This is a genomic window from Vibrio sp. MMH1-50, from assembly GCF_022347645.1.
GTDB lineage: Bacteria > Pseudomonadota > Gammaproteobacteria > Enterobacterales > Vibrionaceae > Vibrio > Vibrio harveyi.
Genome location: NZ_JAKRGG010000031.1, coordinates 1 through 57,671 on the forward strand (window position 1 = coordinate 1; position 57,671 = coordinate 57,671).

A 57,671-nucleotide genomic window follows, 5' to 3' on the forward strand; every position below is an offset into this window, starting at 1 on the left:
GTGACTTCAAGATGCAGGATTCAGAGCGTTGTCATTGATTCGAGTTCAAGGAAAACAACACAGCGTAATAGCCAGCTCTTTCCAAGTTGTTTGACGCAGAAATCGGGGCAATGACACGCTCCCGAAGGGCGAGCTGTCTTGGCTTGTATACTTTGTTGCCGATTCTTGATTTAGAGTGGCTAGATCTTTAAATCGTCGCCGCGCCTACAACCCAAGTCATTCTCGCTGAACCTAGCATCTCGAGGTTACTTGGGTATAGTTCTTTTCAAATACGCCCGGAGGCATCTGGGCGATTTGGAACTCAATCATCTTCTCAAACGCCGCCAATAAAGGTGTGAAATCTTGGTTTGGCTCTAACAAGCTTAACGCATGATACCCAGCTTCTACCGTCGATAAGCTGTTTTCAGACGGTGCTTTACGAATGGTGTAGTGACCTTGTAGATTTTCCGGCAACTTCACCGTGGGGATAGACTGTAAATTGGTCGAAAGCTGCCACATCTTGTAAGCTTTCTTCCATGTCCCATCAAGTAAAATCAAACGAGTTTTCTTAGTAGTATCAGATCGTTCATCTGCCAACTGAGAAAGACACAACGACTGATCTGAAGGATACAGAATAAAGTGCTGGTACGTTGCATCCTCAAGCAAGGCATTTAAAACTGAATCGTCAGAAAAATCTTCACCAATCAAGCAAGTACAATGATTTAAGCTTAAATTGAGAATCCGTGCCGTACCGAGAGGACGATGCTCTTCACTCGTATGCTGAAGGATGATAAGTTCAACCTCGTTTGCTAGCGATACAATCCATTGGCAGATACAAGCTTTGCGCGATTTTCCACACTGAGAACAATAACGAGACATAGAGTGAACCTTTATACATTGCTGAGCATCATCAGCGTCATCTGTTTAATACTTCAATTCGAGCCAATGGCAAGTCTAACTGAATGGCATGCATACAATATACGCCATGGCGAATGGTGGCGAATCGTAACAGGAAATTTGACGCATACCAACTTTGCTCATCTTGGTATGAACTTAGCTGGTCTATGGATTATTGGTTTTATTTTCCGCCCTACCGTGCGCAACTTTCTCATTGTGTTCATTGTCTTGTGCGCCTTTGTTGGTGCAATGAACTTGTTCACTAATATGTCGGTTTACGTTGGTTTATCAGGGGTACTGCACGGATTGTTCGGTTTCTGGGCTCTGAGTGAAGTTTTTGATGGCAGAAGAAGCAGCATGCTGCTCGTTGGTGGTCTAATTGCGAAAATCGCCTGGGAACAGTTCTACGGTCCTTCGACTAGTACAGCTGCAATGATTGGGGCTCGTGTTGCTGTTGATGCGCATTTATTTGGCGCAATTGGTGGTCTAGGTATGGCTGGGTTAGAAAAATTGCTACACCGTCGTCTCTTTGGTTAGCTCCCTTGGCAAAACGCTAAAAAGAGCTCTTCACACTCCATTTTCGCATTTAAGCTAACCAAACAAAAAAATCCCGAACCATTAAAGAAGATTGGTTCGGGAAAGCAGTAATAGGAAACAGAAACTTCGCTTTTTAATGGCAAGAACGTTGATTACAACAAAATACGCTCTTCATTCTTTTTCACCGTGGCATCGCCAATGCCCTTCACTTTGGTCAGATCCGCAACGGTTTTAAAAGGACCGTGTTCATTACGATATTCGACGATATCTTTCGCTTTCTTTTCACCAATACCCTTTAGCATGGTGGCAATCTCTTGCGCTGAAGCTGTATTTACGTTTACCGTAATCTCGATACCTTCGTACTTAGCTGCTTTTGTGTTAGCCGACTTACTCTCTTCTGCCCAGCTCATCGGTGCTAAGAGTAATAAGCACAGTGTTAACATCCATTTCATTTGAGCACCCTCCCTTGAGTTTTTGTATTAAAACGAAAACTACTCTATGCAAAGCGCTGTTTATGTTGAAGTTTATTCAAACAAAAATAAAACGGGCCGCGAATGCGACCCGTTTTAGTTAACATGCAAATTACATCAGTAATGCTTAGTTGCTCACAACAAAGTACTCAATGTCAGTGTTTGCGCGTAGTACAGAGATTACCGAAGTAAGATCTTGTTGAGCAGAAGCACGTTGCATTTGCATCGCAACTTGCTCTTCCAATGCGCTGTCTAGCTCAGCATGAACAGCATCAAGCTCAACAACAACAATGTTGCCTTCTAGATCTTTAGATTGACCAAACACTGGCTTGCCATCAACAGGTTTCGCCATTGCAAATACTGTTGCTGCTAGTGGAGAGCGACGATCAACAGACTCTTGCTCACCAAACGCCAAACCATTTTCAGCAAGAATAGCCGTGTTGCCTTCTTTCAGAGCAGCAACAACTTTCGTACCGAGTTCGATCGCACCTTGCTCGCCTTTAACGCGAGACAGTTCTGCAACCACTTGATCTTTCACTTCAGCTAGTGGAAGAACTGTTTCGTCACGAGCATCTTCGACACGAACAACAATGATGTGCTCAGGCGCCACTTCGATTGCTTCAGAGTTCAGACCATCTTCTTTCACTTCTGGGCTCATAATTGCCTGCATCACAGCTTGGTTCTTAAGAACTTCTGGCGCATCAACTTGAGAAATGAAGTCTGTCGTCTTCACTTTTTGACCAACCGCTTTAGAAGCGTCATCTAGCGAATCTGGGTATTCAAACGCTACTTTTTCAAGTTCGTTTTGTAGTTCATAGAACTGATCTACCGCTTTCTGGTCTACCATTTCTTGTTTAATTTCAGCTGCAACTTCAGAGAATGGTTTCGCCACTGCACCTTTTAGCTCTTCAAGCTTAATGATGTGGTAACCGAAATCTGACTTCACTAGACCAGTCATATCACCTGGGTTCTTAAGTGCAAATGCCGCTTCTTCAAAAGATGGGTCCATTACATCACGTTCGATCCAGCCTAGGTCACCGCCATTTTCAGCGCTACCAAAGTCTTCCGATTTTTCTTTTGCTAGTGTAGCAAAATCAGCACCTGCGTTTAGCTCGTCAAGAATTGCTTGCGCTTTCGCTTCATCATCACCTTCAACTAGGATGTGTGCTACGCGACGTTGCTCTTCTGTTGAGTACTTATCTAGGTGCTCGTCGTAGTATTTCTTAACTTCTGCGTCAGAAACTTGGATTTGCTTCTTAAGCTCTTCAGCAGAAAGCTCGATGTAAGCAACTTTAACTTGCTCAGGACGAGTGAAGTTATCTGGGTTTGCTTTGTAGTACTCTTGAATTTCTTCATCAGTAAGATCTACTTTCTTAGCAAACTCAGCCAAATCGATAGTGATTGTGCGAACGTCACGAGTTTGAGTGAACAGCTTGCCTTCTGCCTGAACTTCGCCAGGTAGCGTGAATTCACTTGTTTGCAGTGCGTTCAGCAGTTGCTCACGAACCAATTCACGGCGCATGTACTCTGCGAATGAGTCTGGAGAGAAGCCTGCGCGACGTAGAGACGCTTGGTAGATCTCTTGGTCGAATTTACCGTTAGATTGGAACTGAGGCATGTCTAGAATCATGCTGCGAACTTGTGCATCGCTAATGCGTAGACCTAGAGCTTCAGCTTGTTGGTCAAGTAGCACATCGTTGATCATGCGGTCTAGAACAGATTTGCGGAACGATTCAACGTATGCAGGGTCAGCCAGCATTTGAGAGAAGTAATCACCCAATTGAGCTTGCATGCGGTTACGCTCATTTTGGTATGCCATCTCAAACTCACCACGAGCAATCTCGGTGTTCCCTACTTTCGCTGCCGCGTTGTTGTTACCGCCAACAATGTAGCTACCTACACCAGCAAAAACGAAAGAAAGGATGATAAGTCCAAGGATAATTTTGACCGCGATGCTGTTCACGCCTTCGCGTAGTCGATCCATCATAATTTAACTGCTCTCCACAATTGAAGCCGACTGCTTCTAATAGAAAATGTAATGTCGCGATAATATCAGAAAAAGAAATGCGCATCAGTAGGATGCGCATAATTTAAGAAAGTTCGGCTCTTAGTTTGTAAATTTTTGTTCAAATCTGACTGTTTGGACAAAAGTTATGCAATGGCCGTTAGCTGAACCAGCTCTTGTGTCTTCGACACAAAAAATTAGTTACAAGCGTCTTTTAGAGCTTTACCAGCTTTGAAAGAAGGTACTTTAGCTTCTGCGATTTGGATTTCTTCACCAGTTTTTGGGTTACGACCTGTGCGTGCTGCACGAGTACGTACGCTGAATGTACCGAAGCCAACAAGAGCAACTTGGTCACCAGACTGAAGCGTACCACTAACTGCTTCGATGAATGCGTCTAGAGCGCGACCAGCTGATGCTTTAGAGATGTCTGCGTTTTCTGCGATTTGTTCTACTAGTTGAGTTTTATTCACTGTGATTTCCCCTTTGTGTCATCTGTGATTATTTTTGTGATGACTTTCGTTCCATAATTAAAAAAATATGCTTCAACCCTTATCCTTCAAGGGCTGGAAGCTATCGAACTTAACTTAGCGTCCAAAAAAAACGCTGACAAGCCTTTTTAAGCCTATCAGCGTAAAGTTTTACTTATTTTTGCTACACATCACTATTTTTGAGACTGAAACTCAACGCCCGTCGGGTCTCGCTCAAGTGCAACTTTAAGAACTTCGTCGATCCACTGTACCGGGATAACCTTCAGATCCGCGATAACATTTTCTGGAATCTCTTCCAAATCACGCTCATTGTCTTTCGGAATCAGTACCGTTTTGATGCCGCCACGGTGTGCCGCGAGTAACTTCTCTTTTAGACCGCCGATAGGTAGAACTTCACCACGTAAAGTGATTTCACCCGTCATACCCACTTCTGCTTTCACAGGATTACCTGTCAAGCTAGAAACTAGCGCAGTACACATTGCGATACCCGCACTTGGACCGTCTTTTGGTGTCGCACCCTCTGGTACGTGTACGTGAATATCACGTTTCTCGTAGAAGTCTGAGTTAATACCCAACTTCTCAGCACGTGAACGTACAACCGTCATCGCCGCTTGGATAGACTCTTTCATTACGTCGCCAAGAGAACCTGTCTGCGTCAACTTACCTTTACCTGGCATCGCTTCCGTTTCGATCGTCAGTAGATCGCCGCCCACTTGAGTCCAAGCGAGACCAGTTACTTGACCAATACGGTTGCTGTCATCTGCCTTACCAAAGTCATGACGTTGAACACCTAGGTATTCTTTCAGGTTATCCATCGTAACTGTCACTGACTTCAAGCTTGAATCAAGCAGGATGTTCTTCACTGCTTTACGACAGATCTTAGAAATTTCACGCTCTAGGCTACGTACACCCGCTTCACGCGTGTAGTAACGAATGATACCGATGATTGCAGAATCTTCGATGGTAATCTCGTTTGGTTTCAAACCATTACGCTTAACTTGCTTATCAACAAGGTGGCGTTTTGCAATGTTTAGTTTCTCGTCTTCTGTGTAGCCAGAAAGACGAATCACTTCCATACGATCCAATAGCGGTCCAGGAATATCCATCGAGTTCGATGTAGCAACGAACATAACATCAGAAAGATCGTAATCTACCTCTAGGTAGTGATCGTTAAATGCATTGTTTTGCTCTGGGTCTAGAACTTCTAATAGTGCTGATGATGGGTCACCACGCATATCTGAAGACATTTTGTCGATTTCATCCAGAAGGAACAGCGGGTTTTTCACACCAACTTTCGACATTTTCTGAATTAGCTTACCCGGCAGAGAGCCGATGTAAGTACGACGGTGACCACGGATTTCCGCTTCATCACGTACACCACCCAATGCCATACGCGTGTATTTACGACCCGTTGCCGCTGCAATTGAGCGACCTAGAGACGTTTTACCAACACCAGGAGGACCTACAAGACAAAGGATTGGACCTTTCAGCTTGTTGATACGGTTCTGCACCGCTAAGTACTCAAGAATACGCTCTTTCACACGCTCTAGACCGTAATGGTCTTCGTTTAGAATCTCTTCGGCTTTCGCCAAGTTCTTCTTCACTTTAGAACGCTTGTTCCAAGGCACGCTTACCATCCAATCGATGTAGCTGCGAACAACTGTCGCTTCTGCCGACATTGGAGACATCATCTTAAGCTTTTGCAGCTCTTGTTCTGTCTTTTCACGTGCGTCCTGAGGCATTTTCGATTCTTCAATCTTTTGCTTCAGCGTTTCAAACTCGTCAGGCGCATCTTCCATCTCACCAAGTTCTTTCTGAATCGCTTTCATTTGCTCATTCAGGTAGTACTCACGCTGAGACTTTTCCATCTGCTTCTTAACGCGACCGCGGATGCGCTTTTCTACTTGAAGAAGATCGATTTCTGATTCCATCTGACCCATTAGGAACTCTAGACGTTCAGTTACATCAATAATTTCAAGTACTTGTTGTTTGTCCACCAGCTTAAGAGGCATGTGCGCAGCAATGGTATCTGCTAGACGCGCAGCTTCATCAATACCGCTTAGAGAAGTCAGTACTTCTGGTGGGATTTTTTTGTTTAGTTTGATGAAGCCTTCAAATTGGTTAATCGCACTGCGAACAATCACTTCTTGCTCACGCTCATCCAACTCAGGTGTTACTACAAATTCCGCTTCAGCAAGGAAGAATTCGCTCTCTTTGAAATGGTTGATTTTAGCGCGCTGCTGACCTTCAACGAGCACTTTTACTGTGCCATCAGGTAGCTTAAGAAGTTGAAGAATGGTTGCAACTGTACCTACTTCGAATAGGTCTTCAACCGTCGGCTCGTCAGTGTCAGCTTGCTTTTGTGCCACAAGCAGAACTTGTTTGTTTGTTTCCATCGCTGTTTCTAGACAGCTAATCGATTTCTCACGACCAACAAACAATGGAATAACCATGTGTGGGTATACCACTACGTCACGTAGAGGTAATACCGGGATCTCGATACGCTCGGAACGTTCCAAGTTCATATAATTCTCTCTTCCGCTTTCACGTTTAACGTATTACTTAAGGCAGTATATGGGGGCTAATTATTTGGATTCAATAAAAGAAATAAAAAAAGGAGGTAATTACTTACCTCCTTTTTATTTATGGCTGAATTTATTCTGCTCCAGCTGCCTGATTATCGGCATTGCTGTAGATGAGCAATGGTTCTGATTCACCGTTAATTACTGATTCATCAATCACGACTTTACTTACGTCAGTCGCTGATGGCAGTTCATACATGGTTTCTAACAGAACGCTTTCTAAGATTGAACGTAGACCACGAGCACCCGTCTTACGCTCCATCGCTTTTTTAGCGATAGCACGCAACGCGTCTTCACGGAACTCAAGTTCTGCGTCTTCTAGTTCGAACAATGCTGCATATTGCTTGGTCAACGCGTTCTTCGGTTCACATAGGATCTGAATTAGCGCTTCTTCATCAAGCTCTGTCAGTGTTGTTGTTACAGGCAGACGACCAATGAACTCAGGGATCAAACCGTACTTCACTAGATCCTCAGGTTCTACCTGAGTAAATAGTTCACCAACGGTTTTGGTTTCGTTCTTCGAGCGCACTTCTGCGCCAAAACCAATACCTGTGCCTGTTGCTACACGTTGTTCAATCACTTTATCTAGACCAGCAAATGCACCGCCACAGATGAACAGGATCTTAGACGTGTCCACTTGTAGGAATTCTTGCTGTGGATGCTTACGACCACCTTGTGGTGGAACCGATGCAACCGTGCCTTCGATAAGTTTTAGTAGCGCCTGCTGAACACCTTCACCAGATACGTCACGCGTAATTGATGGGTTTTCAGCTTTACGAGAAATCTTGTCAATTTCGTCAATGTATACAATGCCGCGTTCAGCCTTCGCTACATCGTAATCACATTTTTGCAGAAGCTTCTGGATGATGTTTTCAACGTCTTCACCAACATAACCAGCTTCGGTTAGTGTGGTAGCGTCAGCCATTGTAAATGGCACATCCAGGAATCGAGCTAGTGTCTCAGCAAGCAGTGTTTTACCACTACCAGTAGGACCAATTAGAAGGATGTTACTTTTACCAAGTTCCACACCTTCGCTCGTTGTATCACCATTGCGTAAACGCTTGTAGTGGTTATATACCGCAACTGCGAGCACTTTTTTCGCGTAATCTTGTCCGATCACATAGTCATCAAGGTGTTCACGGATCTGTTTTGGCGTTGGTAACGCTTCAGATTCTTTCTTAGGGAGAACATCCTTGATTTCTTCGCGAATGATATCGTTACATAAGTCGACACACTCGTCGCAAATGTAAACTGACGGACCTGCGATTAGCTTGCGAACTTCGTGCTGACTTTTGCCACAGAAAGAGCAGTACAGCAATTTGCCGCTGCCGCTTTCTTTGCTTTTATCTGTCATTCGCTAACCTCTTAGCCTTTACTCTTTATGAATGAGTGTATATCAAATTTAGCCAAAATGCGCTGGCTAAATTACTCGCCGCGATGGCTCAACACTGCATCCACAATACCGTATTCTACTGCCTGATCTGCCGACATGAAGTTATCACGATCAGTATCGCGCTCAATCACTTCAAGAGGCTGGCCAGTATGTTCTGCTAATAGGTTGTTTAGCTTCTGCTTGATAGTCAGGATTTCCTGAGCATGAATTTGAATATCAGAAGCTTGACCTTGGAAGCCACCTAGTGGTTGGTGGATCATCACACGTGAATTAGGCAGAACGTAACGCTTGCCTGGCGCACCACCTGCAAGCAGGAACGCACCCATAGAGCAAGCTTGACCCATACATACTGTGCTTACATTTGGTTTGATGAACTGCATTGTGTCGTAGATAGACATACCTGCAGTCACGCTGCCGCCTGGCGAGTTGATGTATAGGAAAATATCTTTATCTGGATTTTCAGATTCTAGGAAAAGTAGCTGAGCCACGACAAGGTTTGCCATGTGGTCTTCCACTTGACCAGTTAAAAAGATCACGCGCTCTTTAAGCAAGCGTGAGTAAATGTCGTAAGAGCGTTCGCCGCGGGAAGTTTGTTCAACCACCATTGGCACTAGCGCGTCAATAATTGGCGACATTGCGTTTTTTTCTTGGTAGCTCATATTCTTATGTCCCTAAAATAAATGGCCCGGATGATGTGTATCATACGGACCATTGTTAGCAGAATAGTCGACGTTAAGTCAACCTTCTACGCAAGATATTGCTTATTAAGCAGCAGGTTGTTGGTTAAGTAGCTCGTTGAAGCTTACTTCTTTCTCAGTAACCTGTGCTTTAGCGATGATCGCGTCGATAGCTTGCTCTTCTAGAGCAACGTTACGCATGTTGTTCATCATTTGCTCGTTTTGCTCGTAGTAAGCAATAACTTCTGATGGATCTTCGTAAGCAGTTGCCATTTCTTCGATTAGCGCTTTCACTTTCTCGTCGTCAGCTTTTAGTTCTTCAGACTTGATTACTTCGCCTAGTAGAAGACCTACAACTACGCGACGTTTAGCTTGCTCTTCGAATAGTTCACGTGGAAGCTGTGCAGCTGCTTCTGGGTTACCACCGAAGCGTTGTGCAGCTTGTTGACGTAGAACTTGGATTTCTTGGTCAATAAGTGCAGCTGGTACGTCGATTTCGTTTTGCTCAACTAGACCGTCGATAGCTTGCTCTTTGATGCGGTTCTTAACAGCTTGCTTAAGTTCGCGCTCCATGTTCTTACGAACTTCAGCTTTAAGTGCTTCAACGCCACCTTCAGCAACACCGAACTTAGAAACGAACTCGTCGTTTAGTTCTGGTAGTTCACGAGCTTCAACTTTGTTCACTTTGATTGCGAACTTAGCTGCTTTACCTTTTAGGTTTTCAGCGTGGTAATCTTCTGGGAAGTTTACGTCGATTTCGAATTCCATACCTTTAGTTTTACCTTCGATACCGTCTTCGAAACCTGGGATCATGCGACCTGCGCCCATTTCTAGTGGGAAGTTCTCAGCTTTACCGCCTTCGAACTCTTCACCGTCGATAGAGCCAACGAAATCGATGCTTACACGCTTACCAGCTTCTGCAGCTTCTTCAACTTCTGCCCAAGTAGCTTGTTGCTTACGTAGAGTTTCGATCATCTCTTCTACGTCTGCATCTTTAACTTCTGTTGTTGGTTTTTCAACAGTGATGCTGTCTAGACCTTTAAGCTCAACTTCTGGGTAAACTTCGAAAGTTGCAGTGAAAACTAGGTCTGCGCCTTCGTTGTTTTCAACTGGAGCGAAAGTTGGAGCGCCAGCTGGGTTGATTTTCTCTTTTACGATCGCTTCGATGAAGTGGCGTTGCATAACTTCACCAAGAACGTCTTGACGTACTGCTTTGCCGTACATCTTAGCAACCATTTTTAGAGGCACTTTACCCTTACGGAAACCATCGAAACGACGGTTTTTAGCGATGTTGCGTAGTTCAGCTGTTACAGCGTCTTCGATGTTTGCAGCTGGAACAGTAATGTTTAGACGGCGCTCTAGGCCTTCTAGCGTTTCAACAGTAACTTGCATTATTTATAAACCTCTAAAGTGGCTCGGTTTGTCCGAGCGTATGAGCGAGACTCTCCGGAGTTCACGCTTCATCCTTGTGTAGTGTCCTGTCCGAACACCTAATTTAAAATCGAGTATCGATGCTGAAAATCAACATCGGACTAATCAGTGATATCTTCGGTGTCATCACCAAAGGTATCTCCTATTAGCCTCAGGACAGAATTTTTAGACGCGACATTCTAGCGATCTGTCGCTACCCTGTCGAGCCAATAGCCACTATGTGGACATTGTCTGCGCTAAATTCTCGAATACTGACCCCAAAATTAGCGAAAAATGCGATTTGAACACCGCTTCATCGCTGTCAGCATATCTAGAATGGGGACAATAGCGACTTTTTCAAGAGAATCGACAGCTTTTTTTATTGAAAAGCCTAAAAAGAGATCTTGCTCTTGTTTTACTCCACAGAGTTGGAAACTAAATCCCTATTCATCTCTACAAACTATTAACATTTTCTTACGTGACAAAAGGAAGGTGTCAAGGAGCGTGGGATGTCGCAGAGAAACCGTATTATACTGATTTTTTTCGCCTTCTATTTCCTCTGCGCGTTCATCGGTGGTCACTGGGTTTGGAGCCATAGCTACCAGTCATTACTCGACAAGCATCAATCACAGTTGGAGCGCTTTTCTAGCCATATTCAAAATAAGTTAGATAAATATGCTCACATCCCACACCTGCTTTCTAAGGATGAACCTTTGGTCGAAGCGCTGCTTAACCCAGAAAACAGCGCACAACTTGAAATCACCAATCGATACTTAGAATCGGTCAATGGCGTCATTGAAGCGGCTGACACCTATTTAATAGACAAATGGGGAACAACGATCGCTGCAAGCAACTGGCGTAAAGAACGTTCTTTCGTCGGACGCAACTTCGCCTTTCGTCCCTATTTTAAACAAGCGATTACAGGGCAACGCAGCCAATATTACGCGCTGGGTTCAACATCGGGTAAGCGTGGTTATTACTACTCTTACCCTATTGTCTATGCTGGGGGAGTGATCGGCGTCGTCGTGGTTAAAATGGATCTGAGTAAGATAGAGGACAACTGGCAACAACCCAACAGCGTTTTCGTAGCCAGTGACCCGAACGGTATTGTATTTATGAGCAGTCGCAATGACTGGTTGTTCAAAAGCCTGCAGCCTCTCGAAGAGCCAACTGCAGCAGAGGTGTGGGCAAGCAGGCAATATTTGAACACCACAATCGACTCACTTGGGTTCGTCGGTGACATGAGCTTAGCGCATACCGAAGCGAAGCAAGGCTACCCCTATAACAAAGGGACACTAGTGGTTTCATCCTTACCTTTAGAAAACCTCAAACTCACTATCCGAGTGCTTTCTCCTAAGCAATCTGTCATCTGGTTCACTATGGGCTATTTGCTTGTTCTCACGCTTGTTTTTACTGTGCTCTTTCTCGTTGGGCAGCTCATTTATCATCGCCAGCAGCGGCATCGACAAATCGAACGCATTCAGCAAGAAGCAAATCAGAAATTGGAATATCAGGTAATGGCTCGCACCGCTGAATTGCAAGCAGAGATAGCACAACGTATCGAGACAGAGCAAACCTTACGCGTTACCCAAGACGAGCTGGTGCAAGCCGCAAAACTTGCTGTGCTGGGACAAATGTCGGCAAGCATCAGTCATGAACTCAATAATCCCCTCGCCGCCATTCGCAGTTTTGCTGAAAACGGTAAGCTTTTCTTGCACAAAGAGAAATATGAACGGACGGAAGATAACTTAACGCGTATATCCGCCCTGACCGACAGAATGGCGAACATCAGTCAGCAGCTGCGCTCTTTTGCTAAGAAGACCAGTGGGAACGAGCTGGCGCAAACTCACCTTCTGCCCGTTATTGCCTCCGCAAAAGAACTGATGAAGCCGGCATTCAAATCAGCCCGAGTGACATTAAATACCAAACTCATAGAACAAGACGTAGAAGTACAGATCAACACAATTCAACTCGAACAAGTGCTGGTGAACTTATTGACCAACGCAATAGAAGCGACCAAAGGGCAAGAAAACAAGCAAGTCCATTTGTCTATCGAAAAAGATATAAAAGCCGAACTCGTATGGATTTATGTCGATGATAATGGCACGGGGCTCGGAGAGTTCACCTTTTCACAGCTATGCGAACCCTTTTTAACCACCAAGCAAAATGGCTTAGGTTTAGGGCTCTCGATATCGCAACAAATTTTAGCTGGTATGAATGGCAAATTAAGCGCCCAGAATCGAGAGCAAGGCGGAGCTCGATTCTCCATTTGCTTACCTCTTATTTCATCACACACCACATAACAAAAGGATTGAACTATGTGTCAGGTGTTTTTTATTGATGACGAAGCCGATCTCAGACTGGCGATCGAACAAACCTTTGAACTGGCAGACATAGAAGCCAAGTTTTTTCCGGATGCAGAGTCGGCTTTAATCGCGATGCAACAAGGAGAAGGCTCGGGAGTGGTCGTCACCGACATCTGTTTGCCGGGCATTTCTGGTATGGATTTACTGACCACATTAACCCAGCGCGACCCAAATTTACCCGTCATCATGATCACAGGACACGGCGACATTTCAATGGCAGTTCAAGCTCTTCATCAAGGAGCCTATGACTTTATTGAAAAACCATTTGCACCTGAGCATCTGGTAGAAACCGTCAAACGCGCAATTGAGAAACGCAAACTGACGAATGAAAATGAGAAACTGCGTCAATCCCTGAAAGCCAGTCAAACCTTGGGACCACGTATTATTGGAGAAACCGAAAGTATCCAACTGCTACGTGAAACCATCACTCACATTGCTGACACCGATGCGGATATATTGCTGTTTGGAGAAACGGGGACAGGTAAAGAACTGATAGCTCGCTCTCTGCACGAACAAAGCTCTCGTCGGAACCAAAACTTTGTCGCGGTAAACTGTGGGGCAGTACCTGAGAACCTCATCGAAAGCGAGCTTTATGGTCACGAAAAAGGGGCGTTTACCGGAGCAGAAAGTCGTCGCATCGGTAAGTTTGAATTTGCACAGGGTGGCACGTTATTTTTGGATGAAATCGAATCTATGCCAGTTCAAGCACAAATCCGTTTACTGCGCGTTTTGCAAGAAAGAGTGATTGAGCGGGTTGGTTCCAATGAGTTATTGCCATTGGATATTCGAGTGATTGCAGCAACAAAGGTGGACTTAAAGCAAGCCTCTGAACAAGGCACATTTCGCCAAGACCTCTATTATCGCCTCAATGTGGTAACACTGGATTTACCGCCGATGCGCGAGCGTAAGGAAGATATTCCCGCACTATTCCACCACTTTTTACTGGTTGCCGCATCACGCTATGGGAAAACCTCCCCTAGCCTCTCCTCACAAGATTTGGCTCAGTTAATGGCACATGATTGGCCGGGTAATGTGCGTGAGTTACGTAACGCGGCAGAACGATTTGTTTTACTTGGGAAACTGATACAGCTAGGCGACGCTTCGTGCACATCTACATCCCCATCGAGCCTTTCTGAACAAGTGGCAGAGTTTGAAAAAGCAGCCATAGAGAGTGCTCTACTGGAGAACAGCGGGAATATCAAGCAAACGATGGAACAATTGAATGTGCCTCGAAAAACCCTGTACGACAAAATGCAACGCTATCAGATAGATAAAGATCTATATAAATAAAACGCCGTTTGCGGTTTGTTGTTATATCCAACCTGAATCATACTTTTTACTAACGAGAGTTTAATGGTTCATATGGATATGACAGAGAAAATCAGGATACCCGTTATCACAGATACCGTGATGGTCGACGGGCATTATCAGGAAGAAAGGCGATCCGGTGAAGATCGGCGCAAAAATAGAAAGAAGTGGCTTGGTTACGAGCGCAGAGTCAATCCCGACCCTCGTAGACCTTCCTACAAGTCAATAAACGAAGAGGTGTGAATCGTCACACCTCTTTTGTGTTAACTGTTTCGGCTCTTACCGTTCACTTGCCCTGCCGCTACTTAGTAATGATTTCCGGTCCCATCAGCGTCGTTGGCAACCAAGTTGACACCCAAGGAACGTACGTCACGATAATGAGGAATAAGAACATCACCGCCACCCACGGTAGCGCCGCTTTAACCACATTCATCATCGACATTTTGGCGACCCCAGCAGTCACAAACAAGTTAAGTCCAACAGGTGGCGTAATCATGCCAATTTCCATGTTAACGACCATCATGATGCCAAGGTGAATCGGATCGATGCCCAGAGCGATCGCTATTGGGAACACTAGCGGTGCCACAATGATCAACAAGCCCGAAGGTTCCATAAACTGACCACCAATTAACAGCAGCACGTTCACGACAATCAAGAAAGTAATAGGACCTAGCCCCGCCGACAGCATAGATTCAGTGATCATTTGCGGTATGCGTTCTTCTGTCAGCACATGCTTAAGAATCAAAGCGTTGGCAATGATAAACAGTAACATGATGGTCAGCTTGCCTGCTTCATACAAGGTGTGTTTGGTGTCTTTATGAACGAAAGTCTGAAACACTTTAACTAAGGCTGGTTTACTATTTTGCTTATCAGCAAAGGGACCCATGTCTTTGTAAACGAAGTTGGCAATGAAGAAGGAATACACCGCCGCCACTGCCGCCGCTTCTGTTGGGGTAAAGATACCGCCGTAGATACCCCCCAAAATGATCACCACCAACAACAGACCCCAGCTCGCATCTTTGGCGGCATCAAAGGTTTCTTTCCAACCCACGAAAGGCTGTTTGGGTAAGTTCTTGATCCGTGCGGCAATGTAAATGGCGATCATCAACATCACTCCTGCAAGTAAGCCTGGAATCACACCACCAAGGAACATACGTCCAACCGACACATCAGTTGCAGCGGCGTACACCACCATCACAATCGAAGGAGGAATCAAAATACCCAGCGTACCCGCATTACAGATCACGCCTGCAGCAAACTCTTTGGAGTAACCGTTTTTGATCATACCAGCGATAACGATACTACCGATCGCAACCACCGTCGCAGGGGACGAGCCAGAAAGTGCAGCAAACATCATGCAAGCCACAACTGATGCCATCGCTAACCCACCGCGGAACCAACCTACAATGGCAATCGCGAAGCGGATAATGCGCTTGGCAACGCCACCCGTAGACATAAAGCTAGAGGCCAAAATAAAGAAAGGTATCGCTAACAAGGTGTAGTGGCCAGCAAACGCGTTAAATAAGGTTTGTGCTACCGATGCAAGAGAAGCATCTGAGTGCATCAATAAGAAAAGAATACTGGACAGACCCAGTGAGACAGCAATTGGCACACCAATCAACATGAAGCCAATGACCATCAAGAATAACAACAGAATATCCATGATTTATTACTCCTTGCGATCTGATGACGAAGAGCCGTTTGGAATCGCATCAGCGGCTTCGCTCAGTTCTTCTTTAAGTGCTTCCAACTCTTCTTCTGCTTCATGACCTGCAATCAAACGGTCTAACTTACCCGTCGCGATCTGCCATGTGATTTGTACAAAACGAAAAGTCAGAAGTGCCATACCAAGAGGTAAAGCAAAGTAAGGAATAAAACGAGGAAGCTTCTCATAGCGTTCCCCTTCGTTGAGCCAGTCCGCTAGAAACTGAAACATCTCAGGCATAGGAATATCGTCGGTTTCATACCATGCACGCTCAGTGACAAACGGATACCAGTAATTCCAAGAGCCGATTAACAGTAGAATGGAAAATGCCAAACAACACACAGCAGCAAGCAGTGCGAGGATCTTACGTTTGCCTTCGGGGACCATGTTAATGATGACATCAACACCGATATGAAAGTGCTTCTTCACACCGTAAGAGGCACCGACCAAAACCATCCATGCGAACATGAATACCGTCAACTCAAGTGCCCAAAGGATGTTGTCGTTAAAGACATAGCGGAAAATAACATTGGCAAAAGTCAGCAACGTCATTGCACCAAGAAAGAACGCAATCAGCGTTTCTTCAATCGCATCGGTGACTCGTCCTGCCTTGGAAAAAAAAGTCTGTTCCATAATTACATCACGTCATTATTGGGATAAAAGGGTCCCCCTCCTCCATATTGGAGTACGCGAGGACCAATCGTAGTGCTTAGTGCTTTTTACTTATGAGCCCAAAGAACTTGGGCTGTTTGATTATTGGTTGGAAGCAAGAGCGGCATCGATAAGATCTGAACCAATGTCTTTCTCGAATTTCTTCCACACAGGTTGCAGTGCCGTCACCCACTCTTGACGCTGCTCAGGCGTTAAAGTACGAACCACACCACCGGCTTCAATGATGTTGTTCTTATTAGCAAGGTTCACCTTGGTTGACTCGGCATTACGCTGAGCCGTCACTTCTTGAATAATGGTATTAAGCTGTTCACGCTGATCGTCTGGTAACTTTTTCCAGAAATCGTTCGATGTCACAACTAAGTAATCTAGGATGCCGTGGTTGGTTTCAGTAATGCCATCTTGTACTTCGAAGAACTTCTTACCGTAAATGTTCGACCATGTGTTTTCCTGACCATCGATAACTTTGGTTTGAAGACCGCCATACACTTCTTTAAATGACATTTTTTGAGGGTTTGCACCAAGCTGTTCGAACTGAGCCACCAATACGTCGGAAGCTTGCACACGGAACTTCAAACCTTCCGCATCGCTAGGCAACATCAATGGCTTGTTGGCAGACATTTGCTTCATACCGTTATGCCAAAATGCCAGACCTTGCAAGCCACGACGCTTCATTGCATTTTTCAGCTTTTCACCGGATTCCGAGTTTTGGAAACGGTCGACAGCCGCCACATCCTCAAAAAGGAAAGGAAGGTCGAAGATGCGGTACTTCTTGGTGAATTTCTCAAACTTAGAAAGAGAAGGGGCAGCGAGTTGAACATCACCATTAAGCAGAGCTTCAAGCACCTTGTTGTCGTCGTAAAGCGTCGAGTTAGGGAAGACCTGCATGCAAACTTTGCCGTTCATCTCTTCATTTACACGCTTTTCCAGTAGCGAGGCAGCAATGCCTTTAGGGTGTTTATCTGTGTTCGTTACGTGACTGAACTTGATCACGGTTTCACCAGGGTCACAGTTTGCAGCAGCATTAAAGCTGGTGATGGCTAGAGCAGATACAGACAAAAGGGTTAGAGGCTTGAACATTATTATTCTCCTTGTTGAATCACATCCCATCCTTTCCATGAATACCAAACGGGCAGAGGGTGATGGGTACAGATGTTCAACAAGGAGCAAGTTGTAGACCAACTCAATTATCAACTTAAAATCAGTAAGTTAAATTAAATTCAAAAGTTAGCCAGTGCAAAAAGGGGTTAAATCCACCCATGCTAATCTGCGTGATGGGTGGAGAATGACACATTTAAGAAGAGCAGCTAATTTCCATCTTTTTCCCCCACTCTGGAGGCAGTTTGGCGTAGTCGTCCAACTCTGGCTGCTCGTCATAAGGACGCTTGAGCAATTCAGCCAGACGGCTTACTTCACTGAAGTCTCCTTCCTCTGCCTTATCAATGGCAAGTTGAGCTAGGTAGTTACGCAAGATGTATTTTGGATTCGCTCGACGCATCTTTTCACAGCGAGTTTCTGCTGATACGCACTCACCGCGCTCGTCCACTTCCAACTCACAGCGGGCAAGATATAAGTCTACCCATGCACTTGCAGCTTCTCGATCAATAAACAAATCAATCACAGCTTGGGGCGAGTTAACGTCTAAGTTAGACAACTCACGGAAGAATCGCGTGTAGTCCGTTTTGTTTTGGTTTAACAGTTCAAACATGGCTTCGAACAAGCGTCCGTCTTCTTCTATTTTGGTCAAAAGACCGAGTTTGGCGCGCATCAATTCACTGAACTTCTGGCTAAGGCGCACTTCAAACTTTCCTAGTGCGGCCTCCAGATCTTCCCGCTGCACAAGCGCTGACAAAGAATGTGCTAAAGCCGAAAGGTTCCAAAGAGCGATACGTGGTTGCTGTTCAAAGGCATACCGCCCTTGGTAGTCCGAATGGTTGCAGATGTAATTAGGATCGTAGTCGTCGAGGAAGCCAAACGGTCCATAATCAAAAGTTTGCCCGAGTATCGACATGTTGTCGGTATTCATCACACCGTGGGCAAAACCATAGGCTTGCCAGTACGCAATCATAACTGAGGTTTTCTCCACGATGGTCTCGAACATGGCAGCATATGGTTTCTCCACTTCTAAACAATCTGGGAAATACCACTCGATGACTTTATCAGCGAGGTACTTTTGCTCACTAAGTTGGTTGGTGTAGAAAAAATGCTCAAAGTGACCGAAGCGAATGTGCGTTTCAGCGATTCGAATCAGTAGCGCGCCATATTCCATCTTCTCACGGTAAACAGGCGTATCGCTGTCCATCATGCCAAGCGCTCTGGTCGTAGGAATGCCTAACCCGGCCATGGCTTCACTGCACAGATATTCGCGGATCGTAGAGCGCAATACTGCCCGACCATCCCCCATCCGTGAGTACGGCGTGAGCCCTGCTCCTTTGAGGTGAATATCAAACCAAGTGCCATTTTGGTGTTGCATCTCAGCCAGTAACAACCCGCGACCGTCACCTAAATCCGGGTTGTACACGCCAAATTGATGCCCTGCGTACTTCATTGCCAAAGGAGCAAATGATGCAAATTCGTTTTGCCCTGCAAACACATTCAACAACTCTTCATTCGCGCTTTCTGGTAAGCCAAATTGCTTCGCTAATTCTCCGTTCCAAACAACCCAACGTGTGTTATCTAAAGGCTGTGGCGTGACATAAGTGAAAAACGCAGATGGCAGGTCACTGAAGCGATGGGTGAAATTAACACCTTCCCAGATGGACATAGTGGTTCCTTAATAAAACGACTTCCTAAACGTGAGTATAAGCGCTGAACAGCTTTCTCTTCAGCCACGAATTATTCATGGGTATTTACGAAATACCGATAACGACAGACCAACATGAGATGACTTCACAACGCGTCACTGTACTACGGGGACGAGACAACTAAAGAAATAAAAAAGCCACTCGGCTGAGTGGCTTTAATGAATGAACAAGAGACGCTTATTGCTCGCGACGACGCCAGCCAAACAGCCCCAATAACAATAGTGCCCAGTAAGACAAAGCACCACCGCCACTATCCGAATTGTCAAAACTTAAGCTGCTTACCGAAGCCACCACTGACACATTCACTGAGCCAGTCGCCAAGCCACCATTCCCATCCGACACGGTGTATTCCAGTTGAACATTCGCCACTTGATCTTGAGGTGCTTGGTATTGGATCTTTCCATCCACCACACTTGCCGTTCCCACGCCGGATGGATTACTCACGCTCTGCAACACTAAGCGATCTTCATTGAAATCTGAATCATTGGCGAGCACGTTGATCATAATGCTCTTTCCAGACTCAACACTGGCGCTATCTTGATTAGTAACCGGCGGCGTGTTCTCAACATCAACACTAACCGTCGCGGTTGCAGACAAACCGCTAGGGTCCGTGACTGTCACTTGGAAGGTAAGCGTCTCGCCCGCCTTCGTTCCTTGCGCCACAGTAAACTTCGCGTTCACACTATTCGCATCTGAAATAATGGCTTTAGTACCCGTCGTTTGCTGCCATCTATAGTTAAGTGCATCACCATCAGGGTCAGAGCTTGAAGAAGCTGACAAGCTGCCTTGCCCGTTCGCTGTCATGCTACCGATATCAACTTCGGCATTGGCTGTTGGCGCTTCATTTTGACCATTAACACGCACTTGCACCGCCACTGGCAGCGATTTCAGCGCACCGTCTGAAGAAACAAGACGATACTGGAAACTGTCATTACCCACGAAGTTTTCTTTAGGTGTGTATTGGGTGCCGCTCAATGTGCCATGCGTAGGTTGTTGCGTGTATTCCACATTGAATTGATAGCCAGGGGCAATAAAGTCATTCGACGTAAGCGCAAGCGTTACAGGCACGTTTTTGTCCGTCGTCACCGTGTCCGTTTTAGCCTCTACGATATTGCTTGAATCAATATCAAACAGCGCGCCAAAAGGAATGTAAGAGAAGTTTTGACGCATTAAACCCGAAGAGTAAATACGTTCACGATCTCCTGCCCAAATCGTTGGCACTGCTTCTTGTTCCGTCGCTAAGGTGCTTCTAAAGTTATAGTTAGATTCAAAACGCCCGTTCTCAATTTCAACCACAAGCAAATGCTTACCTGCCGTTATGCGACTTGGTTGTTCAAACAGAATACGAGTGCTGCTACGAAGTGAGCCTGCCTGCAGAAGCTGCGCCTCATTTTGATCGAACTGCAAACTGAACGATTCAAATCCAGGATGTGGGAAACGCCATACCTTGTAGTTCATCACCCCAGCATTGTCATTAGGTGTCACATAAAGTTGCAAGCCATCCAATTCTGAAGCCACTTTAAGATCCAAAGAGACAGCCAAAGCGTCATCAGAGCTTGGGTAAACATATCCTCGATGGAACGAGTTTTGCCACGCCGACTTGTTTGGCTCACTTGGCATGGTTAATGAAAACGTTGCCGAGTTTGATTCACTTGAGATATTTGAGATACGAACACCCGTGTTAAAGCCTGCTATGCCGGTCAAACTAGGGTTGGAATCGTCAGAAATGTTCGTGCCACCATTTGGATAAAGATCTCGATCGTCGCTAGGAAAACCGGCTTCCAATTGTTTGCGTCCGTCAGCTTGCATGATCTGCACCTGCATATCACCGACATCATTGAATCGATTTGAGATGTTCACCGACGTTGCCAACACCCCTTCTGATACCAATGCTCGGTCGTACCCTTCAAACCGTCTATTCTCAAGGTAGATACGAGGACCGAACTCTTTAAGATAAGGATCAAGATAAACGAGCTTCACTTGCCCATTTTCAACCGAAGCAGATTCATCGCTGGATTGCGCAATGTCCGGCAGTACAAAGCCCGCAGCATGCTTACTCCAAGCACTCATGTTGACCGGTGTATCTCCAGCATAACGGTCGCCTTCTTTCTTCGCCCAAGAACCACCACCCATCACGCCCCACTGGCCAATAGATGCATCGCTGTTGTAAGAGTACAAATCCGGTAACCCAAGCATCAGGTGACCAAGTTCATGGACGATCACCCCCAATGTGGATTGATGCGTCTGCTGAAAGTCAGCAAACACACAGTAGTCTCTGATGGTAGTTCCGTCGATTGACACCGTATCATGTGAGTATTTGTGCGGCCATATAGAAGGACGATCTAGCTGGTTTGCCGCCAAGTCCCCACCAGCAAAAACAAACATAACCGAGAGCTCTGTTGGTTCGACACGACCGCTGCTGTCGGTGTCGTATTGAGCTAAGTTGATGTATTGGTCTAGCTTTTGGTACGCCTCAGAAAAAACCGCCTTAAGCTTGGTATTACAAGCATCACCGCTGGTTTTGGTGCTACAGTTAGGATGGTTTTGGTTCACCGTGACACTAATAACGCCATCATCCACAGTGCCATAGCTTTCCTTCGCTGGTACGACGCGATACTTCCCATGTGAGTTCTTGTCATAATAATCCACCACGCTTTGACGATTTTCGCCAAACACCAACTGTTGAAAATCGTTAACCATAGTCTGGTTATTAAACGACACCTCAACCACCAGCAAAGGCTGTTGAACCACACTCGATGAACTCATTGCTCGGTATCCTTGCTGAGCTTGGCGCATCAAGTTTGCACGAGCTTGGGGTTCTAGTGTTCTCAAAGAAGAAAGAGAAGGTTTTAATAGTACATCAGGGCGGTTTTTCGATACTTGTGGAGCGATTGCAGATTGTGTTTTTTCTACTCCAGTCGAGACAAGTAGCGACTGATCCGCTTCTCGCTTGATCTCAGCAAAAAACCAAGTGTCACCGTCTTTGATTAACGCATTTCCTTGCTTATCTTCATGCCAGTAGAAACTAGCGGTACCGCGAACCAGAATTTCACTGACCGTCCCATCACTGAGAGTCACGGGTTGCCAAATAGGAGATGGGGGGGTGGTTGCCATGCTGTGACCAGAAATCAGCGCGGTCAACATGGTGAGTGCGAGAGTCTTTAACTTCAAACTACGGCTCCATGAGTTCGATGTGTAAGCCATGCATCTCATATGCAAATGATTACAACAAGTTATATATAGTGGAGCTATAAAATAGTACAGAAATCGAGAAGGAATGAAATGCTGTGACAGGAGTAGATCGAAATTATTTGCATTCGCTCACTAATTTTATAAAAAACGCGAGAGCCGAATAATCAAAACTCTCGCGTAAGCTATTAATATTAAAAGATTAAAATGCAATTAACCTGTTAAAACGTTATCTTCTGGGTATTTAATTAATGTCGGTTCTGGTCGCGCCAGCATGTAGGCTAGTGTCAATGGACCAATACGACCGATGATCATCACAACGATCATGATGTACTTACCTGGTTCCGACAGTTCTGCTGTCAATCCAGCCGTCAAACCTACCGTCGCAAAGGCAGAAATGGTTTCAAACATGACCTTATCAAACGCGGCTTTCTCAGTAATCATCAACAAAAACATCGCAGTGGTGAGGATAGCGCCACTTACCACGATAATCGCTAATGACTTGGTTACGGTTTGCCAATTCACCGTGCGTTTAAAGATCACAACATGCTTTTTCTGGCGCAAGAACGCCCATGTTGCCATAAATGCCACTGCAAAAGTCGACACTTTAATACCACCACCTGTAGAGGTTGAGCCCGCACCAATCAACATCAGTACGATCATCACTAACAAAGCAGGTTGGGTAAACTGAGCCAAATCTACGCTGTTAAACCCAGCGGTACGTGCACTTGCCGATTGGAAGAAAGCCGCTAGCCATTGCCCCGCAACAGGCAAAGACGCCATGGTATTTGGGTTATGTCTTTCCAGTAGCCAAAACAAAATAGTACCGACGCCAAGCAATGCAGGTGTCGCGATCAACATGATTTTGGTGTGCAGATGCAAAAAGTGAAAGCCTTTACGCCAATGCAGCCATAAATCACCGATCACGGTGAAGCCCAAGCCACCGAAGATAAACAAACCCGCTAGGGTGAAAATCACCACTGGGTCGTTAACAAAGCTCATCATACTATCGGAGAACAACGCAAATCCTGCGTTATTGAATGCTGAAATAGAATGAAACAGCGCATAAAACATGCCTGTTTGCCAGCCCATTTCTGGCACCCAGCGGAAAGATAGAAAGATAAATCCAATGGTCTCAGCAATCAGAGCAAAGACAACGATTTTCTTGACCAATTTACGTAAGTTGACTTGGCGATCTTGCCCTAATGCATCTTTCGCAAGTGCTTGTTGACGCAAACTCAAACGAACACCAAACATATACAGCAGCACCGCAGACAGCGTCATCTGCCCTAGCCCACCAATTTGCATTAAGAGCATCAATAGCACTTTACCCGCCAAGGTAAAGTGCTGCCCGGTATCTACGACACCAAGCCCCGTTACACTGATAGCCGAAGTCGCGGTGAACAAAGCGTCAGTGATAGAAAGCCCGGTTACAGAAAAAACCGGCAGGGTCAGCAAAACAGCAGAAGGCAATAACACACCGAGAAAGCTCAGCAATATAATGCGCGGTTCGCCACCTTTCGCTTTATCTCGTTTGCCATCTGGGGCATAAAACACGCCTCTCTGATGAAATTGCTTCATAGTGATTTCAACTTGCTCGCAAGTTTGTCTTGGGGTCCCACAACAATGATGAGATCGCCGATCTCCAGCGTTGAATTGAGATCCGGTGCTTTGGTGATTTCTGGACCGCGTTTAAAGCCAAGCACTTGTACACCTTCCACCTTACATAAGGCTAAATCGCCAAGTGTTTTGCCCATCCAACGAGAGCCAATCACAAACTCTGTCATGGCTAAGCCACTGCCTAGTGGATGAAACTCCAACACACGTTTGTCCAGCATCTTACGCGCCACACGAATACCCATATCACGCTCTGGCATGATGACGTGGTCTGCACCAATTTTTTGTAGTACACGCGCTTGGAAGCGATCATTCGCTTTTACCCAAACCGATTTCACACCCGCTTCTTTTGCGATAAGTGTTGCGAGGATGCTGGCATTGACGTCTGCACCAATAGCAATCATGACCATGTCATAATCATCAAGCTTGAGTTCTGCGACTGTCTCTTCATGAGTACAGTTCGCTACGATGGCTTGGCTAACAAATCCCGCCGCTTCTTTCACTCGGTCTTCGTTAATGTCTACCGCCAAAACTTGTGAACCTGAATCCTGCAGTTCTTTACAAACGGCCAAGCCGAAACGACCTAGACCAATTACAGCAAATTGCTTATCACCAGTTTTCATTCGTGCCTCATTTATGCGTTGAATAGCAGGCGCGAAAGTCTGCGCCTATTCCTCACCATCTGCAAACATGACGACAAAAAATTGACAAAACCCTAACTCAAACCTTCGCGCAAGATCTAACCAAAGCGTAAGACACATTGAACGAGTTTTCCTAATTATTAGCAATTAAATCAAAAGAATAACTACATGCTTCACACTTCATCTGTGCATGGTTTTCGCTATCAAATAAAGAAAGAAAACTGAGACCACGTTGAACAAAAAGCCAGAGAGAAAAGAAAAAAGTAAAAAATAAGCCGCATCGAGGTGCGGCTTATCATGTAGAAAAGAGCTATCAAACGTTATTTAGCGTTACATTTATCACCATTTTCGCGACGTGGACGCTGATCTTGCGGTTTACGCTTGTTCTTCGGTACGTAGTTCAGAATCGAAATTGGCACAGGTTTTCTCGGTGCAAATCCTTCAATTTCTACACGCTCTAGCAAATGACCAAGGCGGCTTTCGATCATGCACAGGTTTTTGAAATCGTCTTTCGATACCAGTGAAATCGCCTCGCCCTCTGCACCAGCACGACCAGTACGACCAATGCGGTGTACATATTCATCTGCTGGGTAAGGTAGATCGTAGTTAATTACGACAGGCAAGTTATCAATATCGATGCCACGTGCCGCCACACCCGTTGCCACTAAGTATTGGATTTCACCGGCTTTGAACTTCTCTATTAGTTCTTGGCGAACACGTTGGTTACGACCACTGTGGAAAGCTTCAGCCACAATGCCACGCTTCTCTAATTGAGTAACCAGTTTCGCTGCGCCATGTTTTGTCTCGATGAACACCAACACTTGCGACCAGTCGTTCTCATTCAACATGTGGCTCAGTAGTGAGGATTTCATGTCTTTATCAACGGTGGTGATCCATTGCTTAATGTTTGACTTAGACGCGCTGTGTTTTGCAATGGTGATTTCTTCAGGATCAACAATTGCATTCTTTGCCAAATCACGAACTGGGTTAGATAAGGTCGCGGAGAACAGCAAGCTTTGAATATCTTCTGGCATGCAATCGATGATCTTATCAATCGAATCAATAAAGCCCATATCCAACATTTTGTCAGCTTCATCTAGGACCAGCATTTCCACTTCATCAAAGTGAATAGCACGCTGACCGTATAGATCAATCAAACGACCTGGAGTGCTTACGACAATGTCTACGCCTTCAATCAACGCTTGTTTTTGCGGTGCGTAATCCACACCACCGAACATCGCCATAGAACGCAATGGTAGATTTTTGCCATACGCTTCAATGCTCTGATGAACCTGAAGAGCCAATTCGCGCGTTGGCGTTAGGATGATCGCACGTGCACGCTTTTTACGTTGCGTTTCGCCGCGGCTCAGTTTTTCTAAGATTGGTAATACAAAGCTGGCAGTTTTACCTGTACCCGTTTGTGCTGCGGCAATTAGGTTACTACCACGCAGAACAATAGGAATGGCTTTTTGTTGGATAGAAGTCGGTTTTTCGTAACCCAGCGCCTTCACAGCATCTGTGATAGAAGCACTTAAACCAAGCTTAGAAAATGGCATACAAACGTCTCAACGAAGAAATGGGCGCGTAGTGTATCAGAATCCGAACTAAGTAACAGAATCTATCTGTCTCCAGCAGAGGCTTACTGAAATCTACTCGTGGCGACAAAGAAATTCTATCCTTTTAATAAGTCATTCAATTGTTACAGCGTGATGATTTATTCGCCACTTCACGTTTCTTGTATTTGAACCTCGTTATGCTGCTAGGGTGTGCATCACTGGAAAACTTCATGGACATTTTATTACTGGTTGGATTAATCGCGCTCAATGGTGTGTTCGCCATGTCTGAGATTGCATTAGTGACTGCCAAAAGCGGTCGACTGAAAAAGTCAGCCGAACACAGCTCTTCCGCTCGTCTTGCTTTAGAGCTTAAGAATAACCCCACTCAATTTCTCTCTACTATACAAATCGGCATCACCGTCATTGGCATCCTCAGCGGTATTTTTGGTGAAGCAACCCTCTCAGTTCCATTCGGGCATTGGCTCGTCGCACAAGGTTTAGAGCGTGAGATAGCAAATATCCTTGCAACGGCAATTGTGGTGGTCATGATCACTTACTTCGCCATCGTGATTGGTGAGCTCGTGCCAAAGCGTTTTGCACAAAACAATGCCGAACGCATCGCTGTCATCGTTGCCTACCCAATCCACTGGCTAGCAAAATTGACCACGCCATTTGTCATGCTACTGACCGTTTCGACCGACACACTGCTTAAGCTTCTACGCCAAAACAACGCAGGCGAAATCGTCACAGAAGAGGACATCTTTGCTGTCGTTAGCGAAGGTTCCGAATGTGGTGCTATTGAGCCTCAAGAACAATTGATGATCCGTAACTTGCTCCACCTTAATGACCGACTAGCACTTTCACTCATGACACCGAGATGCGATATCCATTATCTCGATTTAGATTTACCTCTCGATGCGATTTTGAGGAATCTACGTCAAACTCAGCATTCTGTTTGGCCCGTCTGCAAAGGAGGGTTAGATAACATTATCGGCACCGTTTCCTCTAAGGCGTTATTAGATGAATACGATGAGCTATCCATTTCTCGCTTAGCCAAGCTGTTGAAACGGTCGCGCTTCGTACCCGAATCAATGAAAGGTCTACCACTGCTCAATTACATGCAACAAACCAGTACCGAGATGGTGTTTATCGTCGACGAATATGGCGATGTGCAAGGACTAGTAACTCACTACGATCTGCTTAAATCCATCGCTGGTGAATTGGGCATGGCACCACAGCAACTCTGGGCAAAGAAACAGAAAGATGGCAGTTGGATCATGGATGCGCTGATCCCACTTAACGAGTTGAAGTACAAACTAACGTTGAACCATATTGAAGGCGAAGAAATAGAAGGATTCCAAACATTGAATGGTTTTCTGACGTGGTTAATTGGGCGCGTGCCGACTCAAGGAGAAACCGTCGAATATCAACAATGGCAATTTGAGATACTACACGTGAAGAATAATCGCATTGTCCAAGTCAAAGTCACCGAGTCGCTCTGTAAAATGAAAAGCGATTAAAGCGGAATAAAAAAGCAGCTTCCGGCTAGGAGGCTGCTTGTTAGATCAAACCAGTATTCGCTTTAGAATAGGTAAGTTGCACTTACGTATGCACTGCGACCTTTCTCTGAATAACCGTAGTAGTCGTCTTCATCATCAAGCTCGACATCAAAGATGTTGTTCAAGCCAGCTTTAAGATTGAGCTGTTGGAAGTCATAAGCAACACCAAGACCGACAAGCGTGTAGCCATCTACTGTTTTGTTCTCACGGCTTAGGTTTGTGATCACCTGTTCACCAACGTAGTTTACTCGCGCAAACGTAGTGAATGCGTCAAACACTTCCCAGTTCAAATCAAGATTTGCAAGATGCTCTGGCGTCTTCATTAGCGTATCACCCGTGCTCTTGTCTTTCGCGTCCGTGTAGGTGTAGTTACCCTTTAGGTTGATGCTGTCAGTAATATCATACCAACCTTCAAGCTCGATACCTTTGATCTCTGCTTTACCGATGTTTTGGTAAGTGAAGATAGGCATTTTACCAACCGCACCAACTGGCTTGGTTAGGTCGCGTTCAATCTTGTTCTTAAAGTCCGTGTAGTAGTACATCAAACCAACACCCATAGACGTGGACTCATAAGCAAAACCGGCTTCGTAGCTTTCTGATTCTTCAGGTTTTAGATCATCGTTACCCGTTAACCAACAACGGTTACCACAACTGATTACACGTACTTGATCGCTGCTTTCCATCATACCCGGCGCACGGAAACCACCACCCGCACCACCTTTGAACACAAATTCATCGGTGAAGCTATAAACTGCATATGCTCTTGGACTGAAGTGACTACCATACACTTCATGGAAGTCTTGACGACCACCAAGTGTCAGCGCCAATTTATCGAGATCGAACTCACCCTGAACAAAAACCGCGCCTTGATAGTTATCGATGTCGCCTGATGGTACATCTCGGCTGTTTTCCAATTCAGAAGTACGGTATTCGCCACCAAACACCCACTCATGTGAGTCACGCCACAAACCAGAAACTTTAAAATCAAGCGTGTTGTTTTGTAGCTCAACATCAGCAGCGCCATTGGTGTACGCCGTACTTGCATCATCAAGCTTCATATTTTCGCCATACAAACGTACTTGTGTATCCACAGACTCCCATGCACCTTCATGCGTCAGTCCGTAGTTCCAACGCGTTGAGTCTTGAGAATTTGTTTGCGCACCCGAACGAGGATGGACCCAATCCGCTTCACGCTCATCGTTGGTGTAAATCACATCGGCGATCAAACGCTGTTCATCAGTAAGCTGCCAAGCCATCTCACCAAATACATTGGTGGTGTCTTTCTTTTCTAATGCATCAAAGGTCGGGTTAGTATCGGTACGCCACGGATCTCTTGAAGAGCTTTCAACAATGATGCTGCCTTCAAGGTTTTGTGCGATTTCACCACCAGCGTAAGCATGACCTTTAACACCATCACCACCGTCGCCTTCAAGAATGCTTTCGTATTCCAAACCAACAGAACCTGATGTCTCTTTGGTTGGCGACTTCAAGATAACGTTGACCACACCACCCATCGCTTCAGACCCATACAGGGAAGAAACCGGACCGCGAACCACTTCAATTCTCTGAACCGCAGTCAGTGGGATGCTTGATAAGTCAAAATCGTTACCACGAATCAAAGCATCTTGAGAGTTAATACGACGACCGTTAATCAAAACCAAGGTGTGCTTAGAATCCAGACCACGAATACGAATGGTGTTACGACCGTAAGCTGTACTACTCAACACACTCACCCCGGTAGCACTACGCACCGCTTCTGAAATGTCTTTTACCGGCATCTTAGCGAGATCGTCAGCGGTAATCACCGACACTGATGCCGGTGCAGTCAACTCTGAATGCTGTGTTAAAGACGCTGTCACGACCATGCGTTCCATTTCCACAACATCATCTTTATCGTTAGCAACTGCATGACCACTGAGTGCCGTCAAAAGTGCACCGGCAAGCACTGTCGGCATAAATGTGGGCTTTTTAACTAAACTATTCACTGCATATCCTTATATCTATTTTATAAATAAATTGAGCTCGCAAACTCTAATAAACGAATGTATAAATGACAATCATTACTACTCGTATTTACATTTAGATTTGAGCTGGGCTATATTTTTGAACTGCAACACATTGAAAAGCACCGAGCTGGGTAACATTCTCGACCCTTTCTGTCTTCAATTAGAAAGTGTCAGTCCAAGGGTTCACATCGTAAAAGCCACACCGGAGATGTATTCCAAATTGGGCTTTCCCGAGGAAGAGCAACAAATTCATAAGTCGATAGCTAAACGCCAGCGAGAATTCAGAGCAGGACGCAACGCGGCTCGTGCCGCCATACAAATGCTCTCCTTAAGCCAAGATAACGGGAACTCCCCGCTCATTTTGACGGGAAAATCCAGAGAGCCTTTATTCCCTCAGTCAATCAGTGGCAGCATCAGTCACACTGATGGTATTTGCCTCGCGGGTTGTGCATTAAAAAGTGACATCGCAAGCTTAGGGATCGACGTAGAACGCAATGTCCCCCTCGCCTCACACCTTTTTACAAGCATCTACACAGGTGACGAACAGAACTTAATCAAATCGTCTAGCCACCTACCTGATGCTCTGATATTCAGCATCAAAGAGAGCTTGTTTAAATGCTGCTTCCCCTTTGTTCAGGTGTATTTCGATTTTCTAGAAGCACAAATCACGCTGCTGCCTGAGAGTAAAAACTCAGGACAATTTCGCTTCGAGCTGATTGGAAATAACCAAACCTCTTTAACCGCCAAATTGCCCGACCTTCCATTTCATGGCTACTACTGCTTCAACAAGCAGTTTATTTTCTCACTGTGCTATTTCTCCTCATGAAGTCGTCATTCATTTCTATTCGATGACCTTTTTGATCACCATTTGCTGTCGTTCATTAACCAGCGGTAAGCGCTGCTCTAAACGCCACTTCCACATTTGTGGGATTGAAATACCTACTGTATCGAGTTGCCTTGTCTGCGGACCCAAGTACCAATAAGCATCAACCAATTCATCTAAGCAGGTAAAAGCATATGGATTCACGGGAGGCTTTTTAGGGATCAGTTCAAGAAACGAGCGCTGTTTTAGTAAAGGCTGATCCGTCGGGTAAATGCCATGTTCAGGGGCATTCAGTTCGCTAGATAAGATGTGTGGCCAAACTGATACATACTGCTCACCAAACTTGTGTTTCGCTAGCTCACCGAAGGTGCTGTGTTTTGCCATAAAGCCCAGCGTTGGCGAGCACTTTAGAATGTGTCTCGCGCCAACTAACACCACCACACCAAGCCCACATTTCGACGTTTGTTTTTCTACTCCTTCTGCCAAAGCTTGATCACGTTGTGCACTGAGCTTTGCTAACTCTTTCGAATGTTGGATGTCTTCCCAGCTGAACGATGGTTCGGTCAACACTATCTTGATCGGCACCTTACGCGTGCTATTTACAGCACGAACTCGCTCAAAGAAAGCACCGTAACAAGGATGCAACCAAGCGGGAAATGCGACTGAGTCCAACCACACCGCCGCTAATTCAGCTTGAGTAACCGTCTCTCCCGATAAGTAGTTATTGAGTAATGCTTGATGTTTGGCATTCCCAAATTCAATGAACAAATGAGAAAACGAGCCATCCAATTCAGGTGCAAGTAAGGCTTCCGTTATCTTCTCGAACAGTTCGCTAAACCAATGAGCTTCACCGATGGCAACTACACTGCCAGCGTTAAGTTTGCTTTTGAGAAAAGCCAGAGGGGAAACCGCCCCCTCCAACAAATCCTTAGTTTTTGCTTTGGTTGAGGTATCAAACATCAAATCTCTCTCTCAGTTCTTCAACCATATGTGAACCAATCAAACGCAGCATATCTGGGCGCATCATTTCACGATGAATACACGCGACATCGATCACTTTGAGCTCGCCATCCATGTATTTGAACCATCCATTGCGATCAAGAAATGCCTCTTCTGGTGGCTTCTCTGCATTGAAAAACAACACATCCCCTTGATACTGATAATTGACGCTATCGCGTACGCGATGGTTGTTGTTAATGACCACTTCCACCATTGCCGTAATGGTTTCAGCGCTCAGGTGCGCCATTGATGATCCTGCATCTTGTAAGATGTCGATCACTTCAGGTCGCGTTAGGCTAGAATGCAACGATTCATCAAACTCAACCCCAGCCATACGAATTAAGGCGCCAAGCGCTTTCTCTTCGCCAGGCGGGTGCATACTTTGCCATTGCTCCGTTGGGTAAGAGTCCAACAAGGTGACTAAGCCAACTTCTTGATCTTGCTGCTGTAAGATGCCCGCCATTAAATGCGCAATCATGCCGCCAATAGACCAACCTAGTAGGTGATATGGACCAAAGGGTTGTTCTTCTCGAATCGCCGCCACGTAATCCTCAGCCATTTCGGTCATTGATTTAGGCAGCGGAGAAGAAGGGTCACCGAGGTTTTTCGCTTGTACGCCGTAAAGAGGCACATTGGATGGAATAATCGGAGTCAAAGCCGCATAGCACCAACTCAAGCCACCAGCAGGATGGACGCAGAAAATAGCTGGCTTGCCCTCTCGCTTTCGCAGAGGCAGTAAGATATTGAGCGCTTCATCACTTTCACTGCCATTTAGCTTGGCGGCAATACCGGAAACCGTCGGAGACTCAAACACCGCCGCAAGCGATAGCTCAATTCCCATGATCTCTTTCACATGAGCAATCAACTGAGCAGCAAGCAACGAGTGTCCGCCTAATTCAAAGAAGTTGTCATCCACACCAACCGCCGGTAAATCAAGTAAGCGGCAAAATAGTTTGCATAAACGCTCTTCAACAAGGTTACTTGGTCCTTTTGTGCTCACTTGAGCAGACAAATCTGGCTTGGGTAGCGCATCACGATCCAATTTACCATTCGGTGTTAAAGGGAAGCTTTCAAGCTCAACAAAATAGCTTGGTACCATGTAATCCGGTAATGGCTCAGCAAGGTACTTTTGCAGTGCATTAGTATCAATTCCCTGCTCAAGATCCTCTGCCGACACATAAGCAACAAGGCGTTTATCATTCTCAGTATATTCCTGAGCTAACACGGCAACTTGCGCAACACTTGGGTGGTTTGCTAAGGCATTTTCAATCTCTTCTAACTCGATTCGGAAACCACGAATCTTGACCTGAAAATCGCTTCGCCCACAGTATTCAATCGCACCATCTTCGCGCCAGCGCGCCAAATCACCAGACAAGTACATTCGGCTACCTTGTGGACCAAAGGGATTGTCAATAAAGCGCTCTTGAGTCAGTTCTGGCTGACCATAGTAGCCCATCGCCAACTGTCGACCTGCAATGTATAAGTTACCCACCACACCAGGAGGTACAGGATTAAGTTCGTCATCAAGAATATAGATTTGCGTGTTCCATACAGGACGACCTATAGGAATCGAATTCCCTTGCGTATTCGCCTCACTCGGCCAGTAAGTTACGTCCACCGCAGCTTCTGTCGGACCGTACAAATTATGCAATGGTGCATCAAACTCTTGGTAATAATGATTGACCAGCTCCATTGGCAACGCCTCCCCGCTACAAAAGACTTGGCGTAGACTTTGGCACAATCTGGCATCTGCTTGTTGTACGAAAATTTGCAGCATTGAAGGCACAAAATGCAAGGTGGTGATCTGCTCTTTATGAATCAAATCTTGTAGGTATATTGGGTCTTTGTGTCCGTCTGGTTTCGCAATAACAAGGCACGATCCGACCATCATTGGCCAGAAGAACTCCCATACTGAAACATCGAACCCTGCTGGCGTTTTTTGTAATACCCGGTCTTTCGCATCAATTGGATATTGGTCGTGCATCCACAAGAGTCGATTGACAATCGCATCATGCGTAACGACGACGCCTTTTGGTTTCCCGGTCGAGCCCGAGGTATAAATCATATAAGCTGGTGAATGAGGTTCTGGCTTAACTTGAGGAGGCAACGGTTCTACCACTTTGTATATCGTAGGCAGCGTCTCATCATCCACTAGCTTTACATCAACCTCTTGCGGCAGTTTGTCTTGAAGCGTCTTGGTTGAGAAAACAAATTTCGGTGAAGAAGATTCGAGCATGTAGTGGATACGCCCCTCGGGGTAGTCAGGATCCACTGGCACATAAACCGCGCCAGCCGCTAAAATGGCTTGCTGTACTACAATCAGCTCTTCGCTTCTTGGGACACACACAGCAATGCGGTCACCAAGCTCAACGCCTTGCGCTGTTAACCAGTTGGTGAGTGAATACACTTTGCGAGCCAGTTGCTCGTAACTCAACGTCTGACCTTCAAAGATCAAAGCCGGAGCGTGTGGTGTCAAAATGCGTTGGCGAGCCATGATGGCGGACAGCGTCGTTTCCGGCACTTCGCGAGCGGTATCGTTCCATGTCTCGACAACCTTCTCTCGCTCACCAGCCAGTAAAATACTGACATCACTCACTTGGCAATGAGAAGAATCTTGAGCTTCTGCGCTTGTAAAAAAGTCACTCATAAAATGGAACAAGCGTTGTTGATGCTCATGAATCTCTTTCTCTGAATACAGCTCTGGATTCGCATCCATATCGATGTGTAATTGCCCAGCTAATTCATAGCAATAGAAAGAAATGTCATCGACCGGTCCGGCTGATAAGTTGTGTGCTTTTGAAGTGAGGTCACCGAATTTATGCTCGTACTCAAACGGCATAATATTCACCAATGGACCAAATAGATTACGATGATCTTTTACCAAATTTAGCTCGCGATGAAGCTCTTCATAGCGATAGCTTTGATGACGGCGAACCGATGCAAATTCTTGGTTAACTTGCTTCACCAACGTTTTGATATCCAGTCCTGATTCAAAACTGACTCGTACGGGAAGAATATTGACGCGCATCGCCGGAGTTTGAATGGCTACCGAGCCCAAACGCCCCATCAGAGGCACACCAATCACCACTTCATTGGAGCGTGTCATACGGTGTACATAAGCCGCGATAGATGCGATAAGTACGCTATACCAGTGTGTTCTGCACTGTTTAGCTAACGACTCCATTCTCTGAAAGTCAGAGGCTGCCATTGCACCTTTTAGACGAAGGAAATGGTCTGAAGTCACTGTCGGCTTACCCGCAAGGTTTACAGTGTCAGAATGGTCGGCATAACGCTGTAAATAAAATGCGCGATCTTTTTGGTATTTCTCAGAAGCTTTATAGTCGTCATCTTCTTTCAAAAGAGCCTGTTGGTCTGCAAATTCAAGCTTCTCAAAGTGCTCTCCTTTAACCAACTGACCATAAACATGCGCCACCCGCCCCGCGACCAGCGACATGCTGTAACCGTCTATCGCAATGTGATGCAGTGAAAGGAACCAAACGTATTGATCATCGGAGAGCTTAAGCAATGCCATGATGAATAAAGGACCTTGTTCCAAATCGACAGGTTGCTTTAACTGATCTTTCATCCAAGTCACAGCGGCATCAAGCGGTTTAACGTGTTGCGAAAAGTCGATACGTTCGACTTGCCAGGTTTGTCTATCTATCACCATTCGCGGTCCTTCGGTGGTGGTAACAAACTTAGCGTGCAACGAGTCGACTTCATCAATTGCCGTTTTGACTGCTTCAACAAAACAAGGCTCATCCACCTCGCCTTCAATAACCAGGTATTCGCCAGTCTTATAAATTGGGTTTTTAGGGTCACGTAACTGAGCAAACCAAATCCCAGCTTGGGCATCCGTAAGCGGCAACAACTGCTCTGCCGTATAAGGTAAATCGTACATGTTCATTCCTTTGTCATTTTTCCGCTTTGGCTGTTAGGTCAGCTTCTTCTCGATCAGTCTCCACCAATCCTGCAAACTCGGTTTCGCTGCTAATTCCATAAAACTCACATCAAGGCCCGCCTGTTGCCAATCTCCGACCAGCGACATCATGCGTACCGAATCCAAACCAAAATCAAGCAAACTATCCTCTGGCGTCATCTCATCGGCTGGTACCTCTAACAGCGCCGCTAACTGTTGAGTAAGTTGCGGTTGCGACTGAGGAATCACAAAATCCCCAGCTGCGAGTTCGTTCGCACTTGCCACTTGTTCGAGCAATTGCTGCTTGTCCAAGACATAACCGCATCGACCCGCCACATAGTTGAGCGCCATGTCATGATCGCTCGCTGAGAAGTCAGCAACGGCATCGGAAACCATGAAAGCTTTAATGTCTGTCATGAACGCTTCTGCCGCGGTTTGTAAACAACCGATGTGAGCATAAATACCCACGATAATTAGCTGATCACGCCCCGTTTCATCCATCATGGATTTAAGTGGCGTACGTTGAAACGCACTGTAACGCCATTTGGTGTAAACGGTGTCCTGCTCCGTTGGCGCAAGTGCTGGGGAGATTCGAGTAATGTTGTCATCCGCTTTTAAACCGGGGCCCCAAAAATCGGTCAATAAAGCGCGATCTTCTTGGCGTTGGTCACCGGGCTGCGCGGTATAAACCACTGGAATGCCGGCATCAATACATGCTTGTTTGATCTCTTGAATGTTGCGAGTCAACGTTTGAATCAGCTCGCTGTCTGCATCGTAGAAATTGAGAAAGTACTGCTGCATATCGTGGATTAACAACACGGCACGATGTGGTTCTACTGACCAGTTAACGCGATTTTCTGGCTTCACTTTCGTTAGTGAGTAACCAGAGATAGATGGAATGGCCATTGGGCTTATCTCCAAAGTAATCAAAATGCCAAGCACACCAAATCAACCTTGGTGTTTCGACCTTGGTTAAACGAGTTCGAGTAATTTATTTTTATTCACTTTACCTACTGGCGTTTTGGGTAATACATCAACAAAAACGACCATATCTGGGATCTTAAAATCAGCCAGCCCACGCCCTCGTAAGAAACGCTTTATCTCGATCGGTTTCGGGGCTTGCTGCGGGCAAACTAAGGCAGCACAACTGCGCTCCCCAAGGTAATCATCTGGGATGGCAATAACAGCAGCATCATGGACACAATCGTGCGCCAGCAAATGGTTCTCGACCTCTTCTGCTGCGATTTTTTCACCCCCTCGGTTAATCTGATCTTTGTCGCGACCAACAACTTTCAAATTGCCCTCTTCAGTCAGCAGTACCACATCGCCAGTACGGTAGTAGCCTTGCTCGGTGAATGAACGCTGATTGTGCTCTGGAGCCCGGTAGTAACCTTGAATGGTATAAGGTCCACGCACGAACAAAATACCTTCCGTACCTTGCGGGACAGGGTTACCCATTTCATTGAGTATCAACAGCTCATCAGCAGGTGACATTGGGCGACCTTGCGTCGTGACAATCACGGACTCAGGATCATCTAGACGGGTGTAGTTAACTAGCCCTTCAGCCATGCCAAATACTTGCTGTAAGGTACAACCAAGTTCAGGTTTGATACGCTTTGCCGCTTCCTCACTAAAACGAGCCCCCCCAACTTGCAGCACTTCTAATGAAGTAAGGTCATGTCGAGTTCTTGCGGCTTCATCGAGCCACAATAGTGCCAACGGTGGCACTAAAGCGGCTACGGTAATTCGGTACTTTTCAATCAAAGAAAAGGCAGTTTGAGGGCTTGCGTCTGGAGCAAGTACAACGGTGCCACCCGCCATAAAACAGCCCAACGCACCGGGAGAACTCAATGGGAAATTGTGGGCGGCCGGTAAAACACAAAGGTAACGCGTATTTGGCGAGAATTGGCAAACCTCATTGCTCGCTCGCACACTGTATAGATAGTCGTAATGTGTGCGAGGAATAAGCTTAGGTGTGCCAGTCGTACCACCCGATAATTGGAAAAAGGCAAAATCTTCACCGCGATGAACTTGAGGTTCAACATTGTCTAGCAAGAGCGCTCTAAGGGCTACGCAACCAATCGGCATGGCACTCATGTCACCCGCCCAAACGATGTTCTTTAAGCCTGGTAATTCAGACGCTACTTGCAGCGCAATATCTGCCGTATCGACGCCGAGTTGAGGAGCAGTGATTAACGCTTTTGCCTGTGTAAAATGACAAAAGTATCGAATCTCCGAATAACGATGAGCGGGTAACGCAAGCACAGGTTGAACGCCAATTTTAAGCAGTGCAAAAAAGCTAATGTAATACTCGCCTATGTTAGGCAAATGCAAAACGACCTTGTCGCCAGATTTAAGATTCAGAGTCGATTGGAAACCAGCAGCTAACTTATCAACATGCTCAAGTAACGATTGATACGTCCACTGTCGCTCCCCGTCAACTAGAGCAACATGGTTAGGAGAAATAGAGACGCTTGCCTCAAGCATCTCTGGAATGGTTTGCTCTGTCCAAAAACCCGCTTGGCGGTATTGCTTTGCTAAACCTTCTGACCAAGGTGTAAAGCCAGAGGCATTCATGCTTAAGCAAGTCATTGAACCACCTCCATATTCTCACGGATTTCAATACCCAGCGCGTTCAATACAGTGCGCATTTTATTTCCTGTTTCTTCAAGCTCACTTTGCGGCTCAGATCCGGAGACGATCCCAGCTCCGGCATAAACTCGAATACGCTTCTTCTCAACTTCAGCGCAGCGGATAACAACAACCCATTCGCCATTACCACGAGCGTCTACCCAACCAACAAGACCCGTGAAATAGCCCCTATCAAAGGGCTCCACTTGACTGATGAAATCGTAAGCTTGAGCCGTAGGATAGCCACACACGGCAGGTGTTGGGTGAAGCGCACTCGCCAATTTCAGAACGCTGGTATTGGCATCGGACACCGTCCCTTCAATACGAGTCGAAAGGTGCAACATGGCTTTGGTTTCAATAACCGACGGCACCATAGGCACATAAAGGTTATGACACCAAGGTTGAAGCGCTTTTTCTACCGCATCGACCACTACCGCATGCTCATGAAGATCTTTGCTACTCTCCATCATGAGCTCGCCTTGCTGCTGATTCATTGATGCATTTTCACAACGTCGACGAGAACCTGCCAGAGGGTTTGAGCACACATGAGGACCTTTACGGGATACCAGTAATTCAGGGCTGGACCCCATCAAATAAGCGTCAGAATGACTACCGCCGATACGAGTAGAAAAGGTATAACCACCAGGATTTTGCTTGAGTAAGGTTTTGAGGAAGCGAGCTCGATCGATTTCATCTTGTGTATCCACTTGCATCGTGCGTGACAACACCACTTTATCAAGAGCGATGTTTTCTTGGCTGCAACGATGAGTGGCAAGCTCAACACTATGCATGTATTCAGTAGGCGTCGGGATAGGTTGAATAGAAGAAGGATGACAGTCGTTGCAACCATCGATATCTAATACTTTATCCGGTCTGATCGGTGACGTAGTGATCAAACGCTCAGGGACGATAAAGTGCACGGGATTATGTTCAGAAAACGGTATTACACCAACGGCAATAGGGTTGTCATTCCCCTCTTCCTTCGCCGATTCTAGTAATTTGCTAATGTGAGTATCTAACTCTGAGAATTTAACTTGTTGGGAAAATTCTGCAGCAATGCCTTGCGTAAGCAACGTCACCGTCGGTGAGCTAAAGAAGAACGAAGCCTCATCCGTATGGGCGTTGAGAAACTCTGTGAGCATAGTACTGCTTCCCATGGAGTTACGAAGCATAATCATCTCTCAAACTGTATTAAACATAGCGTCCTAAATGAGATTCCTTCTCATTTAAAGAATGAGACTACACACCTAGTTACAATTATTCAATCATTTTTGATAATAATTATCATTCGCATAACTTATAGTTTTATAAATTAATATTCTTAAATAAATAGAACCTCAAACAAACAATTCACCATATTTATATCTAAGTGACTTCAAATCTAAGTAACTTCAAGGTGGAGGATTCAGAGCGACTTGCCTTGGTTCGTATGCATCGTTAATAATTTTTGATTTGGATCCATAGCCAAAAAGAAAGGGCTGACGCCCTCAGCCGTCAGCCCTTTCTTAATCTTTATTTCAATTAACAGCGCATCAGTTGTTATCAACAAAGCCGTATTTCTTATCACTTAATGAGCGAATCTCATTGAAGCGGTCTTGCGTCTTCCCACCGATAATATCGACGCGTCTTTGCATCTCATTTACCCACTTCCGATCTTCCATCACATCACGAGGGAATACCGTTGTTCGTTGGTTATCACCCAGATAAAGAAAAGCATCAAACAAACCACCGACTTGGGCGTCCATGTCGTCCATCGCAGCAAGCTTATAACGGGCTTTTGGTAATAAATCGATAAACCTCAGATCAGCAATCGGACTTTTTGCGACCTCAAGAAGCGCCGGAGCTTTTACGTCATGAAACGTCTTCACCACTTCTGGTTCCGTCATTGGCCAAATCAAGTAGGTACTATTGGGAAACGCTTGCTCTAATCGTGTCGCCAATGGCCAAGCACTGGCTTGTGTTTTTGCAACGTAATCCCGCGGCGCATTCACCAAATGGAAAGCCCCAAAAATCAACAGTGCTTTCTGATTGTTTTGTATACGCTCAGCAGCAACTTGATAAAAATGATCCGTCTTGTTTTTAGCAGCTTGCTGCCATACCTTTTCATCACTCACAGCGCTCCAATCAAACGGTGCTTCGGCTAAATGCACATGGATTTTTTTCCCTTTAGGTAGCGTTTGATTTCGCACTTTTATCGCTTTGAAGAAATCGGCATAAGCATCTGGCATCCAAGCCATAAAGTAGATCGAACCTCGCAAAATTGAGCGAAGCTGTTCATCACTCACGTCCCCACCAGCTAAATAGTTATCCAGTACAGGTTGGTACTTTGCATTGCCAAACTCCACCACAATATGCGTGACTTGATCTGAAAATGCAGGAGTCGAAACCAGCTCTGTTGCATAGCGCAAGAAAGCATCATTCCAATGATAATCGCCAATACCCACAAAGTTGTGTTGCTTAAACGCATTAAGAATCGCAGCGTCTGCTGATTTAGCTTGCTCGACCACTTGTTCGACTTTTTGCTCGGACAGATCTACCTCTGCGTAGTGTGGTAAATACTCACATCCAGCCAACCCGACAAGCCCTAACGTGAGCAACCAAGGTTTGATTTTCCAACCTAGTTTGTTCGTCAATTTCATTACCTCCTTGTTAACATTATGACAACGATAACAAAAATCATTATCATCTATCTAGTTTGGATGTGATATTTGCAGCACGAAGGGAGAGGGTTATGAGTGAAAACAACACAGAATTCAAAAGTAAACTGTGCCTAGTGACTGGTGCAGGGCAAGGTATTGGACTTGCCTGTGCCAAAAGCTTATTGGAACAAGGGGCTACTGTGATTGCCTGCGATATGACGCAAGCTCTGCTAGAGGAATTCAAACAATCTTTGCCAAAAAAACAGCAAGCTCGAACGTTGCTACTTCCCTTTGACTTAGCCAACACCACAGCCGTTCAGTATGCGTGTCATTATCTTGCTCAAGACAAGCTCATTCCTGACTACGTGATTACATGCGCCGGTGCGCTACATCTTGGTTCTGTTCTGGAACTCCCTCCTGAAGCGCTCATTAAAACGTTAGACGTGAACCTAAAGGGAACCATGCTACTGACACAACAACTGGCGAAATTGCTGGTTCAAAATAACAAAAAAGGCGCGATTGTTGCGGTAGGTTCGAACGCAGCAGACACCCCAAGAGTCAACATGTCGGCGTATTGTTCGTCTAAAGCGGGACTTCATATGTGGATGCAATGTTTGGGGTTAGAACTCGCGGCATACGGCATTCGCTGTAACATTGTTAGCCCAGGCTCAACCAGAACACCGATGCAAGAACAAATGTGGAATGAGTCCTATGGAGAACGAGAAACGATTCAGGGTAACTTAGCGTCACACCGGATTGGTATTCCTTTGAACAAGATTGCAGAAACCAAAGACATAACCAATGCGATTGAATTTTTACTGAGTGAGAAAGCGGGTCACATTACCATGCACGATTTAAGAGTGGACGGCGGAGCAACTTTCTAGTTGCTCCAGATTTAAGAGAATGAGCTAGCCTAAGAACTTAGGATGCAGTCCCTTTTCTAGCTTACGTCTCACTTTATATGACACATCGTCTAGTGTGATTTTCCCAGCGTTATTGCGGTCGATCCCTGCATTCTGGCGATAAGCAATTGATCCTTGTTTAAATAATACATGAGCAGCGGGTTTACCAATAGCCGCAGGATACAGGATCGCCATATACACATCCTCAAGAGAAGACAGGCGGTTTCGGTAAGGCATAAAATACGCTTTCACATAATCGAGTTGCTCTAACGCACTCATTTGAGCAAGCTTCTTTGTGCTCGTACCAAGTGCTTCCGCGGTTGATGGCATAAATTGAATCAAACCTGTCGCCCCACTACCCGAGCCGTTTTTAATGCTGGGGCTGAATGTCTCTGCTGTTTCAAAAGCCATGCAAGCCATCAGATGATTTGGATCAATGTTGAGATCTCGGGAAATATCATTCACTTTACTTTTAAACTCAGGAGATACGCGACTCCCCCAAGCAAGAGCATCTACAGAAGGCGTCGAAAAGGGCACAGAAACATGACCTTTCTTGTAGAAAAATGAAGATGGAGAGAGGATTTTTAGAATTTTCTGATTCTTTTGAGTGTACGTATCAGAAAGGGGAAAAACCTTATCTTTCTTGTGTTTAAGCTGCTTAATTTTTGTCAACTTATACAATAACTTAGAAACCGTTTTCACGATAAAACCACATTTGGAAAACATGCTCCAAACTGTAATCCATTTCTCACTTATTTAACATCGTTATCAGTAATAACAAGCAAAAGTGTGAGATAGATCTTTTTGGCTTTCTGAGAGCGAACGAAGAAAGGACATAAATGCTGATTTCATCTTCATTCGTGTTCAATTTATAAACCCTTAAATATTACCCCTCTATGGTGACCTAAGTAACGCTTATGTCTATGATGCACCTGAAAGGACATGTCTTCTTGTAATCCAAGAACCTCGGGTTTCTCTAGATAACTTGAAATCAAAACCTTCCCACTATCATTGAATGATATGAATCCAAGATCGAATGCCTTATCGATATTTGGAATTAACAACAGCCCGTTAAATCTATCTAATCGCTCTTCGTTATCCGATTCACGCCAAGGCTTAATATGAGATGCCAATAGCAACTGCGTGTTCTTAAAACCCGTAACGGCACAACCACCCCACATATCAATTAATTTTGACCTGAAGTGCCCCTGCCCCATTCTTGTATTAACTAAAATAGTCTTTTCCGTCGAGCTGAGCTGCTTATCGTTCATTACTTGTCGAATATCTGCATTAACATCTATCTGAGATAAGTCGACAAAAAAGTTTTCGTAGTGAGAAAGCGCAGCACTGTACATCCCTTTCCCCTTGATATCTCGAATTTTAAACTCAGGTAAACTTTGGGCTTTGAGCTTATAGTTCTTAAATTCACCGTATGATTTCACATCTGTAATTGGTTCTTGAATCTGTCCAGCATCCATAAGCCAGTTCGATATTGAACCACGAACTGCGCCCAAATAGTTTTTCGCTGTTTTCTCTGACTTACCTAGGTCAATCAACCAGCGATAAAACAAAGACGCTAAATCTGAAAGGTTTGAAACAAGAGCATCTTTCAATTCATTTGAAACGATATAGCTACTCATATAATCATAAAGCTCATCATCAAGATAAGCATAAGCAATCGCTTTTGACGAGTATCGTTTGGTAGATTCCGCTTGAAAACCATCATTGTAAGACAAGTGCCAAAATCCCTCACTTCTCAGAAAAAAGTAAGGATTTTCCGGTGTATCCCTATCATTCCCAGTAGCAAAGTTTGCTAAGTGATAAGTGAAACGCTCTTTGAGGACCTGATTAAACTCTATTTTGTTGGAAGAGATATGTCCCGCCTGAATGAGCTCCATAACCGTGAGCAACATGCACACTTTATGAGGGCTCTTTTTCCCATTAGAGCTATTCATATTCAGGCTACGGAATTTATCTACATAATATTGAAGTGACACGGCTTGTTCTTCTTTCACTTTAAAATCACAACGGTTTGCCAGTAAACATCATCCCTCTTGAGCTGATCTTTACTGTCAGAAACTTGTCTAACGATAAGCGCATTGTTCTTTGCCAACTGCTCTAACTCTTGAACAGAAACAGGATAAGCTTTGCGCCCATCAGTGAACTCTCCATGGCGAAGGCTTATGACCAATCGACCATTGGGCGCAAGCAGATTAGAGAGCTTACGGAAAGCACGTTCACGATGAGAAGTAGCAAGATGCATCCAAACCGCGCTCACTAACACAAGATCAAAGCGAAGCCCCAAATTGGTGGTTTTCTCAAGTGCTGGCAAAGAATCTTCCAACCAAACGACAGAATCATCAGTTTCAGCTTTTCCTAGTTTTAACAGCGACGTTGCAGGTTCCAGCGCAATAACCTCGCAGCCTTTTTTGGCCATCCATTTAGCATCTCTTCCGGAGCCTGCGCCAACATCCAACACACGATCACCAACAAGAGGCCAAAAAGCCTGCCAACTTGTATGCACTTGCTCAAAAGTTGTTGAATCATATTGCTCTGCTAATGAGCCAGCATTCTGATTATAAAAATGAAAAGTCGAAGACATGGTTGGGCTGCTGTTATTAAACTCATTAAATCATAAGGTTAAACGAAGACAGACGCCATCATGAGTGTTTAAAAATTTAGGTTCAACCGACGAAAAAGCCCCGCGATTTTTTGCGGGGCTTCGGTATTAAAAAGAGTGGGAGGATTACATCACCTCATCTCTCACTAGCTCAGCTAGGGTCGCTAAGCGTTGTTCACTCTGTTTTACGTATGGGTTGGCTTCATCCCATGCGTAACCCGCAAGAATCGCGCTGATCATCTGTTTGATACGTGGATTGGGGTTTTGGTAGAAGATAACATCTTGCAACATGCCGTTGTACCAACCTTCCACGTAAGTACGGAAAGTATTGACGCCCACCATTAAGCGATCAGCATAATCAGATTGCCAATCGACCGTTTCACCATTTAGCTGGCGTTCAATGCAGTCTGCTGCAAATTGTGCTGACTTCATGGCAATAGTCACGCCTGAAGAGAAGACAGGGTCAAGAAACTCACCAGCATTACCAAGCAACGCATAGTGTGGTGTCGCTAAGTGTTTTACGTTCGCTGAATAGCCACCCAGCTCACCAGCAGGATTTGGGTACTGAGCTTGGTTAAGGAGCTGCGCAAGCCCTGGTTCTTCACTTGCTAACTGCTTAAGAGCGGCAATCTTATCCTCGGGATAGTTTTCAAAGAACGTCGGTTCGCCAACCACACCAAATGAGCAAGTACCATTTGAGAACGGGATCAACCAATACCACACATCATGATTTTCAGGATGCACAGAGATCAGGATCTTGTTGCGATCGTATTCAATCCCTTCTGCAGTAATGTTGTCTTCAATGTGCGTAAAAATTGCTTTTCTTGGTGGCAGGCATGAAGGCTCTTCTAGCGCGAGCAAACGAGGAAGAACGCGACCAAAACCACTAGCATCTAGCACGTAATCGGCTTCAATTTGGTAAGCTTGTTTGTCAGCGTCAAGCACATTAAGAATCGACTTGGCACCTTCAAAGTCGATGCTTGTCAGTTCGTGCTGGTAACGAATTTCAACACCTTGCTCCACTGCACTGTCTGCCAGTACTTTATCGAAGTTACCGCGTTGAACTTGGTAAGTGGTACCCGGTCCTGCAGTGAATTTGTCGGTGAAATCAAATTGGGTATAAACGCCATTGCGACGAAACGCAGCACCATCTTTGTACTGGAATCCATATTGGTTCACCGCTTCCAACATACCGGCTTGCTCTACCACTTCCATGCAGGCAGGAAGAAGGCTTTCACCGATCGAAAAACGTGGGAACAACGCTTTCTCAATCACAACGACATTAATTCCGCGCATATTGAGCAATGCTGAAACGGTAGAACCTGAAGGTCCTGCACCAACGACGACGACTTGCTTTTGTTCTTTTATCATTCTGCTTTCTAGTTTGCTTGTAGTTTTAATAATGTATGACCGAGACCAATGTTGTCGGTTCTTTCTGTCACGACTAAGCCTGCCGCTTCGACAATTTCCAGGAAGTCATCGCTGCGGTAGAAACGACTGTTGCCGTTTGCTAAACAGGTAAAGTAAAGCGAGGTCGCATTCAAGCTATAAGAAGCTCCCGCGTATTTTTGTGCATCCCAGAACAGTTCTAAGATATACACCGTATCGCCTTCTCGAAGCTGCGCTTTCACTTTCTTAAGAATATTGAGAATTTCGATTGGTGAGAAGCAATCAAGGAATTGACTCATCCACCAGATATCAGCGTGCTCAGGTAACACTTGAGCTTTATCCAGCATGTTGGCTGGGAATGGAGTGATGCGCTCACTCAGTTGATTTTCCTTGGCATTTGCCATTGCAACTTCTAGCTGCTGAGGAAGATCAACAATCGTAATATTCACATCTTGATCGTGGTTACAGCACTGCATTGCCCACTTACCAGTATTGCCACCAATGTCCACAATGTGACTTGGTTTATTAGCAAATACTTCTTTAAGTAATAGTGGGAAAGAGCGATCAGAGTAAAAGTGGTCAAACTTGAACCAGCTTTGTTTCGCTTGTTCTGGCAATGTTGATAACCCTTGGTAAATGGTTTCCCAATCACCAAGTTCTTTAAGACCTGACGGCTTGCCTTCTTTGATCGCATCCGTTAGGTGCATCATAGCGGCGTAACAAACATCGGCAGTGAAATCCATGTTTGCTTGCGTCATGCCATCATAAAGTAAGTAAAAGCCTAGGTTAGCCAAGGAATAGTTAGGTTTTTCCCACAAAACAATGTGCGCACTAATGGCCATATCCAACAATACTTTCACGCCGTATTCAGACACACCCGTTTTTTCTGCAATTTCTACAGCGTTCATACCCTTTGAGCCTGCACTGTCGAGCGCGGCTAAGATACCAAGTTCTCTTAATGTTCTCGCAGTGTGGAAAACAATAGGGGCAAAAGATAATTTTTGAGCTTCTGTTTTAGCTTCAAAAGCGTTGAAAGGATCAATATTTTGATTTAACACGAAAAAACCTAACTTCAATTAATATAATTATTACTGGGACTCTGCGCCTAAAAGTGCAAGCGCGCGTTGAATATCAACATTTAAGTTGTTCACCCAACGGTTGTAATTACGATGGATTTTGCCATCACTTGCTTTTAGATTTACTGAGTTGAGATAAATAATTGAATAATATTTGTTGCTATATGGAATTTTTACTTCCGCAAAGTGACTACGAACGTTGATTTTTGCAATTAATACACCTGGGCTTGTTTCTTCAATCGTCCAACCGCGATTAGTTGCTGATTGAACAATCGCCGCTTTTACTTGTTTATTTTGAAGATCATAAGCAACTGGAGTATCCTCCACATTCAATACAGGTTGCACTCGACCACAACCGACAAGAAGCAAAGTTAATAGCACTGATATAAACAGCTTTAAACGTGACATGATAATTTCCTTTATTATGGTTTCTGCTGAAGCTTAAATTGTATCGAGCGGTAAAATAAAGCAATTTAATCAAATATGCCAAACTCCAAGATCAAAATTTCGTTTAATATCGACGCTTGGTCAGCTAACTCTCAAGGGCTTAGTCAAGTCGATGAGTGGAAACAATGGACCTCTACCGGTCAGTGGCCAGAAGAAGGCAAACTGAACGTATCTGATATCCCACCTATGATGCGCAGACGTATGAGCCAACTGAGTAAGTTAGCGGTTCAAACGGCGATTGAGTTGCTCAAGCAGCACGATGTTGACTACCTTGTTTTCTCTAGCCGTCATGGTGAACTTCATCGCAGTGTGGCGTTGGTAGAAGACATCCTCAAGGGTGAAGCAGCTTCGCCTATGGCATTCTCTCAGTCTGTGCATAATACCGCAGCGGGGCTTGCGACCATCGCAACTAAACAGCCGATCCCTCTCACCTCTATCGCAGCTGCTGAAAATACCTTCCAAAGCGCGTTAATCGAAGCGTGGCTATTCCTGTATGACAACCCTGACAAGAAAGTTCTGATTGTCGATTTTGATGAGCCACTCCCAGAGTCATATTCTGAGTTTGAAACGCACGATTACCATGGATATGGTTTAGGTCTGGTGCTTTCTCATGGCGATACTTTTAGCGTACAAGCAACAACCGAGAAAACAGACGAAGATGCCTTTCCGCAAGGGCTTAGCTTTATTCAGCACTTTTTATCATCAGCAAACAATTGGACGATTCATTCGCCTCAACAATCATGGGAATGGCGTCGTCAATGAGAATATTGAATCAATATTGGCGAGTATTCGCGACAGGATTTTGTTTCTCGGTTTTTGGTTTAGGTGGCTTGGCACTCAGCTTTATCGTCATTCCACTTATTCACCTAACTACATCGGATATAAAACAGAGAGAATATAAAGTTCAAGGGGCGATTCAATATTCTTTCAACACTTTTTGTAATTTGATGAAGCTTTGCGGCGCAATTGATTACCAAATCATTGGTGCCGACATTCTTCAACAAGATAAAAACTGTCTCATAGTTGCGAACCACCCAAGTTTAATTGATTACGTTTTGATCGCATCCCAATTAAAGCGCTGCGACTGTTTAGTTAAGTCCGCAATTTGGGCAAACCCATTTATGAAGCACATTGTTAAGGCTGCAGGTTATATACCCAACGAAGCACCTGATGATTTATTAGCAATGTGTGAAGAAAGATTTGACGATGGTAACGTTTTGCTTATTTTTCCTGAAGGCACAAGAACCACTCCAGGTGTAAAATCGAAATTACAAAGAGGCGCTGCGCAAATAGCGGTTAGAACCGAGCGAGATTTGCGTGTCGTACATATTACGGTCACGCCAAGCTTCCTGACAAAAGAGAAAAAATGGTATCAAGTTCCAAAGACAAAACCATTTTTCAAGGTTGAAGTTAAGGATAAAGTTGAGATTGAGCCTTTTATAAAGCAAACTACGTCCCCAACGATAGCGGCTCGTCGCTTACAACAGCATTTGGCTGAAACTATATTTCCAGAAAATTCGTAATTATAAGCAGGTCCCAGTGGAACAATTACACAACGATATCAAGCAACTTATTATTGACGCTCTAAACCTAGAAGATTTAACCGTCGACGATATTGAAACAGAAGCACCACTTTTTGGTGATGGTCTTGGCTTGGATTCTATCGATGCCCTTGAACTTGGATTAGCAATTAAAAAGCAATACAACATTGTCATTGATGCAGACGATTCGAACACTCGTGAGCACTTCGCTTCTGTAGCTAACCTTGCGAAGTACATTTCTTCTCAAACCTCTTCTTAAGATAATGAATAGTTTTTAGGTATATTCATGACAGACGTAAATAAAGATCAAGTATTTGAACAAGTTAAAGATGCGCTTGTGGAGCTATTCGAAATTGAAGCTGAAGACATTCAGCCAGAAGCCCATCTTTACACCGATCTAGACCTAGACAGCATTGATGCCGTAGACCTTGTTGTACACCTACAAAATGTCACTGGCAAAAAGATCAAACCAGCAGAATTCAGCACAGTTCGTACTGTCGATGACGTGGTTAATGCAGTAACTGAACTTCTCAAGGAAAGTTAATGCGCCAATTGCTGACGGTTTTGTCTGCAATTGTATTATTTGCCTACCCCTTCGCGGTTTACTTCGGTATCGACCGATTTGGTTTAAATCTGGTTGGTGGCTTATTGGTTGCAGCGTTGCTTTTGCGGTTACTCGCTGCAAACAAAACACCACTCAAAGAGTTTAAGTTCCTTGCGATCACCACGGGCGTTGTGGGTATTGTCTTAGTCACCTTAGGTGTTGTTTTTAAGCAGCACGGGTGGCTAAAGTTCTACCCTGTTGTCGTCAACCTTTGCATGCTTGGCGTGTTCTCACTGAGCTTGAAGCAACCGCAAACCATCATCGAGAGACTGGCTCGCCTTCAAGAGCCTGAACTTCCTCAAAGTGGCGTGATCTACACACGAAAAGTTACGATCGTGTGGTGTGGATTCTTTATCTTGAATGCATCGGTAGCACTGTATACCTGTTTTCAACCTATCGAAATCTGGACGCTGTACAACGGCTTAATCAGTTATTTACTCGCTGGTAGCTTGTTCGCTGGTGAATGGATAGTGCGTCAATTTGTACGAAAGGAACATTAAATCGTATGAACACAAGTTCGTTAAACTTCTCCTCTATTGCGACCTTAATGACAGCCAATAGAGAGGCACAATCCACGATTGCGTATGACAGAAACCAAACCATGACGTGGGAGTCTTTTCAGCATAACGTCGCCAGTTTGCGAGCAACGTTAGAAGCGCTTGATGCCCAACGAATCGCGCTCTGTTTTGGCAACAGCTACCTTTTTGCGCTCAGTTTCTTTGCTTGTTGCCATGCTGGAAAATCCATCGTCCTTCCCGGCAATTACCAACCTGAAGCTTTAAAAGAGCTCGACGAGCACTTCGATCTTGTATTGCACGACACTGAAGTGATGATTCCGACAGGGCTCTCAGCTTTGCACGTGAATACAAGTTTCGATTCTCTCATTTGTGAATGGCAAGCCTTGCCACTTGCGAATATCAACGTCACGCTGTTTACCTCAGGTTCAAGCGGTAAACCAAAAGCGATCAGAAAAACACTCAAACAACTGGATGTGGAAGTCGCCATTCTTGACGGCTTATGGGGAGACAAACTGGAAGGTTCTCATATCGAGAGCACAGTATCTCACCAACATATCTACGGATTGCTATTCCGCGTTCTCTGGCCATTGTGCTCTGGGCGCCCTTTTGCCGCTCATAACTTAGAATTTCCAGAGCAGATGGTGCATTTTGCCTCTACAGAGACAACATTGATCAGTAGCCCTGCATTACTTAAACGCCTGACAGAAGAGCATCAACCATCGGCGTTACGCTGCGTTTTTTCTTCTGGAGGTCCTTTAGCTAATGATGCTGCCAATCACAGCCAGCAATTGTTTGGTGATTACCCATTAGAGGTCTTCGGAAGTACCGAAACGGGTGGTATCGCTTATCGACAGCAACTATCTGCTACCCAACCTTGGACTCTTTTCCCCGGTGTTGAAGCCGCTCTAAATCATGAAAACTGTTTAAAGCTTCGCTCCCCCCACATTGATGAAAACGCGTGGTATCAAACTGCAGATGAATGCTATTTCCATGATAGTATTTCCTTCGAACTACGCGGTCGCACCGACAGAATCGTCAAAGTTGAAGAAAAGCGCGTTTCGTTGGTCGAAGTCGAGAAGCGTTTAGAACAATTGCCGTGGGTAAAAGAAAGTGCCGTCATCCCGATGGAAGATGCCGGTCGGCTGTCTCTATTTGCAGTGATAGTCTTGACCAACGAAGGCGATCAAACACTGCAAGAACTCGGGAAAGGTAAGTTCTGGTTAGCGCTAAGAAAAGCCTTGCGTAGTTGGTTAGAGCCGATTGCTATTCCAAGAAAATTCCGCGTTTTAGACGAGATTCCGCTCAATAGCCAAGGCAAGCGCCAGATCGCTGAAATAGAAAAACTGTTCCAAGAATAAAAGAACTCATCATGGACAAAAGAAAACCAACGCTCAAACAGGTTGATATCGACAATCACATCGCGACGATTAAAATGCGTGTCGATGCCGACATCTTGGATTTCCAAGGTCACTTTACCCATTTCCCATTGTTGCCAGGCGTAACACAAATCGATTGGGCGCTGTTTTATGCGGTCGAATACTTGAACACACCAACACTGTTCAAAGGCATGGAAGTCATCAAATTCCAAGAACCTATCCTACCGGATATGTGCGTTAGTCTTACGCTTTCTTGGGATGCAGAGCGTGAAAAACTGGCATTTAAGTACACGTCGATCTCGGGCGAGCAAACCGTAGTTCATTCTTCAGGCAAAATGAAGCTAGGGAATTAACGTGACAAGCGCAAGCAACGAGAACCAATACCACCCTTGTTTTCTTATTCCATGCTACAACCATGGCAGCACGATTGCGGCTGTAGTTGAGTCGTTGTCTGTTTTTTCCCTGCCAGTTTTAGTCGTTGATGACGGCAGTAATGAAGAGACAAAACGTGCTCTAGATGCTTTAGCAAATGAAGAGAAAATCACCTTGATTCGCCTTTCAGAAAACCAAGGTAAAGGTGGCGCAGTAATGGCTGGTATTAAGCAAGCGCTGCTACAAGGGTTCTCTCATGCAATTCAGATAGATGCCGATGGGCAACACGACCTTGAGGCTGTGCCAACGTTATTGCAGGCTTCGCAGGCTAACCCAGACAGACTGATTTCTGGACAACCGGTTTACGACGAAAGTGTACCTAAATCACGTCTCTACGGACGATACGCGACCCATGTTTGGGTGTGGATTGAGACACTATCGCTTTCTATCAAAGACAGCATGTGTGGCTTTCGAGCTTACCCTCTTACCCAGACTGTGGACGTACTCAACAAGTACGACATTGGTAAGCGCATGGACTTCGACATTGAGATCTTAGTTCGTATGTATTGGGAAGGCACCGATATTGATTTCGTACCAACACGCGTGATTTACCCTGAAGGTGGCATTTCTCATTTTGATGCACTTTGGGATAACGTAAAAATCAGTTGGATGCACACACGTTTGTTCTTTGGCATGTTGCCTCGCATCCCTTCATTGCTGGCTCGTAAGCACAAGCGTGCAAACGAATCCAAGCAAGCAACATCTCGCGACGCTCATTGGTCAAAGCGAAAAGAACAAGGCACCGTGTTGGGTATCAAAACCCTATTAGCCGTTTATCGAGTATTTGGACGCAAAGTTTTTGACCTCATTTTGAAGCTCGTAATGCGTTACTACCATCTAACAGGTAAGTCTGCTCGACAAGCTTCTGAGATCTACTTAGATCAATTGCAACAACACGCGAAACAACAGAACATCACCCTACCTCAACCTTTGGACAGCTATCAGCACCTGCTGTCATTTGGGCGAACCATGCTTGATAAGTTGGCAGCTTGGCAAGGTGATTTCAGTGTGGACAATCTTACCATTCATGGTCAGCACCACTTCGAAGAGATGGCTGAAAAACAACAAGGCGTGGTCATTCTTGGTTCCCACCTTGGTAACATCGAATTGTGTAGAGCGCTTGGTCGCCGACATTCACACGTGAAAATCAATGCATTGGTGTTCACCGAGCACGCCGAGCAATTTAATGCCGTGATGAAGGCCGTCAACCCAAGCTCCGAGCTTAACCTTATCCAAGTGAGTTCGATGGGACCCGATACCGCCATTTTGCTTCAACAAAAAATAGAGCAAGGTGAATGGGTGGTGATTGTTGGCGATCGCACTTCCACCAGCGTTGAAAGCCGCGTCGTTTGGGCGGACTTTTTAGGCAAGCCAGCGCCCTTCCCACAGGGACCATTTATGTTGGCTTCAGTGTTGAAAGCTCCAGTTTATCTGCTGTTTGGTCTACGAGACGATAACGCCGAAACGCCGCACTTTAACGTATATTTTGAACATTTTAGTGATCAAATCGTCTTACCACGTAAGAGTCGCCAAGAAGCGCTGGACAACGTGGTGCAGCAATATGCGCAACGATTAGAACATCACACACTGCAAGCTCCATTGCAGTGGTACAACTTTTTTAATTTCTGGACTTTAAGTAATCAGCAACATGACAATGAACAATAATCAAAGCATCACCTTTGGTGCAGAACGCCTTTCGATTGAAGATGTCGTCGCGATTGCACATGGTGCAAAAGCAAACATGAATGCGTCACCGGAATTCACATCGAAGATTGATCGCGGTGTGGCATTCCTAGAAAAATTACTTAAAGAAGAAGGCGTAATTTACGGCGTAACCACTGGGTATGGCGACTCTTGCACTGTTGCAATCCCACCAGCATTGGTCGATGAATTACCCCTTCACCTCACTCGCTTTCATGGTTGTGGTTTAGGCGAGATCTTGTCTCATGAGCAAGCAAGAGCCGTGCTGGCAACTCGCCTATGTTCTCTATCACAGGGGGTTTCTGGTGTTTCGCATGATCTATTGAACCAAATCGTCAACCTGATCAACCACGACATTGCACCACGCATCCCGCAGGAAGGCTCGGTTGGCGCTAGTGGCGACTTAACACCACTGTCTTACCTTGCTGCGGCGCTTATTGGTGAGCGCGATGTGCTTTACAAAGGTGAAGTACGCCCAACTCTTGATGTATTTACTGAACTTGGCATTACTCCAATTACGCTCAAACCAAAAGAAGGTTTGGCGCTGATGAATGGCACATCCGTGATGACTGCTCTGGCGTGTATTGCTTACAAACGCGCAGAATACCTTGCTCAGTTGTGCACTAAGGTCACGGCGATGGTATCGGTAGGTATGCAGGGCAATGATTTCCACTTTGATGAAGCCCTCTTCGCAGTGAAACCTCATCCAGGTCAACAACAAGTTGCGGCATGGCTACGTAACGACCTTAAAGCGGAACGCCCACCACGCAACAGTGACCGCCTGCAAGATCGTTACTCTCTGCGTTGTGCTCCACACGTGATCGGTATGGTTCAAGATTCTCTTCCTTGGTTGCGTCAATTGATCGAGAACGAGCTTAACAGCGCAAACGACAACCCAATCATCGATGGCGACAACGAACGCGTGCTGCATGGTGGACACTTCTACGGCGGTCATATTGCAATGGCGATGGACACACTGAAAACAAACATCGCGAACCTAGCGGATCTACTGGATCGTCAGATGGCTCAGTTAATGGACTACAAGTTCAACAATGGTCTGCCATTCAACCTGACGGGTGCGGAAGGCGAACGTAAGCCAATCAACCATGGCTTTAAAGCGGTGCAAATTGGTATTTCAGCTTGGACAGCAGAAGCGCTAAAACACACCATGCCTGCAAGCGTGTTCTCACGCTCAACAGAGTGTCACAACCAAGACAAAGTGAGCATGGGTACGATTGCAGCTCGCGACTGTATGCGCGTTCTTGAGCTGACAGAACAAGTCGCAGCGGCATCTTTGCTGGCGAGTGTTCAAGCGGTAGAGATTCGTCGCCGCCATAATGAGCTAGACGAACACCACATGAGCAGTAACTTGAAGATGATTCGCGATGCGGTATTGGAAGAGTTCGAGTTTGTTGTCGAAGACCGTCCACTAGAGCACGATCTACGTAACTTCATCGCTAAAATCCAACAACGTCACTGGTTGTTGTACGCGGAGGCGTAATGCAAGAACAAGTCCTTTACCCGCTAGAAACCGAGGTGACAATGGTCACCTCATTTCAGGATGCTGATCCGATGGGCGTCATCTATCACGGTAACTTCTTTCGTTACTTCGAAGAAGCACGCCGAGTGCTAATGGAGAAGATTGAGTACAGCTACCGTGATATGCAAGCGTCGGGCTACATGTGGCCAATCATCGACACCCGCGTGAAGTATGTAAAGGCAATCCCATTCAACCACGAGATTCGCATTACCGCGACGCTCACTGAGTGGGAAAACCGCTTGCGCGTAGACTACGTGATTTATGATGCCAAAACCGATCAGCGCATGTGTAAAGCTCATACCACACAAGTGGCAGTTTCTATCGAAAAACAAGAAATGTGCTTTGTTTCTCCTGCCGCTTTTCTAGATAAAGTAGAGCAGTGGCATAAGTGTGGGAGCCTATCTTAATGCGCAAATCCTTGTTCTCTTTATTTGTGTCTATGGCTCTGCTCGTATCATTCTCGACTCCGAGCTTGGCAAAAGTGGTGGATCTCGACTCATTGCAGGCGCAGTTGTCACAAAACGAAGTAGTCCGCGGCGATTTTAAACAAAGCCGTCACCTAGAGATGTTTAATCAACCGCTTACTTCAACAGGCATTTTTACTCTCAGCAAATCGCACGGTTTACTTTGGCAACAGCAGATCCCATTTGCCGTAAACTTGGTTTTAACTCAAGACAAGTTACGCCAGACCTTTGCTAACCAAGCGCCAAAAACCATCACCGCACAAGAAAACCCAATGGCATTCTATTTTAGCCATGTATTTCTATCAGTTTTCCATGGTGATACCGCAGCATTGAAAGAACAGTTTACGCTGGACTTTTCTGCTCAAGATAGTGGTCAATGGCAATTGGTTCTCACTCCAAAACGAGCGCCACTTAACGCGGTGTTTAAAGCCATCACGCTCTCTGGTAACACTCATATTGACCAATTAATGCTAGAAGAACTGCGCGGAGACAAAACAGAGATTGAGTTTACTCAACAAGCGTCTTTGCCAAAGGAATTAACGGATGCAGAAAAGGCTCAATTTGATTTCTAAATTCCGTCTAGGTTCATACGCATTGGCTTGGCTTTGGTTAAGCTTAGTTGTGATCGCAAGCGCTCTGCTATTAAAACAATGGGTGGGGAGCGAACACTCGCCGATTGAAACCAACATCCTAAAACTGCTGCCTGAAAATCAGCAAAATCCAATCGCAGAGCAAGCGTTTGAAGCAGTCTCCACCAGTATGAGTGATCAAGTCATCTTTGTACTGACCGCTGCCGACAAAACACAATTGTTAAAAGCCGCTGGCGCATTTGAAAAAGGGTTAAGAGAAACCCAACAGTTTACCAATGTCGTCGGGAAAATATCACCTGACGCTCAACAAGTTTGGGCAAGCTACTACTTCAATCATCGTTTCCAGCAACTGACTCAAGCACAACGAGAGCGACTAAGCCAAGACCCACAAGCTCAAGTGCAATATGTGGTTCAATCCCTTTACAACCCGTTTTCGGGCGTAACAGGTCAAGAGCTACAAAACGATCCGTTCTTACTGTTTCGTGATTACTTAAGCCAAGTCACGCAGCAAACATCAGCGTTTAGACTCGATAATGGCTACTTGTCTGTCGAAAAAGATGGTCAACAATACCTCTTAATCACTGCGACACTCAGTGGTTCTCCATACGCTCTCTCGACTCAAAGTGTCGTTCCAAAAATCGAACAGCTAGAGCAATCCATCGCCGCACAGTTTGGTGCTAAAACTGCGCATACCGGCGTACTGTTTTACGCAGACTTTGGCACTCAGAGTGCGAAATCAGAAATCAGCACTATTGGCGTGTTCTCTTTATTGGGCATCGTCGTGTTGTTCTTGGTTGTGTTCCGCAGTTTAATGCCGCTCTCTTTAGCGCTGTTATCCATTTCGGTTGGCTTGCTGATTGCTCTTAGCGTCACCACTTGGGTATTTGGCAAAGTCCATCTATTCAGTTTGGTCTTCGGTGCAAGCTTGATTGGCGTTTCAATAGATTACGCTTTCCATTATCTGACTGAACGTTTATCTGAAGGCAGCCAGTGGGACAGTCGAAAAGGTCTCAAACATATTTTTGCTGCCATCACTTTAGGTCTAATCACTAGCTTGATTGGCTATTTAGGCATGTTGATTGCGCCTTTCCCAGGCTTGCAGCAACTTGCCCTCTTCTCCTCTATCGGACTGATTGCCGCTTACGCAACCGTAGTGGCTTGGTACCCGATTCTCGCAGTGAAACCTTCTCGCAATGCGGTGAAAGTACCGGGTCATCGGTTGTTTTCTGCATGGTTATCTGTGTGGCAACGTCCTAGCGTGAAAGTTGGGCTGCCGCTTACCTGTCTTATCATCAGTGGCTATTTTCTCACTCAGTTGAAGTACGACGATGACATTCGCCAATTGCAAGCCATGCCAGAAACGCTAAAGCAGCAAGAGGCTTTGATTACAAAAGTCAGTGGAATGCAGGCTTCTCAGCAAATGCTTGTGGTCACCACCGACACGGATCAATCTCTGCTTCAACGACTAGAGCAACTTGACCCCACGCTACAGCAATGGCAACAAACCAACATCATTGAAGGCTATCAAAGTTTGAGTAAGTATCTGGGCTCAATCGAACGCCAACAAAGTGATTTTGCTCTGATAGCGAATCTGTACCAAAC

The 57,671-nt window shown here is 45.3% G+C and carries 47 protein-coding genes and 2 pseudogenes (1 of these 49 running past the window's edge); 19 read left to right on the top strand and 30 right to left on the bottom strand.

What is annotated here, in order from left to right:
• Positions 1–231: 231 nt before the first annotated feature.
• On the bottom strand, positions 232–858 hold the full coding sequence (locus tag MHO32_RS19060; protein WP_239213432.1) for a tRNA-uridine aminocarboxypropyltransferase: 627 nt from the start codon (positions 856–858) through the stop codon (positions 232–234).
• Positions 859–861: 3 nt separating this feature from the next.
• On the opposite strand from MHO32_RS19060, the gene rrtA reads away from it, so the two are divergent.
• Positions 862–1,413 (top strand): rhombosortase, encoded by a 552-nt coding sequence (rrtA, locus tag MHO32_RS19065; protein ID WP_005446582.1) that lies wholly within the window; start codon positions 862–864, stop codon positions 1,411–1,413.
• 152 nt (positions 1,414–1,565) lie between these two features.
• On the opposite strand, the gene MHO32_RS19070 is transcribed toward rrtA, so the two are convergent.
• The 8 genes and pseudogenes from MHO32_RS19070 to MHO32_RS25850 all read right to left on the bottom strand — a co-directional run bounded on the left by MHO32_RS19070 (position 1,566) and on the right by MHO32_RS25850 (position 10,908).
• Complete coding sequence (locus tag MHO32_RS19070) at positions 1,566–1,865, bottom strand: ComEA family DNA-binding protein (RefSeq protein ID WP_005446580.1); 300 nt, start codon at positions 1,863–1,865, stop codon at positions 1,566–1,568.
• Between the two features lie 145 nt (positions 1,866–2,010).
• Complete coding sequence (gene ppiD, locus MHO32_RS19075; RefSeq protein ID WP_009698342.1) at positions 2,011–3,870, bottom strand: peptidylprolyl isomerase; 1,860 nt, start codon at positions 3,868–3,870, stop codon at positions 2,011–2,013.
• 215 nt (positions 3,871–4,085) lie between these two features.
• Positions 4,086–4,358 carry an HU family DNA-binding protein gene (locus MHO32_RS19080; RefSeq protein WP_005430934.1) on the bottom strand — a complete coding sequence of 91 codons (273 nt, stop codon included), beginning with the start codon at positions 4,356–4,358 and terminating at the stop codon, positions 4,086–4,088.
• Positions 4,359–4,549: 191 nt separating this feature from the next.
• Positions 4,550–6,901 carry an endopeptidase La gene (lon, locus tag MHO32_RS19085; RefSeq protein WP_005446574.1) on the bottom strand — a complete coding sequence of 784 codons (2,352 nt, stop codon included), beginning with the start codon at positions 6,899–6,901 and terminating at the stop codon, positions 4,550–4,552.
• A gap of 130 nt (positions 6,902–7,031) precedes the next feature.
• Complete coding sequence (gene clpX, locus MHO32_RS19090) at positions 7,032–8,312, bottom strand: ATP-dependent protease ATP-binding subunit ClpX (protein WP_005430932.1); 1,281 nt, start codon at positions 8,310–8,312, stop codon at positions 7,032–7,034.
• A gap of 71 nt (positions 8,313–8,383) precedes the next feature.
• Positions 8,384–9,010: an ATP-dependent Clp endopeptidase proteolytic subunit ClpP gene (gene clpP, locus MHO32_RS19095; protein WP_005430931.1), complete on the bottom strand. Its 627-nt coding sequence runs from the start codon at positions 9,008–9,010 to the stop codon at positions 8,384–8,386.
• Between the two features lie 105 nt (positions 9,011–9,115).
• A complete protein-coding gene (gene tig, locus MHO32_RS19100; protein ID WP_009698344.1) occupies positions 9,116–10,420 on the bottom strand; it encodes a trigger factor in 1,305 nt (434 codons plus the stop codon).
• A gap of 302 nt (positions 10,421–10,722) precedes the next feature.
• Positions 10,723–10,908 (bottom strand): annotated as a pseudogene (locus MHO32_RS25850) (hypothetical protein).
• Positions 10,909–10,947: 39 nt separating this feature from the next.
• Here MHO32_RS25850 and MHO32_RS19105 point away from each other — a divergent pair.
• The 3 genes from MHO32_RS19105 to MHO32_RS19115 all read left to right on the top strand — a co-directional run bounded on the left by MHO32_RS19105 (position 10,948) and on the right by MHO32_RS19115 (position 14,355).
• Positions 10,948–12,741, top strand: coding sequence for a sensor histidine kinase (locus tag MHO32_RS19105; RefSeq protein WP_038898575.1), 1,794 nt, complete (start codon positions 10,948–10,950; stop codon positions 12,739–12,741).
• 15 nt (positions 12,742–12,756) lie between these two features.
• Positions 12,757–14,094, top strand: coding sequence for a sigma-54-dependent transcriptional regulator (locus MHO32_RS19110; protein WP_239213434.1), 1,338 nt, complete (start codon positions 12,757–12,759; stop codon positions 14,092–14,094).
• Positions 14,095–14,172: 78 nt separating this feature from the next.
• The gene (locus tag MHO32_RS19115; RefSeq protein WP_026000132.1) at positions 14,173–14,355 is read left to right on the top strand and encodes a hypothetical protein; all 183 of its coding nucleotides are present in this window, start codon (positions 14,173–14,175) and stop codon (positions 14,353–14,355) included.
• 58 nt (positions 14,356–14,413) lie between these two features.
• Here the strand turns inward: MHO32_RS19115 and MHO32_RS19120 are convergent, their stop codons facing one another.
• From MHO32_RS19120 to MHO32_RS19155, 8 genes are all read right to left on the bottom strand, one after another.
• Positions 14,414–15,775 (bottom strand): TRAP transporter large permease, encoded by a 1,362-nt coding sequence (locus tag MHO32_RS19120; protein WP_038898576.1) that lies wholly within the window; start codon positions 15,773–15,775, stop codon positions 14,414–14,416.
• Positions 15,776–15,781: 6 nt separating this feature from the next.
• Positions 15,782–16,450: a TRAP transporter small permease gene (locus MHO32_RS19125; protein ID WP_239213436.1), complete on the bottom strand. Its 669-nt coding sequence runs from the start codon at positions 16,448–16,450 to the stop codon at positions 15,782–15,784.
• A 120-nt stretch (positions 16,451–16,570) separates the two neighbouring features.
• On the bottom strand, positions 16,571–17,566 hold the full coding sequence (locus MHO32_RS19130; protein WP_009699389.1) for a TRAP transporter substrate-binding protein: 996 nt from the start codon (positions 17,564–17,566) through the stop codon (positions 16,571–16,573).
• Positions 17,567–17,780: 214 nt separating this feature from the next.
• Positions 17,781–19,250 (bottom strand): protein adenylyltransferase SelO, encoded by a 1,470-nt coding sequence (locus MHO32_RS19135; protein ID WP_239213438.1) that lies wholly within the window; start codon positions 19,248–19,250, stop codon positions 17,781–17,783.
• Positions 19,251–19,467: 217 nt separating this feature from the next.
• A complete protein-coding gene (locus tag MHO32_RS19140) occupies positions 19,468–22,461 on the bottom strand; it encodes a M6 family metalloprotease domain-containing protein (RefSeq protein ID WP_239213451.1) in 2,994 nt (997 codons plus the stop codon).
• A gap of 231 nt (positions 22,462–22,692) precedes the next feature.
• Positions 22,693–24,060 carry a TrkH family potassium uptake protein gene (locus MHO32_RS19145; RefSeq protein WP_239213453.1) on the bottom strand — a complete coding sequence of 456 codons (1,368 nt, stop codon included), beginning with the start codon at positions 24,058–24,060 and terminating at the stop codon, positions 22,693–22,695.
• Entirely contained in the window at positions 24,057–24,719 is a 663-nt protein-coding gene (locus MHO32_RS19150; protein ID WP_005446558.1) for a potassium channel family protein, read from the bottom strand. The genes MHO32_RS19145 and MHO32_RS19150 overlap by 4 nt, the downstream gene beginning before the upstream one ends.
• A 338-nt stretch (positions 24,720–25,057) precedes the next feature.
• Positions 25,058–26,293 carry a DEAD/DEAH box helicase gene (locus tag MHO32_RS19155; RefSeq protein ID WP_239213455.1) on the bottom strand — a complete coding sequence of 412 codons (1,236 nt, stop codon included), beginning with the start codon at positions 26,291–26,293 and terminating at the stop codon, positions 25,058–25,060.
• A 197-nt stretch (positions 26,294–26,490) separates the two neighbouring features.
• Between MHO32_RS19155 and MHO32_RS19160 the strand changes: the two genes are divergently transcribed.
• Complete coding sequence (locus MHO32_RS19160; protein WP_050924557.1) at positions 26,491–27,813, top strand: hemolysin family protein; 1,323 nt, start codon at positions 26,491–26,493, stop codon at positions 27,811–27,813.
• Positions 27,814–27,875: 62 nt separating this feature from the next.
• On the opposite strand, the gene MHO32_RS19165 is transcribed toward MHO32_RS19160, so the two are convergent.
• Positions 27,876–29,837 (bottom strand): TonB-dependent receptor plug domain-containing protein, encoded by a 1,962-nt coding sequence (locus MHO32_RS19165; protein WP_239213457.1) that lies wholly within the window; start codon positions 29,835–29,837, stop codon positions 27,876–27,878.
• Between MHO32_RS19165 and MHO32_RS19170 the strand changes: the two genes are divergently transcribed.
• Positions 29,812–30,684: a 4'-phosphopantetheinyl transferase family protein gene (locus MHO32_RS19170; RefSeq protein ID WP_114321051.1), complete on the top strand. Its 873-nt coding sequence runs from the start codon at positions 29,812–29,814 to the stop codon at positions 30,682–30,684. The genes MHO32_RS19165 and MHO32_RS19170 overlap by 26 nt on opposite strands.
• A gap of 15 nt (positions 30,685–30,699) precedes the next feature.
• Here MHO32_RS19170 and MHO32_RS19175 read toward each other — a convergent pair whose 3' ends face one another.
• From MHO32_RS19175 to MHO32_RS19200, 6 genes are all read right to left on the bottom strand, one after another.
• Positions 30,700–31,641 (bottom strand): hypothetical protein, encoded by a 942-nt coding sequence (locus MHO32_RS19175; RefSeq protein ID WP_061065704.1) that lies wholly within the window; start codon positions 31,639–31,641, stop codon positions 30,700–30,702.
• A complete protein-coding gene (locus MHO32_RS19180; RefSeq protein WP_239213461.1) occupies positions 31,634–35,581 on the bottom strand; it encodes an enterobactin synthase subunit F in 3,948 nt (1,315 codons plus the stop codon). The genes MHO32_RS19175 and MHO32_RS19180 overlap by 8 nt, the downstream gene beginning before the upstream one ends.
• 33 nt (positions 35,582–35,614) lie before the next feature.
• Positions 35,615–36,505, bottom strand: a complete 891-nt coding sequence (locus tag MHO32_RS19185) for an isochorismatase family protein (RefSeq protein ID WP_029788635.1) — start codon at positions 36,503–36,505, stop codon at positions 35,615–35,617.
• Positions 36,506–36,571: 66 nt separating this feature from the next.
• On the bottom strand, positions 36,572–38,191 hold the full coding sequence (locus MHO32_RS19190) for a (2,3-dihydroxybenzoyl)adenylate synthase (protein WP_239213463.1): 1,620 nt from the start codon (positions 38,189–38,191) through the stop codon (positions 36,572–36,574).
• Positions 38,188–39,408, bottom strand: coding sequence for an isochorismate synthase (locus tag MHO32_RS19195; RefSeq protein WP_239213465.1), 1,221 nt, complete (start codon positions 39,406–39,408; stop codon positions 38,188–38,190). Before MHO32_RS19195 ends, MHO32_RS19190 begins: the two co-directional genes overlap by 4 nt.
• 354 nt (positions 39,409–39,762) lie before the next feature.
• A complete protein-coding gene (locus MHO32_RS19200) occupies positions 39,763–40,869 on the bottom strand; it encodes a hypothetical protein (RefSeq protein ID WP_239213467.1) in 1,107 nt (368 codons plus the stop codon).
• A 92-nt stretch (positions 40,870–40,961) separates the two neighbouring features.
• Here MHO32_RS19200 and MHO32_RS19205 point away from each other — a divergent pair, with 92 nt between their 5' ends.
• The gene (locus tag MHO32_RS19205) at positions 40,962–41,753 is read left to right on the top strand and encodes a 2,3-dihydro-2,3-dihydroxybenzoate dehydrogenase (protein ID WP_050932155.1); all 792 of its coding nucleotides are present in this window, start codon (positions 40,962–40,964) and stop codon (positions 41,751–41,753) included.
• 24 nt (positions 41,754–41,777) lie between these two features.
• Here the strand turns inward: MHO32_RS19205 and MHO32_RS19210 are convergent, their stop codons facing one another.
• The 6 genes and pseudogenes from MHO32_RS19210 to MHO32_RS19235 form a co-directional block, all read right to left on the bottom strand.
• Positions 41,778–42,497: a transglycosylase SLT domain-containing protein gene (locus MHO32_RS19210; protein ID WP_239213469.1), complete on the bottom strand. Its 720-nt coding sequence runs from the start codon at positions 42,495–42,497 to the stop codon at positions 41,778–41,780.
• 143 nt (positions 42,498–42,640) lie between these two features.
• Positions 42,641–43,768 carry an HNH endonuclease gene (locus tag MHO32_RS19215; RefSeq protein WP_009696053.1) on the bottom strand — a complete coding sequence of 376 codons (1,128 nt, stop codon included), beginning with the start codon at positions 43,766–43,768 and terminating at the stop codon, positions 42,641–42,643.
• 23 nt (positions 43,769–43,791) lie between these two features.
• Positions 43,792–44,373 (bottom strand): annotated as a pseudogene (locus MHO32_RS19220) (class I SAM-dependent methyltransferase); the annotation flags it as partial.
• Positions 44,374–44,517: 144 nt separating this feature from the next.
• Positions 44,518–45,762, bottom strand: coding sequence for an NAD(P)/FAD-dependent oxidoreductase (locus MHO32_RS19225; RefSeq protein ID WP_239213471.1), 1,245 nt, complete (start codon positions 45,760–45,762; stop codon positions 44,518–44,520).
• A gap of 8 nt (positions 45,763–45,770) precedes the next feature.
• The gene (locus MHO32_RS19230) at positions 45,771–46,838 is read right to left on the bottom strand and encodes a class I SAM-dependent methyltransferase (protein ID WP_009696050.1); all 1,068 of its coding nucleotides are present in this window, start codon (positions 46,836–46,838) and stop codon (positions 45,771–45,773) included.
• Between the two features lie 30 nt (positions 46,839–46,868).
• Complete coding sequence (locus MHO32_RS19235; protein ID WP_005446495.1) at positions 46,869–47,264, bottom strand: hypothetical protein; 396 nt, start codon at positions 47,262–47,264, stop codon at positions 46,869–46,871.
• A gap of 75 nt (positions 47,265–47,339) precedes the next feature.
• On the opposite strand from MHO32_RS19235, the gene MHO32_RS19240 reads away from it, so the two are divergent.
• The 12 genes in view from MHO32_RS19240 to MHO32_RS19295 are tightly spaced (at most 27 nt apart) and all read left to right on the top strand, a layout consistent with a single transcriptional unit that may run on beyond the window.
• Positions 47,340–48,065, top strand: a complete 726-nt coding sequence (locus MHO32_RS19240) for a beta-ketoacyl synthase chain length factor (RefSeq protein ID WP_239213473.1) — start codon at positions 47,340–47,342, stop codon at positions 48,063–48,065.
• Positions 48,062–48,826 (top strand): lysophospholipid acyltransferase family protein, encoded by a 765-nt coding sequence (locus MHO32_RS19245; protein ID WP_047513084.1) that lies wholly within the window; start codon positions 48,062–48,064, stop codon positions 48,824–48,826. The genes MHO32_RS19240 and MHO32_RS19245 overlap by 4 nt, the downstream gene beginning before the upstream one ends.
• Positions 48,827–48,842: 16 nt before the next feature.
• On the top strand, positions 48,843–49,103 hold the full coding sequence (locus MHO32_RS19250; RefSeq protein WP_005446489.1) for a phosphopantetheine-binding protein: 261 nt from the start codon (positions 48,843–48,845) through the stop codon (positions 49,101–49,103).
• A gap of 27 nt (positions 49,104–49,130) precedes the next feature.
• A complete protein-coding gene (locus tag MHO32_RS19255) occupies positions 49,131–49,388 on the top strand; it encodes an acyl carrier protein (RefSeq protein ID WP_005446488.1) in 258 nt (85 codons plus the stop codon).
• Positions 49,388–49,948 (top strand): intracellular septation A family protein, encoded by a 561-nt coding sequence (locus tag MHO32_RS19260; protein WP_009700647.1) that lies wholly within the window; start codon positions 49,388–49,390, stop codon positions 49,946–49,948. Before MHO32_RS19255 ends, MHO32_RS19260 begins: the two co-directional genes overlap by 1 nt.
• 5 nt (positions 49,949–49,953) lie before the next feature.
• Positions 49,954–51,324, top strand: a complete 1,371-nt coding sequence (locus MHO32_RS19265) for an AMP-binding protein (RefSeq protein ID WP_239213475.1) — start codon at positions 49,954–49,956, stop codon at positions 51,322–51,324.
• Between the two features lie 11 nt (positions 51,325–51,335).
• Positions 51,336–51,695, top strand: coding sequence for an ApeI family dehydratase (locus MHO32_RS19270; protein ID WP_009700649.1), 360 nt, complete (start codon positions 51,336–51,338; stop codon positions 51,693–51,695).
• Between the two features lies 1 nt (position 51,696).
• On the top strand, positions 51,697–53,439 hold the full coding sequence (locus MHO32_RS19275; protein ID WP_239213477.1) for a glycosyltransferase family 2 protein: 1,743 nt from the start codon (positions 51,697–51,699) through the stop codon (positions 53,437–53,439).
• Positions 53,423–54,976 carry an HAL/PAL/TAL family ammonia-lyase gene (locus MHO32_RS19280; RefSeq protein WP_050937791.1) on the top strand — a complete coding sequence of 518 codons (1,554 nt, stop codon included), beginning with the start codon at positions 53,423–53,425 and terminating at the stop codon, positions 54,974–54,976. The genes MHO32_RS19275 and MHO32_RS19280 overlap by 17 nt, the downstream gene beginning before the upstream one ends.
• On the top strand, positions 54,976–55,422 hold the full coding sequence (locus MHO32_RS19285) for an acyl-CoA thioesterase (RefSeq protein WP_005446478.1): 447 nt from the start codon (positions 54,976–54,978) through the stop codon (positions 55,420–55,422). The genes MHO32_RS19280 and MHO32_RS19285 overlap by 1 nt, the downstream gene beginning before the upstream one ends.
• Positions 55,422–56,051, top strand: coding sequence for a LolA family protein (locus MHO32_RS19290; RefSeq protein WP_239213479.1), 630 nt, complete (start codon positions 55,422–55,424; stop codon positions 56,049–56,051). Before MHO32_RS19285 ends, MHO32_RS19290 begins: the two co-directional genes overlap by 1 nt.
• Positions 56,023–57,671, top strand: partial view of an MMPL family transporter gene (locus MHO32_RS19295; RefSeq protein WP_239213481.1) — the 5' portion only. 694 nt of this gene lie beyond the right edge of the window; the window shows 1,649 of its 2,343 coding nt (coding positions 1–1,649); it begins with the start codon at positions 56,023–56,025; the stop codon falls past the right edge of the window. Before MHO32_RS19290 ends, MHO32_RS19295 begins: the two co-directional genes overlap by 29 nt.

Excerpts from the sequence above, each read along its gene's own strand:
- MHO32_RS19060 (WP_239213432.1), bottom strand. The coding sequence starts at position 858 with ATGTCTCGTTATTGTTCTCAGTGTGGAAAATCGCGCAAAGCTTGTATC.
- MHO32_RS19070 (WP_005446580.1), bottom strand. The coding sequence starts at position 1,865 with ATGAAATGGATGTTAACACTGTGCTTATTACTCTTAGCACCGATGAGC.
- ppiD (WP_009698342.1), bottom strand. The coding sequence starts at position 3,870 with ATGATGGATCGACTACGCGAAGGCGTGAACAGCATCGCGGTCAAAATT.
- lon (WP_005446574.1), bottom strand. The coding sequence starts at position 6,901 with ATGAACTTGGAACGTTCCGAGCGTATCGAGATCCCGGTATTACCTCTA.
- clpX (WP_005430932.1), bottom strand. The coding sequence starts at position 8,312 with ATGACAGATAAAAGCAAAGAAAGCGGCAGCGGCAAATTGCTGTACTGC.
- clpP (WP_005430931.1), bottom strand. The coding sequence starts at position 9,010 with ATGAGCTACCAAGAAAAAAACGCAATGTCGCCAATTATTGACGCGCTA.
- tig (WP_009698344.1), bottom strand. The coding sequence starts at position 10,420 with ATGCAAGTTACTGTTGAAACGCTAGAAGGCCTAGAGCGCCGTCTAAAC.
- MHO32_RS19105 (WP_038898575.1), top strand. The coding sequence starts at position 10,948 with ATGTCGCAGAGAAACCGTATTATACTGATTTTTTTCGCCTTCTATTTC.
- MHO32_RS19110 (WP_239213434.1), top strand. The coding sequence starts at position 12,757 with ATGTGTCAGGTGTTTTTTATTGATGACGAAGCCGATCTCAGACTGGCG.
- MHO32_RS19115 (WP_026000132.1), top strand. The coding sequence starts at position 14,173 with ATGACAGAGAAAATCAGGATACCCGTTATCACAGATACCGTGATGGTC.
- MHO32_RS19120 (WP_038898576.1), bottom strand. The coding sequence starts at position 15,775 with ATGGATATTCTGTTGTTATTCTTGATGGTCATTGGCTTCATGTTGATT.
- MHO32_RS19125 (WP_239213436.1), bottom strand. The coding sequence starts at position 16,450 with ATGGAACAGACTTTTTTTTCCAAGGCAGGACGAGTCACCGATGCGATT.
- MHO32_RS19130 (WP_009699389.1), bottom strand. The coding sequence starts at position 17,566 with ATGTTCAAGCCTCTAACCCTTTTGTCTGTATCTGCTCTAGCCATCACC.
- MHO32_RS19135 (WP_239213438.1), bottom strand. The coding sequence starts at position 19,250 with ATGTCCATCTGGGAAGGTGTTAATTTCACCCATCGCTTCAGTGACCTG.
- MHO32_RS19145 (WP_239213453.1), bottom strand. The coding sequence starts at position 24,060 with ATGAAGCAATTTCATCAGAGAGGCGTGTTTTATGCCCCAGATGGCAAA.
- MHO32_RS19150 (WP_005446558.1), bottom strand. The coding sequence starts at position 24,719 with ATGAAAACTGGTGATAAGCAATTTGCTGTAATTGGTCTAGGTCGTTTC.
- MHO32_RS19155 (WP_239213455.1), bottom strand. The coding sequence starts at position 26,293 with ATGCCATTTTCTAAGCTTGGTTTAAGTGCTTCTATCACAGATGCTGTG.
- MHO32_RS19160 (WP_050924557.1), top strand. The coding sequence starts at position 26,491 with ATGCTGCTAGGGTGTGCATCACTGGAAAACTTCATGGACATTTTATTA.
- MHO32_RS19175 (WP_061065704.1), bottom strand. The coding sequence starts at position 31,641 with ATGTTTGATACCTCAACCAAAGCAAAAACTAAGGATTTGTTGGAGGGG.
- MHO32_RS19180 (WP_239213461.1), bottom strand. The coding sequence starts at position 35,581 with ATGTACGATTTACCTTATACGGCAGAGCAGTTGTTGCCGCTTACGGAT.
- MHO32_RS19185 (WP_029788635.1), bottom strand. The coding sequence starts at position 36,505 with ATGGCCATTCCATCTATCTCTGGTTACTCACTAACGAAAGTGAAGCCA.
- MHO32_RS19190 (WP_239213463.1), bottom strand. The coding sequence starts at position 38,191 with ATGACTTGCTTAAGCATGAATGCCTCTGGCTTTACACCTTGGTCAGAA.
- MHO32_RS19195 (WP_239213465.1), bottom strand. The coding sequence starts at position 39,408 with ATGATTATGCTTCGTAACTCCATGGGAAGCAGTACTATGCTCACAGAG.
- MHO32_RS19200 (WP_239213467.1), bottom strand. The coding sequence starts at position 40,869 with ATGAAATTGACGAACAAACTAGGTTGGAAAATCAAACCTTGGTTGCTC.
- MHO32_RS19205 (WP_050932155.1), top strand. The coding sequence starts at position 40,962 with ATGAGTGAAAACAACACAGAATTCAAAAGTAAACTGTGCCTAGTGACT.
- MHO32_RS19210 (WP_239213469.1), bottom strand. The coding sequence starts at position 42,497 with ATGTTTTCCAAATGTGGTTTTATCGTGAAAACGGTTTCTAAGTTATTG.
- MHO32_RS19225 (WP_239213471.1), bottom strand. The coding sequence starts at position 45,762 with ATGATAAAAGAACAAAAGCAAGTCGTCGTCGTTGGTGCAGGACCTTCA.
- MHO32_RS19235 (WP_005446495.1), bottom strand. The coding sequence starts at position 47,264 with ATGTCACGTTTAAAGCTGTTTATATCAGTGCTATTAACTTTGCTTCTT.
- MHO32_RS19240 (WP_239213473.1), top strand. The coding sequence starts at position 47,340 with ATGCCAAACTCCAAGATCAAAATTTCGTTTAATATCGACGCTTGGTCA.
- MHO32_RS19245 (WP_047513084.1), top strand. The coding sequence starts at position 48,062 with ATGAGAATATTGAATCAATATTGGCGAGTATTCGCGACAGGATTTTGT.
- MHO32_RS19255 (WP_005446488.1), top strand. The coding sequence starts at position 49,131 with ATGACAGACGTAAATAAAGATCAAGTATTTGAACAAGTTAAAGATGCG.
- MHO32_RS19260 (WP_009700647.1), top strand. The coding sequence starts at position 49,388 with ATGCGCCAATTGCTGACGGTTTTGTCTGCAATTGTATTATTTGCCTAC.
- MHO32_RS19265 (WP_239213475.1), top strand. The coding sequence starts at position 49,954 with ATGAACACAAGTTCGTTAAACTTCTCCTCTATTGCGACCTTAATGACA.
- MHO32_RS19270 (WP_009700649.1), top strand. The coding sequence starts at position 51,336 with ATGGACAAAAGAAAACCAACGCTCAAACAGGTTGATATCGACAATCAC.
- MHO32_RS19280 (WP_050937791.1), top strand. The coding sequence starts at position 53,423 with ATGACAATGAACAATAATCAAAGCATCACCTTTGGTGCAGAACGCCTT.
- MHO32_RS19285 (WP_005446478.1), top strand. The coding sequence starts at position 54,976 with ATGCAAGAACAAGTCCTTTACCCGCTAGAAACCGAGGTGACAATGGTC.
- MHO32_RS19290 (WP_239213479.1), top strand. The coding sequence starts at position 55,422 with ATGCGCAAATCCTTGTTCTCTTTATTTGTGTCTATGGCTCTGCTCGTA.